The organism is Frankia sp. CeD, from assembly GCF_000732115.1.
Taxonomy (GTDB): domain Bacteria; phylum Actinomycetota; class Actinomycetes; order Frankiales; family Frankiaceae; genus Frankia; species Frankia casuarinae.
This window is the reverse complement of the sequence record NZ_JPGU01000032.1, coordinates 1-53,399: the sequence shown is the minus strand read 5'-3', so window position 1 is coordinate 53,399 and position 53,399 is coordinate 1. Positions and strand designations below refer to the sequence as shown.

Annotated in this window: 44 protein-coding genes, 1 tRNA gene and 4 pseudogenes; 18 read left to right on the top strand and 31 right to left on the bottom strand. The window is 68.5% G+C overall.

Features of this window, described 5'->3' with window-relative positions:
- A partial coding sequence (locus CED_RS25425) for a hypothetical protein (RefSeq protein WP_217494686.1) occupies positions 1 to 251 on the bottom strand: 251 nt, incomplete at its 3' end.
- A 432-nt stretch (positions 252 to 683) separates the two neighbouring features.
- Here CED_RS25425 and CED_RS15855 point away from each other — a divergent pair.
- Together CED_RS15855 and CED_RS15850 are read left to right on the top strand one after the other, a co-directional pair.
- On the top strand, positions 684 to 1,205 hold the full coding sequence (locus tag CED_RS15855) for an IS30 family transposase (RefSeq protein WP_369807846.1): 522 nt from the start codon (positions 684 to 686) through the stop codon (positions 1,203 to 1,205).
- Positions 1,206 to 1,374: 169 nt separating this feature from the next.
- Positions 1,375 to 1,704, top strand: coding sequence for a YrdB family protein (locus tag CED_RS15850; protein WP_160172402.1), 330 nt, complete (start codon positions 1,375 to 1,377; stop codon positions 1,702 to 1,704).
- 3 nt (positions 1,705 to 1,707) lie between these two features.
- On the opposite strand, the gene CED_RS15845 is transcribed toward CED_RS15850, so the two are convergent.
- The 6 genes from CED_RS15845 to CED_RS15825 form a co-directional block, all read right to left on the bottom strand.
- Entirely contained in the window at positions 1,708 to 2,205 is a 498-nt protein-coding gene (locus CED_RS15845; protein WP_035911879.1) for an SRPBCC family protein, read from the bottom strand.
- Between the two features lie 206 nt (positions 2,206 to 2,411).
- Positions 2,412 to 3,908: a phospholipid carrier-dependent glycosyltransferase gene (locus CED_RS26305; protein ID WP_051868860.1), complete on the bottom strand. Its 1,497-nt coding sequence runs from the start codon at positions 3,906 to 3,908 to the stop codon at positions 2,412 to 2,414.
- Positions 3,909 to 4,033: 125 nt separating this feature from the next.
- Positions 4,034 to 5,026 (bottom strand): glycoside hydrolase family 26 protein, encoded by a 993-nt coding sequence (locus CED_RS15835; protein WP_023842072.1) that lies wholly within the window; start codon positions 5,024 to 5,026, stop codon positions 4,034 to 4,036.
- 145 nt (positions 5,027 to 5,171) lie between these two features.
- Positions 5,172 to 7,349, bottom strand: a complete 2,178-nt coding sequence (locus CED_RS15830; RefSeq protein WP_051868859.1) for an acyltransferase family protein — start codon at positions 7,347 to 7,349, stop codon at positions 5,172 to 5,174.
- Positions 7,350 to 7,398: 49 nt separating this feature from the next.
- Positions 7,399 to 7,539 carry a hypothetical protein gene (locus tag CED_RS24380; protein WP_023842071.1) on the bottom strand — a complete coding sequence of 47 codons (141 nt, stop codon included), beginning with the start codon at positions 7,537 to 7,539 and terminating at the stop codon, positions 7,399 to 7,401.
- Positions 7,540 to 7,545: 6 nt separating this feature from the next.
- Complete coding sequence (locus tag CED_RS15825) at positions 7,546 to 9,162, bottom strand: glycosyltransferase (RefSeq protein ID WP_235187106.1); 1,617 nt, start codon at positions 9,160 to 9,162, stop codon at positions 7,546 to 7,548.
- A gap of 771 nt (positions 9,163 to 9,933) precedes the next feature.
- On the opposite strand from CED_RS15825, the gene CED_RS15820 reads away from it, so the two are divergent.
- From CED_RS15820 to CED_RS15815, 3 genes are all read left to right on the top strand, one after another.
- On the top strand, positions 9,934 to 12,279 hold the full coding sequence (locus CED_RS15820; protein ID WP_235187105.1) for a WD40 repeat domain-containing serine/threonine protein kinase: 2,346 nt from the start codon (positions 9,934 to 9,936) through the stop codon (positions 12,277 to 12,279).
- A 159-nt stretch (positions 12,280 to 12,438) separates the two neighbouring features.
- The gene (locus CED_RS25800; protein ID WP_255353884.1) at positions 12,439 to 12,561 is read left to right on the top strand and encodes a hypothetical protein; all 123 of its coding nucleotides are present in this window, start codon (positions 12,439 to 12,441) and stop codon (positions 12,559 to 12,561) included.
- Positions 12,561 to 13,583, top strand: a complete 1,023-nt coding sequence (locus tag CED_RS15815; RefSeq protein ID WP_035911872.1) for a CaiB/BaiF CoA-transferase family protein — start codon at positions 12,561 to 12,563, stop codon at positions 13,581 to 13,583. The genes CED_RS25800 and CED_RS15815 overlap by 1 nt, the downstream gene beginning before the upstream one ends.
- Positions 13,584 to 13,599: 16 nt before the next feature.
- Here CED_RS15815 and CED_RS15810 read toward each other — a convergent pair whose 3' ends face one another.
- Together CED_RS15810 and CED_RS15805 are read right to left on the bottom strand one after the other, a co-directional pair.
- Positions 13,600 to 14,184 (bottom strand): TetR/AcrR family transcriptional regulator, encoded by a 585-nt coding sequence (locus tag CED_RS15810; RefSeq protein ID WP_011437639.1) that lies wholly within the window; start codon positions 14,182 to 14,184, stop codon positions 13,600 to 13,602.
- A 254-nt stretch (positions 14,185 to 14,438) separates the two neighbouring features.
- Positions 14,439 to 15,080: a response regulator transcription factor gene (locus CED_RS15805; RefSeq protein WP_011437638.1), complete on the bottom strand. Its 642-nt coding sequence runs from the start codon at positions 15,078 to 15,080 to the stop codon at positions 14,439 to 14,441.
- A gap of 255 nt (positions 15,081 to 15,335) precedes the next feature.
- Between CED_RS15805 and CED_RS15800 the strand changes: the two genes are divergently transcribed.
- The 6 genes from CED_RS15800 (at position 15,336) to CED_RS15780 (ending at position 21,190) form a co-directional block, all read left to right on the top strand.
- On the top strand, positions 15,336 to 16,886 hold the full coding sequence (locus tag CED_RS15800; protein WP_035911891.1) for an AAA family ATPase: 1,551 nt from the start codon (positions 15,336 to 15,338) through the stop codon (positions 16,884 to 16,886).
- Between the two features lie 208 nt (positions 16,887 to 17,094).
- On the top strand, positions 17,095 to 18,873 hold the full coding sequence (locus tag CED_RS15795) for a GAF domain-containing protein (RefSeq protein ID WP_035911868.1): 1,779 nt from the start codon (positions 17,095 to 17,097) through the stop codon (positions 18,871 to 18,873).
- Positions 18,874 to 18,968: 95 nt separating this feature from the next.
- Positions 18,969 to 19,301 (top strand): hypothetical protein, encoded by a 333-nt coding sequence (locus CED_RS15790; protein ID WP_011437635.1) that lies wholly within the window; start codon positions 18,969 to 18,971, stop codon positions 19,299 to 19,301.
- A gap of 134 nt (positions 19,302 to 19,435) precedes the next feature.
- Entirely contained in the window at positions 19,436 to 19,612 is a 177-nt protein-coding gene (locus CED_RS24375; RefSeq protein WP_023842049.1) for a hypothetical protein, read from the top strand.
- A 232-nt stretch (positions 19,613 to 19,844) separates the two neighbouring features.
- Positions 19,845 to 20,633 (top strand): PP2C family protein-serine/threonine phosphatase, encoded by a 789-nt coding sequence (locus CED_RS15785; protein ID WP_235187104.1) that lies wholly within the window; start codon positions 19,845 to 19,847, stop codon positions 20,631 to 20,633.
- Positions 20,588 to 21,190, top strand: coding sequence for a 2-oxoacid:acceptor oxidoreductase family protein (locus CED_RS15780; protein ID WP_011437633.1), 603 nt, complete (start codon positions 20,588 to 20,590; stop codon positions 21,188 to 21,190). Before CED_RS15785 ends, CED_RS15780 begins: the two co-directional genes overlap by 46 nt.
- A gap of 63 nt (positions 21,191 to 21,253) precedes the next feature.
- Here the strand turns inward: CED_RS15780 and CED_RS26300 are convergent.
- The 3 genes and pseudogenes from CED_RS26300 to CED_RS15770 form a co-directional block, all read right to left on the bottom strand.
- A pseudogene (locus CED_RS26300) lies at positions 21,254 to 21,478 on the bottom strand (general stress protein); the annotation flags it as partial.
- Positions 21,479 to 21,554: 76 nt separating this feature from the next.
- Complete coding sequence (locus tag CED_RS15775) at positions 21,555 to 22,577, bottom strand: DUF2278 family protein (RefSeq protein WP_035911863.1); 1,023 nt, start codon at positions 22,575 to 22,577, stop codon at positions 21,555 to 21,557.
- 320 nt (positions 22,578 to 22,897) lie between these two features.
- The gene (locus CED_RS15770) at positions 22,898 to 24,433 is read right to left on the bottom strand and encodes an NAD(P)/FAD-dependent oxidoreductase (protein ID WP_035911860.1); all 1,536 of its coding nucleotides are present in this window, start codon (positions 24,431 to 24,433) and stop codon (positions 22,898 to 22,900) included.
- Positions 24,434 to 24,848: 415 nt separating this feature from the next.
- On the opposite strand from CED_RS15770, the gene CED_RS15765 reads away from it, so the two are divergent.
- Positions 24,849 to 27,467, top strand: coding sequence for a bifunctional SulP family inorganic anion transporter/carbonic anhydrase (locus CED_RS15765; RefSeq protein ID WP_035911857.1), 2,619 nt, complete (start codon positions 24,849 to 24,851; stop codon positions 27,465 to 27,467).
- A 327-nt stretch (positions 27,468 to 27,794) separates the two neighbouring features.
- Here the strand turns inward: CED_RS15765 and CED_RS15760 are convergent, their stop codons facing one another.
- From CED_RS15760 to CED_RS15745, 6 genes and pseudogenes are all read right to left on the bottom strand, one after another.
- Positions 27,795 to 28,862: a methyltransferase domain-containing protein gene (locus CED_RS15760; RefSeq protein ID WP_035911853.1), complete on the bottom strand. Its 1,068-nt coding sequence runs from the start codon at positions 28,860 to 28,862 to the stop codon at positions 27,795 to 27,797.
- Complete coding sequence (locus CED_RS25795; protein ID WP_023842045.1) at positions 28,859 to 28,984, bottom strand: hypothetical protein; 126 nt, start codon at positions 28,982 to 28,984, stop codon at positions 28,859 to 28,861. Before CED_RS25795 ends, CED_RS15760 begins: the two co-directional genes overlap by 4 nt.
- A gap of 168 nt (positions 28,985 to 29,152) precedes the next feature.
- Positions 29,153 to 29,275, bottom strand: a pseudogene (locus tag CED_RS26295) (LysR family transcriptional regulator); the annotation flags it as partial.
- 33 nt (positions 29,276 to 29,308) lie between these two features.
- Positions 29,309 to 30,040: a histidine phosphatase family protein gene (locus CED_RS15755; RefSeq protein WP_035911850.1), complete on the bottom strand. Its 732-nt coding sequence runs from the start codon at positions 30,038 to 30,040 to the stop codon at positions 29,309 to 29,311.
- Entirely contained in the window at positions 30,012 to 30,809 is a 798-nt protein-coding gene (locus CED_RS15750; protein ID WP_084680827.1) for a CbtA family protein, read from the bottom strand. The genes CED_RS15755 and CED_RS15750 overlap by 29 nt, the downstream gene beginning before the upstream one ends.
- 35 nt (positions 30,810 to 30,844) lie before the next feature.
- Positions 30,845 to 31,075 (bottom strand): CbtB-domain containing protein, encoded by a 231-nt coding sequence (locus CED_RS15745; protein ID WP_035911888.1) that lies wholly within the window; start codon positions 31,073 to 31,075, stop codon positions 30,845 to 30,847.
- Between the two features lie 244 nt (positions 31,076 to 31,319).
- Here CED_RS15745 and CED_RS15740 point away from each other — a divergent pair, with 244 nt between their 5' ends.
- Positions 31,320 to 31,754 carry a helix-turn-helix transcriptional regulator gene (locus tag CED_RS15740; RefSeq protein WP_035911886.1) on the top strand — a complete coding sequence of 145 codons (435 nt, stop codon included), beginning with the start codon at positions 31,320 to 31,322 and terminating at the stop codon, positions 31,752 to 31,754.
- 1,182 nt (positions 31,755 to 32,936) lie between these two features.
- Here the strand turns inward: CED_RS15740 and CED_RS15730 are convergent.
- Positions 32,937 to 33,470 (bottom strand): NUDIX domain-containing protein, encoded by a 534-nt coding sequence (locus tag CED_RS15730; protein ID WP_011437622.1) that lies wholly within the window; start codon positions 33,468 to 33,470, stop codon positions 32,937 to 32,939.
- Between the two features lie 174 nt (positions 33,471 to 33,644).
- On the opposite strand from CED_RS15730, the pseudogene CED_RS23805 reads away from it, so the two are divergent.
- Positions 33,645 to 33,817 (top strand): annotated as a pseudogene (locus CED_RS23805) (response regulator transcription factor); the annotation flags it as partial.
- Between the two features lie 382 nt (positions 33,818 to 34,199).
- On the top strand, positions 34,200 to 35,123 hold the full coding sequence (locus CED_RS22830; RefSeq protein ID WP_023841938.1) for an alpha/beta fold hydrolase: 924 nt from the start codon (positions 34,200 to 34,202) through the stop codon (positions 35,121 to 35,123).
- Positions 35,124 to 35,262: 139 nt separating this feature from the next.
- Here CED_RS22830 and CED_RS15720 read toward each other — a convergent pair whose 3' ends face one another.
- The 8 genes from CED_RS15720 to CED_RS15685 all read right to left on the bottom strand — a co-directional run bounded on the left by CED_RS15720 (position 35,263) and on the right by CED_RS15685 (position 45,907).
- Positions 35,263 to 37,689, bottom strand: coding sequence for an MMPL family transporter (locus CED_RS15720; RefSeq protein WP_232235233.1), 2,427 nt, complete (start codon positions 37,687 to 37,689; stop codon positions 35,263 to 35,265).
- A gap of 80 nt (positions 37,690 to 37,769) precedes the next feature.
- A complete protein-coding gene (locus tag CED_RS15715) occupies positions 37,770 to 38,696 on the bottom strand; it encodes a class I SAM-dependent methyltransferase (RefSeq protein ID WP_011437618.1) in 927 nt (308 codons plus the stop codon).
- A 90-nt stretch (positions 38,697 to 38,786) separates the two neighbouring features.
- On the bottom strand, positions 38,787 to 39,974 hold the full coding sequence (locus tag CED_RS15710) for an MFS transporter (protein WP_152569771.1): 1,188 nt from the start codon (positions 39,972 to 39,974) through the stop codon (positions 38,787 to 38,789).
- Positions 39,975 to 39,993: 19 nt separating this feature from the next.
- The gene (locus CED_RS15705) at positions 39,994 to 40,638 is read right to left on the bottom strand and encodes a CPBP family intramembrane glutamic endopeptidase (RefSeq protein ID WP_157858588.1); all 645 of its coding nucleotides are present in this window, start codon (positions 40,636 to 40,638) and stop codon (positions 39,994 to 39,996) included.
- A gap of 151 nt (positions 40,639 to 40,789) precedes the next feature.
- Positions 40,790 to 41,812, bottom strand: a complete 1,023-nt coding sequence (locus CED_RS15700; protein WP_049760957.1) for a bifunctional lysylphosphatidylglycerol flippase/synthetase MprF — start codon at positions 41,810 to 41,812, stop codon at positions 40,790 to 40,792.
- 59 nt (positions 41,813 to 41,871) lie between these two features.
- Complete coding sequence (locus CED_RS15695) at positions 41,872 to 42,927, bottom strand: SDR family oxidoreductase (protein WP_084680826.1); 1,056 nt, start codon at positions 42,925 to 42,927, stop codon at positions 41,872 to 41,874.
- Between the two features lie 1,037 nt (positions 42,928 to 43,964).
- Positions 43,965 to 45,122, bottom strand: a complete 1,158-nt coding sequence (locus CED_RS15690) for an endonuclease/exonuclease/phosphatase family protein (protein ID WP_035911838.1) — start codon at positions 45,120 to 45,122, stop codon at positions 43,965 to 43,967.
- A gap of 89 nt (positions 45,123 to 45,211) precedes the next feature.
- On the bottom strand, positions 45,212 to 45,907 hold the full coding sequence (locus tag CED_RS15685) for a hypothetical protein (RefSeq protein ID WP_035911835.1): 696 nt from the start codon (positions 45,905 to 45,907) through the stop codon (positions 45,212 to 45,214).
- Positions 45,908 to 46,182: 275 nt separating this feature from the next.
- Here CED_RS15685 and CED_RS15680 point away from each other — a divergent pair, with 275 nt between their 5' ends.
- Together CED_RS15680 and CED_RS15675 are read left to right on the top strand one after the other, a co-directional pair.
- Positions 46,183 to 47,514: a hypothetical protein gene (locus CED_RS15680; protein ID WP_011437611.1), complete on the top strand. Its 1,332-nt coding sequence runs from the start codon at positions 46,183 to 46,185 to the stop codon at positions 47,512 to 47,514.
- Positions 47,511 to 48,209: a 2'-5' RNA ligase family protein gene (locus CED_RS15675; protein WP_035911832.1), complete on the top strand. Its 699-nt coding sequence runs from the start codon at positions 47,511 to 47,513 to the stop codon at positions 48,207 to 48,209. Before CED_RS15680 ends, CED_RS15675 begins: the two co-directional genes overlap by 4 nt.
- 123 nt (positions 48,210 to 48,332) lie before the next feature.
- On the opposite strand, the pseudogene CED_RS15670 reads toward CED_RS15675, so the two are convergent.
- A pseudogene (locus CED_RS15670) lies at positions 48,333 to 49,608 on the bottom strand (IS110 family transposase).
- Positions 49,609 to 49,791: 183 nt separating this feature from the next.
- Positions 49,792 to 49,864, bottom strand: a tRNA-Asn gene (locus CED_RS15660).
- A 457-nt stretch (positions 49,865 to 50,321) separates the two neighbouring features.
- Here CED_RS15660 and CED_RS26290 point away from each other — a divergent pair.
- Positions 50,322 to 50,819 carry a helix-turn-helix domain-containing protein gene (locus CED_RS26290; protein ID WP_084680825.1) on the top strand — a complete coding sequence of 166 codons (498 nt, stop codon included), beginning with the start codon at positions 50,322 to 50,324 and terminating at the stop codon, positions 50,817 to 50,819.
- Positions 50,820 to 51,138: 319 nt separating this feature from the next.
- On the opposite strand, the gene gltX is transcribed toward CED_RS26290, so the two are convergent.
- Positions 51,139 to 52,551, bottom strand: a complete 1,413-nt coding sequence (gene gltX, locus CED_RS15645) for a glutamate--tRNA ligase (protein WP_035911826.1) — start codon at positions 52,549 to 52,551, stop codon at positions 51,139 to 51,141.
- A 99-nt stretch (positions 52,552 to 52,650) separates the two neighbouring features.
- Positions 52,651 to 53,399, bottom strand: a 749-nt coding sequence (locus CED_RS15640; protein ID WP_035911823.1) for a FadR/GntR family transcriptional regulator, incomplete at its 5' end; no start/stop codon positions are given.

The following is a 53,399-nucleotide window of genomic DNA, read 5'->3' as shown; positions in this document are numbered from 1 at the left end:
TTGATTATACCAGCGTGGCCGGTATAACCGTTGCGGTCCGTGCCGGATTCCCCTGTCGCCTGAAGGCGACAGTCCCCTCCGGAGGTCATTGATGGGTGAGCCGGGCCTTGCTCTCCTGGATCGGGCAGAGCCGTCTCGATCGTCGCGACCAGATCGAGGCGGACCATCAGGTCCCGGGCCACCGGCAGAGCACCGAGCAGCTTCTCCAGGCGCGGGGGCCCATAGCCCACCCGGACGGCGGTCGCCAGCACCCTCCGAACCGTCCCAGGCCGGACACACCACGCACCAGGGAAATCATCATCCTGGCGGATCAAGAAATCACACGGTCAGCACACCACACGAACGTGCGGAGTACGGGCTTACCGAGCGGTGGATGCGCAGGCGCGGTGCGACGCGCTGCGAGCACGTCCGAAGGAACGCAAACTCGTCGCGTCGGCCGCGCTGCACGACGCGGTCAATGCCGGCCTGGCCGAGAAATGGTCTCCGAAGTAGATCAGTGAGAGGCTGAAGAAGGACTTCCCTGACGACGAGGGCATGCGCGTGTCGCACGAGACGATCTACGAGTGCCTATACCTCCAGGCCCGCGGCGAGCTTCGGACCGAGCTGAAGATTGCTTTGCGCAAGGGCCGGACGAGGCGGGNGAACCGATCGCGCAGACCGTGACCAGGGGAAAGATCCCGGACATGGTCGACATCAGCGAGCGGCCGAAGGAGGCCGAGGATCGAGCCGTGCCCGGCTTCTGGGAGGGTGACCTGATCATCGGTAAGGGGAACAGGTCCCAGATCGCCACGCTCGTCGAGCGTACCACCCGGTTCGTGATGCTGGTGCGTATCCCCTCTGACCGCACCGCCGAACGTGTCGCTTACCTGCTCGCGAAGAAGATGGGAACCCTCCCTGAGTTCCTTCGCAACAGCGTGACGTGGGACCAGGGGAAGGAGATGGCCCGCCACGCGGAGTTCACGGTCCGGACCGGTATCCCCGTGTATTTTTGTGACCCGCACTCGCCCTGGCAGCGCGGTTCCAACGAGAACACCAACGGTCTGTTACACCAGTACTTCCCGAAGGGCACCGACCCGTCCTTGCACACACAGGACGAGCTTAATAAGCTGGCCGCCCAGCTGAATGGAAGGCCACGGCAGACGCTTGGCTGGTTGAAGCCGATAGAAGTTTTCAACGAGCTGCTAGAAAGTCACGCATCGCTTTGACCATTTGATTCCACTCGTCAGGTTGTCAGGCAGGCGAACGGTGCCTGATGCGGCAGTAGTTCCCAGAATCACAATTCACTCCCCGGGAAGTTCCACTATGTTCCCTCTCATGGGTTCGTCTGGCGCAGATGGCGGTACCCCGCGCAGCGGCGTGGTGGGCGGGTCGATCATGTTTCTCGCTTTCTTGTCCGAACTCGCGATGCTGGGCACTTTGGCGGGTGCCGGACTCGATCTCGCCTCGTCAGCCGTCGCCGGTGTTGCCTTGGCGGTCCTGCTGCCGNTGATGGCGGCCGTCGTCTGGGGAGTGTGGCTCGCCCCCGCGTCACGACGTCGGCTTCGCGGGCCGGCGCTGCTGATGGTGAAGATCCTCCTGTTCTGTCTGACCGCGATCGCCACGGCGCTGGCTGGGCATCGCGTCTGGGCAGTGGTGTTCGCGGTCACAGCGATCGCCGCGACGGCCGGTGGTCACCGCATCGACAGCCGAACCCAGGCGCGGTGAAGGTCACGCCTTTTCGGCGGCCTGCCTAAGCGCCGTGAGCCAGTCATTCAGCCCGCTGCGGAGTTTCGTGCTGCTGAAGATGAGGCCGAGGAAGGGCATAGACATCGATTCCATGCTCGTGACTCGCACCGTACCGTCCGGTGTCCGTTCGAGAACGTTGCGGTGAACGGCCTTGATGCCGGCGGAGACCCCACTCCAGGTGATCTCGTGGAGTGGATCGACGACCGCCAGGGTCGAGCGGACCCGTGACTTCCCGTTGACCCAGATGAAGGATGTGTCGACGGCCNCCCCGCCGTGAACCTGCACGTCCCGGACGGCGGGGTTCCACGCCGGCCACCGGTCTATCTCGCTGATCAGCCGCCATACCTTCTCGGTCGGCGCGGCCACGGAGATCTCCGCCGCGGCCTTTACCGGCGCCTTTTCGTCGAGCACGCGCTTCTTGGCATATTCTTCGTGAAGCTCGGCGATGCCGGGCCCGCGGTAGAGCAGATTCGATGTCATACCCGCTCCCTCGGTCGTTCGACCTGGTTGTCGTCGGTGGTTGCTAACGCCGTTAGCCGACGCTAGCCAACAACGTTGGTGACGGTCAAGGGGCGTGCGGAAGGTCACCGGTCCGGGGCGTCGCGGAGCAACAGCAGGTAGGGGCTACCGAGGGGGATGGCTCCGTGACCTCAGTGTTCGTCCCAGTGACCTCAACTCCAGGCCTGTCAGTGGCGCATCCCCACTCGGCCCGCACGCGCCGCGCCACCCGGCGCCTCGACGACCCGGTCGACCCGGTAGATCGTCACCTTGGTCGGACCGGCGCCGAACGAAGCCACCTTGACGCCATGGGCCAGCGCGTCGGCCAGCAACGGGAGCCGGTGCAACGTCGCCGGTTCGGCCATCCAGGCGTCGAGGATGACGTAGTCGACGTCGCGCCAGCCGTTCGGGAGGCTCGCCCGTACGGCCTGGTCGTTGATCTTCCAGTGCCAGATCGGCCTGGTACCTCCGCGTAGCAGGTCGAGCCACGCGTAATCGTTCGTGATCGTCACTCGGCCAGGGGGGACGTGGCCGAGGTACCAGGCGGACGCCTCCCGGCTCGGGAGACTGTCGTCCCGGGAGGTCGCGTCGACCAGGACCGGTCCCCACTGCCACGACAGCACCGCCAGCCCGGCCACGACCACCGAGGCCACCGCCGCGAGGCGAAGACGGGCGGTTGTGGTGGCAGGCCCGGGCCGGGGATGAAGGTGGTCGGCCAACCCCGCTACGCAGAGTGCGGCGAACGGCAGCATCCCGACGACGTACGGGTACGGCAGGTACCCCTCCCGGAGCAGGAGCAGTGCCTGGCTCACCAGCAGCACGCTCGGCACCCGAAGCCGAGGCACCAGCAGCCCGGCGATCGCCGCCACGAGGCCGGCGGCGAGCAGGATCGCATCGAGCCCGAGCCAGAAGCCGACTAGGTTCCACGCCGAACTGCCGCGGTCGAGCACACTGCCGCTGGACTGCCGGGTGAACAGCTGGAACTCGACCGCCCGGCGCAACTGGTGCAGCTCGCCACGAGCGGCTGCGAACACCACGAACGCCCCGGGGCCCGCCACGGCCGCGGCGGCGAATCCGAGGCTCGCGGCGCGTAGGTTGCGCCGCCGGNGATTGATCCACACCATCAGGTAGACNCNGGGCAGNAACACCAGAGCGGNTTCCTTGGACCANANCGCGNCGCTTNCCGCGAGTCCCGCCAGTACGGCAGTCCGCACTCGCCGTCTGGGCGCCGCAGCCATGACCAACGCCGCTAACAGCCACATCACCATGATGTTGTCGAGGAACACCATCCGCTGGAACCAGAGCGCCAGCGGTGACAGCGAGAACAGCGCGACGGCCGTCACCGCGTACGGTCGGCGCACGTCCAGCCGGCGGGCGAACAAGTAGACCAGGACACAGCTCGCGACGTGCACCCAGAGCATGAACTCGCGCGCGGCGCTCACGCCGGTAGCGCCGCGGCCGAAGGCGTCGGTCACCCAGGCGTACGCCGCGATCTGGGCCCAGCCGCCGAAAGGATGATCATACCAGTAGGTGTAGTGCGCCAGTCGGCCCCAGTACCGCAGGGCGTAGGCCTGCGCGGCATAGGTGCCCTCGTCCTCGTTGAACCGGCCGGGCCAGCCGTCGAGGTTCACCGCGTGGACCAGGGCACAGGCGACGACGGCTGCGCCCACGGCGAGAACGACCATGGTGCGACGGCTGCCGCGACGGCTGCCGCGACGGCTGCCGCGACGGCTGCCGCGACGGCTGCCGCGACGGTGACGGGCCGCCGGACCCGGCTGGCCGGCCGACTCCGGAACGCTCCTCGCGGCGGTCAGCAGGCGACCCTCCCGGCGAGCAGGCTCGCCCGGAAGGCGGCGAGGTCGGCCTCCGAGTCGTCGTACCGCCAGTCACCCTTCACGCCGTCCTTGATGTTCATCGCCGTCCAGACGAACCCCACCACCTGGGGGTGGCTCTGCAGCCAACTGCCGAACGAGGCGATCCAGCTGGTCTTGTACTGGTCCCGCTGGGCGCCCACCTCGGTCAGCAGGACCGGCTTGGTCGACAGCGCGGCCAGTTGGGCCATGGACGGGTCGTACGTCTGCGCGGCGGAGCTCTCCTGCACGCCGTACCCTGTCAGACCCATCAGGTCGACCCACTTGTCGCCGGGGTAGTACTCGGCCAGCGGCGTTCCCGACGTCCCGCGGAGCACGTTCGGCGACCACACCCACAGCGCGTTCGTGACGCCGGCGTCTCGGAAGATGCCGACCACGTGCTGCCACGCCGCCACGAACAGCGCCGGGGTGTTCGAGCCGACCGACGCCCACGGGTACCAGTAGCCGTTCATCTCGTGGGCGAACCGGATCAGGACGGGGCGTCCGTACTTCTTCACTACCATCGCGATGGCCCGGTAGTGGTCATCCCACCGGCCCTCGATGGTCTTGTCGAGCGTGAAGTCGCTCTGGTTGACCCCCTTGTCCGGGTTCCACGGCTCGACCGTCACGATCGGTGTCACCGGCACCGCGCCGAGTACCGTCGGGTCCAGGCCGTGGGTCACGGAGACGAAGAACTGGGCCATCGCCGGCGGGCAGGCCGTCGTGCGTGCAACCTCGCCCAGCGACGCCTGGCTGATGCCGGGCACCGTGACGCCGAACTGCGGACGGGTCCTGAACACGGTTTCGACGGCCGCCCGCGGCGGAGCCGAGCCGCCGCGGGCGGCGCCGCTCGGGGATGCGGGTTTCAGCGACGGGCCGTCGCCGGGGGAGCTGCAGGCGAAAACCAGTACGCTCGCCGCCATCATCAGGCAGACGGCAGACCGCCGTCGCATCAGCGCCTCCCCACCAGGTACCTCGGCCGTCTGGCTGGTACGTCCGCCAAACAATGACTGAAAAGTGTACAGAAGTCCTGAAATACGGCCATGGCGCATCTCGTTCGCGAGGCTACCCGGTGCCCGGATTCCACCGGGACCGAAGTCAGGAACGCGGTGTGCCCGCGGTCTGGCTTGACTGGAGCCGCGGTCCCCGCAACGGCAGCTGTACCTTGGTGACCAGCGCGTGTTCGAGCGCCGGCCCGAGCATGACCGCTGCCGTGTTCGTGATGTGGGAGTCGTCGCGGTACAGCAGCACGCTGCCCCGTACGGCCGGGCAGGGCCCGGTCCCCGGGCACAGGATGACGTTCAGGTCGACCGCGCTGACCGCTGGTTCGCGGCCCTCGACGACCGCCTGCAGCAGCGGGTCGCGGGGCAGTCCGGAATCCCGCGGGAACGAGCACGACCGCCAGTTGTCGATTGCGCCGGAAATACACGCCGGAATGTCTCCCGGTGGATTCGGGGTGTCGACGATGTAGACCAGCGGAGCACCCAGGGACGCGAGCCGTGCGATCGTGTTCCGCCATCCCGCCACAACCTTTTCTTCGTCGCCGGTGTACCGGTTGTACGTACTCAGGAAGATCGCGTCTGGCTTTGGTTCCGCGGCGAGCCGGCGAAACGTGTTCTCCCGCCAGGTGTCGCACTCGGTGAACTCCCGGCCGAGCTGCTCGCTGCGGACCGAGATGGCGGGTAACGGACAGCCGACCTTGGTCAGCACCTCCACCGACCAGTCGCTGCCGCGGGCCACGTGGTAGACCGCCCCGAACCACTGGGCGGCGTGCGAGTCCCCCAACAGGACCACCCGGCCGGTGGCGCCGTCGGTGTTCAGCTGGCAGGGCGGGCTCGTGGTCTGGCGGGGACTTGCCATGCAGCCCTCCGGAAGCCGCGGCAGGTCGTCGTACGCGGACCAGGGGGCGGGCGTCACCGGGCCGCTCAACAGGCCGCCGGGTTGGTCGAACGGGTCACGCACCACCGTGGCCGCGGGCAGGTGTGGCAGCACCGCCACCGCGTCCCGGTCACCGCCCCGCATCCGCTGCAACGCATCGGTGCCGACCAGCATGCCGGTGGCGGCCGGCAGCAACGTCGCGGTGACGGCGATCGCGAGGCCACGACGCCAGCCCGACGCCGCGACCGCCGAGAGCCGCACCGGACGCTCGACCAGCCGCGCCGACAGCTCGGCCGGCACTGCACAGGCCGCGACCACTGCCGTGCGCGTCTGCCAGCTCAGGTCTCCCACCCGCGCCTCGACCAGGACGAGCACGGCCCAGTGCCACAGGTACAGGCTGTACGACCGGCTTCCGATGACGGTCAGCACCCTGGTCCCCAACANCCGGCCCGCNCCCGCCCGGAGGCTGCGGTGTCCCGGGCGGACGCCGGTACCCGCCGCGATGACCGCTGCCGCGCCGAAGGTGGGCAACAAGGCCGCCGTGCCCGGGTAGACCGTCACGCTGTCGTAGCTGACGACGGCGGTCACCACCGCCACGCACCCCGCCCAGCCGAGCACGATCCTTAACCCGGTGACGGTGCGGCCGCGGTCGAGTCTGGCGAGCGCCGGCGTGGCGAAGGCGACCAGCGCACCGACGCCGAACTGCCACGCCCGGGTCGGCGAGCTCAGGTAGGCGACCGGCGTCTCCACCAGGGTCCAGTGCAGCGACAGCGTCAACGACAGGGCGACGAGCCCGAGCGTGACCGGGACCGCGACGGCGGCCAGCGACATCGTGACGCGCCGGGCGAACAGCACGACGAGCAGCAGGAGCAGCGGCCAGACGAGGTAGAACTGCTCCTCCACGCTGAGCGACCAGAAGTGCAGCACCGGACTGGGATCCCGACCGCTGGCGAGGTAGTCGGTCTGGTTCGAGATGAACCGCCAGTTGACCAGGTAGACCGAGGCCGCCGCGACGTCGTGCACCGTCTCCGCCTGGCGCAGCGGCGGCATCGTCAGCCAGCTCGCCACGGTGACGAACACCAGGACGACGCAGGCCGCCGGCAGGATGCGCCTGGCCCGGCGCGCGTAGAATCCCGCCAGGCTTATCCGACCGGTGACCTCGGCCTCCCGCACGAGCAGGCTGGTGATGAGGAACCCCGAGACGACGAAGAACACGTCGNCCCCGACGAACCCGCCAGCGGCGTGGGGGACCTGACCGTGGTAACACAGCACGGGCAGCACAGCCAGGGCGCGTAGCCCTTCGATGTCGGGGCGGAAGCCGAGCCGTTCCTCGATCCGCACCAGACCCGGGTGGGGTCGCCGCAGCGGCACGGTGACCGCGCCGTCCGTCGTCCTCATGGTCCTCATGCTCCTCAGGCCGACCGTTCCCACGGTCCGCCCGGCCTGATCAGTGCCATAGCACGGTCGGGTCGACCCAGCCGGTGGCCAGCAACGCGATGACCGCCAGGCCGACGGTGATCGCCAGCCCGTCGGGCCAGCGCAGGTGCTCGGAGGCCGGGAAGTCCAGATCGTCGTCGTGACGTTCCACGTCGCTTCACCCCTGGCGCAGGGCCGCGCTGGCGGGTGGAGCGCCGTGCGAGGGCGAGACCGGAGCGCTGTGAGCCGGAGCGCTGTGAGCCGGCGCGCTGTGAGCCGGCGGACCGCCGGTCCATGCCCGGACCACGGAGTCGGGCTGAGACTGCCTGGCGCGGTGCCGGCTGCGTGCCGGCCGGTCGCCGCGTCCCACGAGCAGGCGGCTCAGGTCGAACAGGAGCGGGACGCTCAGATAGCTGTGGCCGAGCTGAAACAGAATCACGAGCCAAAAGTTTCCCCAGCCGAACCTCCAGACGTCGAGACCGATGCCGGTCCATGTCGCGCACGTCGTCAGCAGTAGCCAGCAGAAGGCGGTCCGAACCACGCCGCGGACCATCGGGTTCCCCCTTTTGCGCACGGAGCCGGTCGCCACCCAGGATGCCGTGCGACCACGCACCATGTGCAGGATCGCGACAGCGTGGCAGAAGCTGTACACAAGTTGCACCCGCAGCACTTCGAAACGCCATCGACCGCGGCTGGTGGCCGGGAGCAGGACCAGCCACACCCAGGCGGCGGCCAGGAAGGGCAGGAAATTATAGGGCCGCACCAGCTCCGGGTAGACGTACACCATCAACAGGCCAGGAATGTTAATGGTAAAGACGTTGATCGCGGTGGAAATATAGTAGAGGAACCCGCTCCAGAAGCAGACCCGCTGTTTCCAGTCGAGTCTGATGTGGCGTAGCTGACGGGTCCGCAGCAGGGCCATGGAGCCGCTGCACCAGCGGTACTGCTGGTTGATGAAACCGGCCAGGTCAGCCGGGCACAGGCCAGTCGCCAGCACCACCGGTACATAGCGGGTGGTGTAGCCCGCCGCCAGCAGCTTGACACCGGTGAAGACGTCCTCGCTGTGTTCGATCTGGGCGAAGCCGCCTGCCTTCCGCAAGCTGCCGCGCCGGTAGATCGCATTGGTTCCGANGCAGATCGGGACGCCGACGGCATCGCGGGACGGCTGCACCCAGCGATAGAAGAGCTCCTGGGTGGCGCCGGCGGTCCGCTGCAGCCAGCCCATCGACCGTTTCGTATCGAAGTGCTGCGGGCTCTGCACGATACCGACGCTCGGGTCGTCGAGGTACGGTGCCAGGTGAAAGAGGTAGTCCGGCCGCGGGCAGAAGTCGGCGTCGAAGATGGCGATGTAGTCGCCGCGCGAGTGCTCGAACCCGAACTGGATGTTACCGGCCTTCTTCATCCGGCCCCGGTCCGGCCGGCTCAGGTAGCTGAAGCCGTGGGCGGCGGCCGCGGCGGCGACCTCCGGGCGGCCGCTGTCGTCGAGGACGTACGCCCGTAGCTGCCCCGGCCACCTGACCCGGGCGATGTGTGAATAGGTGTTGAGCAACACCGGGAGAGGTTCACCCGCGCTGGGAAGAAAGATGTCGACGCTGGGGCAGTAGATCGGCCGCCAGCCGCTGACCAGGCCCTCATGGCTCTGTCTCGTTACGCGCCGCCGGTGCTGGGTGGCCACAATCGTGAAGGCCGAACAAATCGCGTTGAGCCCGAGTAGCAGGAGAAACACCCACAACGCCGACGCCAGCAGCGCGAACTTGACCAGGCTGAACGAGGCAAGGGTGAACGACGCGGTCATGCACAGTAGTACCCAGCGCCGCTGTCGGCCGAGGTAGGCGTACACCAGTCGGTCCGACGGCGGGCTTGGCAGCGACTCGTTCCGAGCTTCTGGGACCGGCGCTTCTGGGACCGGCGCTCCGTCGACGGCACCGTTCCTTGGCGCAATCCGATCCGCCGCATATTCCCTGGGGGGCATCACCGAGGCCGCGGCGGAAGAGTCTNTCCTTTGTTCGCCCAGCTCGGCGGCAAGGAACTCCTCGCCAAGATCGACCTCCACGGTCCCCCCGGTACCCTGTGATCAAGGTTGATGGTAGTCTATGGGGTCTTATGGGGACCGTTACGAGCGACCGTTACGAGCGATAGCCCCGGTACCCTTTGATCAATGCTGATGGTAGCCCATGTGGGCCGTTGCGACCCGGTGGCCCCGGCGTCGCCAGGGCTACCGCGACTGATACCGCCAACGGGAAGTTGTCGCGCAATTACGATGCGCTACGTCGGGCTCTCGGGGGTGGGCCGCGCCGTGAACGCGCCTTCAGGCACCTCTAGAATCCAGGCACAAATTCCGTCGTGAGCCGGTTGTCAGAACCACGGCTGCTAACGGAGNCGGTAGGCACTCATGCGTGCGGCGCCGCGGTGCGCAATGAGTGCGCGTGAAGGTCAGGTTCCGGCGGGAGGGGGCGGCCGTGGGTTCGCAGACCGCGCGGCGACGGTTGCCGTGACGACGCCTGACGGGTCAGTTCCGTGGGACGTGGCAAACTCCCGCGCGACACCGCTGCTCGACAGTGACCCCGTGACTGTCGGGACGTACCAGCTCGTGGCGAGGCTGGGCCAAGGCGGGATGGGAATCGTCTACCTCGGCAGGAGCCGGGACGGGCGGCCCGTGGCCGTCAAGGTGGTCCGTACCGACCTCGCGCGGCAGCCCGAGTTCCTGGCCAGGTTCCGTCGTGAGGCCGAAGTCGCCCAGCGGGTCGCCAGATTCTGCACCGCGGAGGTGCTTGAGGTCGACGTCGAGGCCGATCGCCCGTACCTGGTGACGGAGTTCATCGACGGTCCCACGCTCGCGGACGCGATCGCCGCCAACGGTCCCATGGCGGAGGCCGACCTCGAACGCCTCGCCATCTCGGTCGCGGCGGCGCTCACCGCCATCCACGCCGCGGGAATGATCCACCGTGACCTGAAGCCGTCGAACGTCCTGCTGTCGCGGCTCGGTCCGCGGGTCATCGACTTCGGCATCGCGCGCGCGATGGATTCCACGACCTCGCTGACGACCTCCACCGGCCTGATCGGCACCCCCGCTTTCATGGCTCCCGAACAGGCGCGCGGCGCGCTGGTCACGGCGGCCGCGGACATCTTCGCCTGGGGCGGGGNGGNGACGTTCGCGGGCACCGGGATCGGCCCGTTCGGCAAGGCGACGACCCCGGTCCTGCTGTATCGAGCGGTGCACGAGGCGCCCAAGATCGACGGCCTGCCCGACGGACTCCGTTCGATCGTGGCGAAAACGATGTCCAAGGAGCCGGCGGACCGGCCGACCGCCAGCGATCTCNACCAGTCCCTCCTCGGCCTGTCCAACGTTGACGAGGCGGTGCGAGGCGAAGCTGGCCCAACCGCCGTCACCGTGGTCACGGATCCGCCGGTCAAGCCGCCGGCGCGCATGGACGCCGGAGCCTCGCGGACACCGTCCGACTCCGTGGGTTCCGTGGGTTCCGTGGGTTCCGCCAACCCGGCGATGCCACCGCCGAGCGACGACATCCTGTCACCACTGGACCTGTCGCCACTGGACCGTCCGGCACCCGGCCGCGGCTACCCCGAGGGTGGCGAGCCGAAGCAGCAGCAGCGGCAGCGGCGCGGCCGGTGGCAGCGGCGCACGGTGGTGTCGCTGGTGGCCAGTCTCTGCGCCGTCGCGGTAGCGGTGACGGCCACCCTCATGTTCGTCACCCACAAGGACCCCGCTTCGGTCCCCGAGAGCATCGAGGTGTCGCGCCGGCTGGCGAGCGAGGCGGCGGCGGCTAGCACGACACAACCGCAGCTGGCCCGCCAACTTGCGCTGGCGGCCTACCGCGTCGAGCCCACCGAGGAGGCCCAGCGCAGCCTGATTGAGAACTTCGGCGGGGTAGAGATCAATACGCTGGTTGGCCACACCGAGCGGGTGATCGGAGTACGGTTCAGCCCCAACGGCAGAATGCTGGTGACGGGAAGCGACGACAGCACCGTCCGGCTCTGGGACATCAGCAACCCCATGGCCACCAGACCGCTCGCGGTCATCCCGGGGGACAGCGGCACCTTCCTGCAGGGCGGCTTCAGCGCGGACGGGCGGCTGCTGTCGACGTCCACCGACGACCACATTGTCCGGCTCTGGGACATCTCCGTGCCCGAGCGGCCCAGGTCGCTGGCGGTGCTGCGGGACGTCAACAACAGCGTCGCCTTCGCGGTCGGCGGAAAGACCATGGCTACCGCCGGCACCGACAACACCGCCAAGTTGTGGGACATCACCGATCCCCACCAGCCGCGGCTGGCGGCCACCCTCGTGGGACACACCGACTGGGTCAACACCGTGGCGTTCAGCCCGGACGGGAGAATGCTCGCGACCGGCAGCCACGACCGGACCATCCGGCTCTGGGACGTGTCGACCCCGACCCGGCCCACGCCGCTCGCGATCCTCAACGGGCACGAGAACGCGGTGCTCGGGCTCGCCTTCCGGCCCGACGGCAGGATCCTCGGATCGACGTCGGCGGACCGGTCCGCCCGGCTATGGGACATCGCCACGCCGACGGAACCGAAAATGCTATACACCTTCACCGACCGATCGGACTGGGTGAGTAGCGTTGCCTTCCGCGTCGACCTGCACCTGATGGGCACGACCGCGCGGAAGGCCGCCCGGCTGTGGGACATCTCCGACCCGCGCAATCCCCGCCCGGTCGGCGGCCTGCTCGGACACACGGCGACGGTGCGGCGCGTCCAGTTCAGCCCGGACGGCACACTGGCCGCCACCTCCGGCGACGACAACACCGCCCGGTTGTGGGACATCGACCCGGCCCATATCGCCAAACGTGCCTGCACCGATCCGACAGCCGTGATGAGCGAGGCCGAGTGGGAGCGGCACGCCCCGCAGATCCCCTACCCGTCGCGGTGCCCATAGCGGAGTGATCCCGGCCGGGCCGGCGTGGTCGCCACCCTGCGTGGCGAGGCCGTTGCTGATCGGTGACGCTTCGCCACCCTCCGACAGGATACTTAGTTAAGTACCGCGTAGAGTACCGAGGTACTCTACGCGGTACTACCGCCACGGTACTATCGCCGCATGCCCAGAACCGTTACCCTCGGCGCCGCCCGCACGCCCACCGGCAAGCTCGGTGGCGGCCTCGGCTGCGCGGCACTCTGCTCGGGCGGCGGCCAGGGCGACGCTGTCACCCTGGAGGCTTGATGATGCCGCTGGACGGACTCCGCGTGGTGGAGCTCGCCGCGATCGGGCCTGCGCCGTTCTGCGGCATGATGCTCGCCGACCTTGGCGCGGACGTGCTGAGAGTCGAGCGGCCGGGCGGGCCGGCCGACGCGTGGGGGCGGTCGCCGGTCCTCGACCGCGGCCGGCGCACCGTGACGCTCGACCTCAAGGACGCCGGCCAGGTCGCCCAGGCGCTCGACCTGGTAGCCGACGCGGACGTGTTCCTCGAGGGCTTTCGGCCCGGCGTGGCCGAACGGCTGGGCCTGGGGCCGCGCGAGTGCCTGGCCCGCAACCCGCGGCTGGTCTACGGTCGGATGACGGGGTGGGGGCAGAACGGGCCATACGCCCACACCGCCGGCCACGACATCACGTACCTGGCCGTCAGCGGCGCGCTGCACGCCATCGGCCGTGCGGGGGAGCGGCCCGTGCCGCCGGTCAACATGCTCGGTGACTTCGGCGGGGGCGGCATGCTGCTCGCCTTCGGGGTACTGGCGGGCGTGTTCCACGCGCGACGCACCGGCCGCGGTCAGGTCGTNNNCGCCTCGATAGTCGACGGCGCGGCGCTGTTGACGGGCATGGTGCACGGGTTCCTGGCGGAGGGGTCATGGCGGGACGACAGGGGTGTCAACCTGCTGGACGGCGGCGCCCCGTTCTATGACACCTACGTCTGTCAGGACGGCGGGTATGTCGCGGTCGGCGCGTTGGAGCGGAAGTTCTTTCGTGCGCTGGTCCAGCGGCTTGGCCTCGAAGACGATCCGGCATTCCACGGCGACCACCTGGATCGGGCTCGGTGGCCCGCGATACGGGCGAGGCTCACCGAGACCTTCGCCAAGCGTCCGCGCGACGAGTGGCACGTCCTCTTCAGGGACACCGAGTGCTGCGTGGCGCCGGTCCTGTCACTGGCCGAGGCGGCCGCCGACGAGCACAACGTCGCCCGTGGCGTGTTCCGTGAGCTGGACGGTGTCCGCCATCCGCAACCGGCTCCGCGTTTCGGCGACGGCTAGGGCGTGTCGGCGACGGCTAGGTTCCGGCTGCGGTGACGCTGCGAATGCCGTCGAGCACAAGCGAGGCAAGCTCCTCGTAGGCATCGGCGTCGTGTAAGCCGGTGGCGGCAAGGACGCGACCGGTCTGGATGCGCTCCATCGTCGCGGCGATCGTGTCGGCGATGAACGCCGCGTGAACATCGCGGAATTCTCCCGCAGCGACGCCGTCGCCGATGAGCTGACGGACACGCGCGGCGGCCGCGGCGATGTTGTGCTCATACACCTCCCGGGCGACGTGGTGCGCGGCGAGGTCGAGCCTGAACGCGGGCGATGCCGGACGCAGCGCGCGACCGATCGCCGCCAGGTAGGCCACGAGCCGGTCGGCCGAGGACGCGGCTTCGGCGGTCTCGGTCTCGACCTGCGCGGTGGCCCGGCGGAAGTAGTGCCTCACCGCGTTGACCGTAAGCTGCTCCTTGGACTGCCCGAGGGCATACAACGTCGTCTTGGAACAGCGCAGCCGCGCGGCGAGCTGCGCGAGCGTGAAAGTGCGGAATCCCTCGGCCAGAAAGAGGTCGACCAGATCGTCGAGCAGAACCTCGGGGCGTGTTCGTGCTGTCGGCACGGCATGATCCTATTCGGTGGCGCCTCGGGCCTCGGCGGTGAGGTCGCTTTCCTCCGCTTTCCTCATCGCTACCTCCTCGTCGGCGTCCTGCCGACAGCGATGAGCGTGCCCTTCGCCCGCGTATGCGACATCCGACCCGCGGTGCTTGGATCCGGGACCTGGCTCCCACCAGGGTGGGTCCTTCGACCCGGTTCAGGCACAGCGATGCTCCGGTGTGTCGATGGTCGGGTGTGTCGATGGTCGGGTGTGGGTGTTCAGTCCTCACTCGTCTTCTTCAGGGCGTAGACGGCGGCCTGGGTCCGGCTGGTCATGCCGAGTTTTTCGAGGATGCTGGAGACGTAGTTCTTCACGGTCTTCTCGGAGAGGTGTATCCGGGTACCTATCTGCCGGTTGGTGAGACCTTCGGCGATGTGCTGGAGGATTTCGCGTTCCCGGGCGCTGAGGGAGGCCAGCGTCGGGTCTTCCCTGGGCCCTTGGCGCATTCTGTCGAGGACGCGGCGGGTGACCGATGGCGAGAGCAGCGACCCGCCGGCGGCCACGGTGCGGATGGCGCTCACCAGGTCGTTGCCGCGGATCTCCTTCAGGACGTAGCCGGCGGCACCGGCCATGATGGCGGAGAACAGGGCCTCGTCGTCGTCATAGGACGTGAGAATGAGGCAGGCGACGTCTGGATGGGCGGAGCGGATGTCGCGGCACACGTCGATGCCGCTTCCGTCGGGGAGCCGGCCATCGAGGACGGCCACGTTGGGCAGGAGCGCCGGGATTCTGCGGATCGCCTCGGCGGCGAGTCCGGCCTCGCCGACCACCTCGATGTCGTCGTGGCGATCGAGGGTCTGCCGTAGACCGTTACGCACGATTTCGTGGTCGTCGAGAATGAATACCCGGATCGTCTTCATGCGGAGGAGGATACGGTGCCGTCCTCGGAGCCGCCACGCTGTGAAATGGATGCCGGGTTCGGGACCTTCGGCCCTTNGACCGGTCCTTGGCCCGGCGTCGACGGGTGTCTGCCAGCCACCGCGGCGGCGCGTCGGCGGCGCGTCGGAGGCGGGGGACGGTGGGGACGTTGGTCCCAGGTAGGATGGACCTTCGTTCCCTCCATGCACGACCCGAGCATGCTGCCGCGGCCGCCGGGACGCGGGCAGGCTCGTGCCATGAGTCTGGAGACCACGGTGAACCCGCTCCCGGCGGAGCGAGGCGCCTCGGCCTCGGCGCCAGCGGTGGCGCCGACGGTGGCGTCGGGGCCTCCTGCCAGGGTCGTCGAGACGGCGCGGTCCGTGCTCGTCTTCCTTGGAGATCGTGTCTTCAAGGTCAAGAAGCCGGTCGACCTCGGTGCCGTGGATTTCCGCGGCAGGCAGGCGCGGTTGGCCGCCTGCGAGGCCGAGGTGAGACTCAATCGTCGCCTCGCGCCCGACGTCTACCTCGGCGTCGCCGATGTCATCGGACCGGACGGGGAGCCCTGCGACCACATGGTCGTGATGCGGCGACTACCCGAGGCGCGCCGGCTGTCGACGCTTGCCGAAGGTGGCACCGAGGTCAGGGCGGAGATCCACGCCCTCACCCGGGTGCTGGTCGACTTCCACGCCCGGTGTGAGACCTCGTCCCGGATCGCCGAGGCAGGTGGCCTGGACCGTCTGCGTGGGCGGTGGGACGCCTGCTTCGCCCGGGTACAGCGTGACCATGGCGCGGCGGTGAGCGCCAGCATCCTCGACCATGTGAACCGTCTCGCCGTGCGGTACCTCGACGGCCGCGACGAGCTCCTGCGGGAGCGGCGCGAGGCCGGGCGGATCCGCGACGGGCACGGCGATCTGTCCGCCGCGGACATCTTCTGCCTCGACGACGGGCCCAGGGTGCTCGACTGCCTGGAGTTCGAACCCGGGCTGCGGGCGGCCGACGTCCTCGCGGACGCCTGCGCCCTGGCAGCCGACCTCGAGTGGCTCGGACGCCGCGATCTCGCCCGGCTCTTCCTCGATCACTACCGTGAGATGGCTGGTGAGACCCATCCTCGGTCGCTCGAGGATTTCTACTGGGCGCTGGCCGCGCTGGGGCGCTGCCAGGCGGCGTGCCAGCGTGTCGCGGCCGGCGAGAACGCGGCGGCGGAGGCGCGGGCCTTCGCTGACCTGGCACTGGCCCGGTTGCGCTGGGGCCGGGTCCGACTCGTGCTGGTCGGCGGCCAGCGCGGCACCGGGAAGTCCACGCTCGCCGGCGGGCTCGCCGGCACGGAGCGGTGGACCGTGCTCCGCTTCGACGACGCCGCGGCGGACCTGGCGGCCTCGGCCAACCGTCACGATCTCGCGGCGGGGGGNTGGGCAGATGCGGGGGGATGGGTACCGGCCGACGACGTCGACGCGGTCCACCAGGAACTGCTGCGCCAGGCCGGCACAGCGCTGCGCCGCGGCGAGTCCGTCGTGGTCGACGCACCGTGGAACCGGCNCAGCCAGCGCGCGCAAGCGGCCGATGTCGCTCGCCGTGCCTTCGCGGACCTGGTGCAACTGCGCTGCACGGCCCCGCCCGATCTCGCGGCAACCCGTACCGACCGGCGTTCCCCGGCAACCACCGCGGCAACCAGCGCCACAGGGTCCGTCGGCCTTGGCCGTCTCGCCGACACCGTCTCCCGGATCGAACCCTGGCCGGAAGCCAAGATCATCGATACGGCGGTGGNCATCGCCGAGTCGCTGCACAACGCCCGCCGCGCCGCGGCCTGATCGGCACGCGAAGCGATGTTCCGCAGTGCTCTGGGTGCTCTGGGTGTTTCGGGTGCTCTGGGTGTTTCGGGTGCTCTGGGTGTTTCGGGGAAGACCGGATGGCCCGGGAGCGGCCACCGCCGAGCGCGGGTAACGCATCGACAGCTGATGGGGATCGCCAATGCGTCCGCGGCAACCGAACCGGTTCTAGTACTGTTCGGGCGTGGGCATGGAAACTGGGTCCGCAGCCAGCCAGAAGCGGGCGGGAACGGACCCTTCGTCGGTCTCTTCGTCGGTCTCTTCGACGGGCTCACCGACGAGCGAGAACCTGACTTTCCCGCTCGTCGCGCGGCTCGAACTCGATGAACTGCTGACGCAGCTGGTTGACCGGGCCCAGGATGTGCTGGCCACGCAGAGCCGGTTGCGCGGGCTGCTGGCGGCGAGTCGGGCCATCGCCACGGACCTGCGGCTGCCGGTGCTGCTCAGGCACATCGTGGAGGCGGCGTGCGAGCTGCTGGACGCCCGGTACGGGGCGCTGGGCGTCGTCGCGCCGGACCGCACCCTGGAGGAGTTCGTCCACGCCGGCATGGACCCGCGGGACGTCGACCGAATCGGTCATCTGCCCACCGGCCACGGGGTGCTCGGTCTACTGATCGATGATCCTCGGCCGCGTCGCCTCGACGACATCTCCCGTGACCCGAGTGCGTATGGCTTCCCCCCCGGCCATCCGCCGATGAGGACCTTCCTCGNCGTACCTATCACCGTGCGCGGCGAGGTGTTCGGCAACCTCTATCTGACCGAGAAACGCGGCGGCACGGCCTTTACCGCCGAGGACGAGGAACTCGCGCTCGCCTTGGCCGCCAGCGCCGGTGTCGCGATCGAGAACGCCCGGCTGTTCCACGACACCCAGCAGCGGCACCGGTGGATGAGCGCGTCCGCCGACGTGACCCGCCAGATCATGGCCGATGCCGACGGCGCCCTCGAGTCTGTTGCGGAACGCGTCCGCACGGTCGCCGACGCGGAGTTCGTCTCCATCGTCCTGCGCGACGAGGAGGCCGGCAGCGCGCGGGTCGCCGTCGCCGTCACCGTCGGAGCGGACACCGTTTCCGGCGCCGGTCAGCGGATACCTCTCGACGGCACCCTCACCGGTCGGGTGATGGCCGAGCAGCAGCCGTTGCGCGTGGAGGACGCGCAGCTTGACGCCCTCCCCGAGGAACGGGACGCCGCCACCGGCCCCCTGATCGTCCTCCCGATGGTCGCCGGCACCGACCACGTGTCCGGAGTGCTGCTTGTCGGTCGAAACCGGGGGAAGCGTCCCTTCAGCGACACCGATCTCGNCAGTGCCGCGAGCTTCGCGGGCAACGTCGCGATCACTCTGGAACTGGCGCGGGTCAAGGCCGACCGGGAGCGGTTGGTGGTCCTGGCCGACCGTGGTCGCATCGCCCGTGACCTGCATGACCACGTCATCCAGCGGATGTTCGCCGTTGCGCTCGGCTTGCAGGACATCGCCCAGTACGAACGTCCATCGAACGCCGAGCGCATCAACCAGTACGTCGAGGACCTTGATGTTACGATCAAGGACATTCGGCGGTCGATCTTCGAGCTGCGTGCCAGCGGCGCGTCCAAGCGAAGCCGACTGCACGCCGCGATCGACCGGATCGCCGAGGACGTGCGTCCGGCCCTCGGCTTCACGCCGACCGTCCGCTACTCCGGACCGCTCGAAACCGTGATCGGTGACGATCTCGCCGACCAGGTGATCGCTGTCGCCCGGGAGTCGTTGACCAATGCGGCGCGGCATTCGCAGGCCGGGACCGTCGAGCTCCGTATCGGCGTGGCCGGCGAGTCGGTGGTCGTCGACGTGATCGACGACGGTGTCGGCATAGGTCCCGGCGGCCGGCGCAGCGGGTTGGACAACCTCCGGACCCGGGCCGAGCAGCTCGGCGGATCTTTCACCCTCACCACACCGGCAGGCGGGGGCACCCACCTGCACTGGGCTGCGCCCCTGTGACACTGGGCCGCGCCCCTGCGCGGGGAGACCGTTGGTCCGCTGAGGGGGGACGATCGGCCCATGTGACCAGGCGGCAGCCGCGGGATGGTTGACTCATGAACCTTCCCGTGAATCTCCCCGCCCTTCGCCTGTCCCGCTCGATGCCAGCTCCGGCGTCAGCCGCGGAGAACGGCACAGCGGCTGCGGGCACGCACCGACCGTACCGGGCGATCGAACCGGGCAGTCGGTCCTGCTGCTGCCCCTCCGAACCGGTGGCGCAGGCGATATTTGTCCCCGGTGACACGCGTTCCCATGAGGTCGAGGTGCTGTTGTGCGCCCATCACCTGCGGTGCAGCGCGTCGACACTGAGGTCGTTGGGCGTCGCCGTCTACGACCGGCAGGGGAACCCGATCGAGGACACGGCCACGCTGTTCGGCCGGGACCGCTGACCCTCGGTTCGGCTGACCCGTCGGGTTCGCGTGAACGACTGAACAATGATCCGTCGTCGCTGATTCCGCCAGGTTGTCAGGTTGTGTCATCAGGTCCCATGGCCTCGCGTCGACGCCAAGGAAGGCGGTGACACATGAAATGGATGACAGCGGATGGTCATCTCATCGAGGAGACGGTCGTCAAGGCCGGTCCCGAGCGTCCGGCACGAGTCCTGCGGGTGACCCGGCAGGAGCGTGCGGTCGGCCAGTATGCGTGCTGGGCCGATCTGATCGTCAATATTGATGTTCGGCGGATGACCGAAGTCGAATGAATGACCTGTTATTGGTGCAGGACTGAGCACGGGTCTGAGATGTCGAGGGCCACTGAGTTCTCCCCGCGAGGCGCCGTTCTGGAGGTCGTCCGTGTGCAACTTTCCGGCTGCAGAATCCTGGGACGAGACCGATCTCGCGGCCTGTGTGATCGGGGGCGTGAGAGAGAACGCCCATCGTCTGGGGGTATTCTGGCGGTCGCATCCCGCGACTCCCGGTTCGAGCGGAGACTGGGTGGAGGTGGTCGATATCGGCGCCGGCCGGCTCGCCATCTGCGTCGGCGACGCGGCCGGACACGGCGAGCAGGCCGCGAGGTTCGCGCGACGGTTTCGGGAGGCGATGCGCNGGCACCTGCTCGCGGGTGAGGAGCCCGAGGCGACCATGCATCGCACGATGAACGATATCGCTGGACCCGGCGATATCGGGGAAATGTTTGCTACCGCTTTTCTCGCCGTCGTCGATGCCCGGTCAGGCCAGGTGGTCTACGTCAACGCCGGGCATCCGCCCGCCCTGCACCTGCCCGGGTCCGCGGCTGGCGGCGGCAGCTGCGCCCGCGAGCCACGGTCGCTCGGTCCGACCGGGCCCATCCTGTCTGACCTTTTCGCCGGAAGCGAGATCTGGTCGTCCCGATCGCTGACCATGGACGTCGGAGACCGCCTACTGCTGTACACCGACGGCATCAGCGAGGCGCGCGACGCGCACGGCACACAGTTCGGGACGGAATCCCTGTCCGCCGGCCGGATCGGAACCGACTCGCCTGACACGTTGCTTGACCGCCTTTTCGCGCAGCTCGCCATCCATGCGCACGGGGTCGACGGGGACGACCGCACGATGGCGATCCTGGCCCGCGATCCACTGGTCGCCCCCGCCGCCGGCTACTCACCGCGCTGTCGGGCCGCGGAGAGGACCCTGGCAGCTGACGGGGCGTCGCGAAGCAGCATTGAGAAGCAGCCTGGTCGGGAGAGACGAGGTCCGTCATGTTCGCGGTACGAATTCACGGGTTCGGCGGTCAGGGCGTGCTGACCATCGCCGAGCTGTTGACCATCGCGGCAGTTACGGAGGGTCGCTACGGACAGGCATCCATGGCCGGCGGGCCGGAACACATCGGCCACCCTACGGTCGCCTGCTGCCGGATCGACGACGATCCATTGCCCGGGTGGGAACCGGTCGTGTTCCCGGATGCGGTCATCGTCCGGGACGCGGCGCTGCTGCACGTCTCCGACGTGTTCCATGGACTCGGGGCGGATGGGTTCATCCTGCTCGACTCGGCACGCGACCTTGACGATTTCGGGCTGCCCAGGCTCACCCGGTACCGGCCCGAGCGGACGATCAGCATGCCCGCCAGCGAGATCGCCCAGCGTGAGCTGGGGCATCCGCTACCGAACACGGCTCTGCTCGGTGGCTTTGCCGCGTTGACCGGAATCGTTTCGATCATCGCGGTCGAGACGGCCATCCGGGAGCGGTTCGCCGGTCGGCTCGCGGACGACGGCATCGAGGCGGCTCGGGACGCCTTTGCGTTCGTCCGCTACACCGAGCGGCGCAGGGCCGGGCTTCTGCCGGTAGCCCAGGCCCAGGAATGAGCCTGGGCGCCGGCAGGCCGTGCCGGCAGTGAGCCTGGGAGCCGGCAGGCCGGCGGCGGAGGTCCAGGTCAGCCGACCTGTGACCTGCTCGACCGTGCGCAGGCCGCGGCCGACGATGGCGGTCTTCTCCACCGGGAAACCAAGGTCGGAAAGTTGGTCGACGGCCCTCTCGGCCTCGCTGTAGGTGTCGAAGGTGGCCACCACCTGCTGCGGCTCGCCTACCCGGTCCACCGGGGTCCCGCCCGGAGCATCATCGAAGCGCGGGTTCCCGCGGTGGAGAAGACCCATCCGAGGCGGAGGTGATCCGGGGCCGAAAGGTGATCCGGGGCCGAAAGGTGATCCGGGGCCGAAAGGTGATCCGAGGTCAGAAGATGATGGTGTGTCCTTCGCGGGATGCGTCGGTGGCGGTGTAGGCGACGCCGTCGACTTTCAGACCGTCCTGATCAAGCAGGGTGATGATGCCGCCCCGGTTGCCCAGCCCGACCGGGGGTGCGAGCGGGATCCGCACGGTGTCCCCGGCTGGCAGGTTGGTGGGCGGAAGGGGGAAACGGTGCCGACCGCTGTCGATGATCGTCCAACCGGTGAGGTCGACGGGCCCTGGGGTGGTGTTGAGCAGGGTGACGGACTCGGCTTCCGGTGCCGGTCCGATGGGGTTGACCAGGGCGGCGACGATGCGCAGGCGCCGGTCGGGTTCCCCGGGGGCTGGTTGGCCGCCCGGTCCGGCCGATGGAACGGCGCGCAGGGTGTGGCCGGTCGTGTCGTCGGTGTGCCAGGCCTGGCTCTGGAAGGCCAGGAACAGTGCTGTCCAGCGGCCCGCGGTGGGGAAGTGGAAGAGCAGGGCACCGTCCTGCCAGCTGCCGTCGTCGGCGATGAAGCGACCGCTGTTGCCCTGGTTCATGTGGNCGTCATGCACGCCGTTGCCGGGTACGAAGCCAAAGATCTTGTCTGGTTTCGTGGGCTCGGGCCCCCATCGCTGGCCGAAGGCGTAAATGTGGCTGGTCGGATCGGCGGTCGCACGCTGGACGTGGTGGTCGAGGCGGTCGGCGAGGTCGTTGTCCGGGCCGGGGCGGTCGGGGGGGAGCGCGTGCAGCCCGGTGCGATCGAACAGGTTGCCCCGGACGAAGTCCAGGGCGAGACCGCCGGGCCTGGACTTCAGGGGGGTGAACCCGTCGGGCAGGTCAACGAGGCGGTCGAGGATCGGATGGTGGAACTCCTCGACCGCGATGTACAGCAGTTCGGACGGGGGCTGGGCGGACAGAACGTTTACGGCGACTCGGAAAGAGCCACCACCCTCGACGTGTATCTGGTAGTGCGGGCTGTCGTGCCCGCCCTCCCTGCGCCGGTCGAGTAGCCGGCCTTTCAAGACGCCGTAGCCTGCCAGCGGCATAACATTTCCCCGATTTCCGCGGCGATGAAAAGATCCGGCTGAACGATATCATTCCCGTCTGGCCAGGCGGGTGCGGCGGGGGGAGCTCACCTATCGGTTGGTCTGCGGTCACCCAACGGTGATGCGGGCCGCCTGCGGGCCGGCGGCCGACCCCCATCATGGAGGGACGGTCATGAAAAGGCGGTGATTCATGGTCGGCGTGGCGCCCGGGCGGTTACCGCCGGAGTGTCTCCAGGCGGGATACAAGGTCCGTAGGCGGCGGCATGTCGCGCATTTCCCGGCGTGTCTCGCCTACGGCGAGATCAGGGTCGGCGACGATCTCATCCCGGCCGACCTACGGGCCAGGCCGCTCGCCGCTCCCGGCTGAGGGCGAGGGTCGCCGCGTGCAGCCCGGCCATGCCGTGTACCCCGGCGCCGGGAGGGGTGGCGGCGGAACACAGGTAGACGCCGGGCAGCGGCGTCGCCCAGGGGCGTGGCGAGAGCACCGGCCGGGCGACCAACTGGCGCAGGTCGGCGGTGCCACCGCCGATGTCGCCGCCGATCTCGTTGGCGTTGTGCGCCTCCAGCGCCGTCGGTCCCATCACGTGGCGGGCGAGCACCCGGTCGCGGAATCCGGGGGCGAAGCGTTCGACCTGGGACTCGAGCGCGTCGGTCATGTCGACGCTGGAGCCCAGTGGGACATGGCAGTAGGCCCACCCGGTGTGCCGGCCGGCCGGGGCGCGGCTCGGGTCGGCGGCGCACGCCTGAACGAACAGTACGAACGGCCGGTCTGGATGGTGGCCGCGGGCGACGGCCCGCTCGGCCGCGGCGATCTCGGCGAGCGTGCCGCCCAGGTGCACGGTCGCCGCCCCGGCGACCGCCGGATCGCGCCAGGGCACCGGTCCGTCGAGCGCCCAGTCAATCTTGAAAACTCCCGGTCCGTACCGGTATCGGCCGAGCGCGGCGCGGTAGCGGCCGGGCAGCGCGGCGTCGGCGACCGCGAGCACCTGGCGAGGGGTGAGATCGAGCAGCACGGCCCGCGCGGGCGGCAGTTCCGACAGGCTGGTCACCGGGGCGCCGGTGACCAGTTCGCCGCCGAGTTCGCGCAGCCGGGCGACCAGGGCCTCCGCCAGTGATGATGATCCACCGACGGCTACCGGCCAGCCGACCTGGTGCGCGAGCACCCCGAGGAACAGCCCGTAGCCTGCGGTGACCGGGCGATGTAAATCGATCATGGAATGGGCGGCGAGCCCGGCGAACAGCGCTCGCGCCGCCTCACCGCGCAGCGCGGCGCGGGCGAGCGCGGTCGCGGACCACAGCCCGCGCACGCCGAACCGGGCGAGGGTCAGGGGCGCGGCGGGCGGCAGGTCGAACGGTGCCAGCACGCCCTCGGCCAGCCGCGAGCCGTCGGACGCCAGCCGGCGCCAGCCGGAATCGACGCCGTCCCGGTCGGCGAGGCCCGCCGCGGTGGCGTCGAGGTCGCGGCGCAGCAGCGCCGCCGGGCCGTCGTCGAGCGGGTGGGCGAGCGGCACCGGCGGATGCGCCCACCGAAGCCCCTCGGTCGGGGTCGGGCCTGCGGTGGGGGTCGGGTTCGCGAAGGACGCCGGGTCCGCGTAGGACGCCGGGTTCGCGGAGGACGTCGGGCCTGTGCCGAAGGCGCGCAGTGCGGGGGAGGCGAGCGCGAGCGGCAGGACGGTTGCGCACACGTCGTGCCGGAAGCCGGACAGCGTCAGCTCTTCTGTTCGCAGCCCACCACCGGGAGTGCCCGCGGCCTCCCGGACGAGTACCCGCCAGCCGGCCTCGGCCAGCGTCAGGGCGGCGGTCAGCCCGTTTGGACCGGCCCCGACGATCACCGCGTCGAAGCTGTCCGTGCTCACGGTGCACCTCTTCCATGCGGATTCCAGGCACGATCGTGCCGCCGCCGGGCATCGAGCCCGAACGTGATGCCCGCCCGAACGTGATGCCCGCCCGAACGTGATGCCCGCCCGTCCGGCCGCGACCCGGGGCCGCCGTCGCGCCGCTGGTCCGAGCCCAGGAGCAGATGCCACAGAAGGTGTCCAGCGTCACGCATAAATGGGGCGTCTGTCACAGAGGGAAACTCGACTGTGGACTCGCACGTTGAGATCTGTGCATCATTAGTCACTTTCCGTTTCTGCGGGTCCAGGGTGGGCGTCGGATGTGGTCGGACCGCGGTGTCCGACGGGCGCCGGCAAACCGTCGCCAATGGTCACACTTCGGGGCCGATCTCCGACGAGACNCCCGTCCCGCCGCATCGAACTCGAGGAGGATGCCATGNCCGCTTCGGTTTCCCCGCCGTCACCGTCCCGGCACAGCCATTCGCCGCCCATGTCCGGGTCCACCGCCAAGAACGTGCGCCGGACCCGGGGTGACCACAACCCCCTGCGCCCCGATCTCCAGGCCTCCCTGGTCGTGTTCGTCGTGGCGTTGCCCCTGTCGCTGGGCATCGCCGTCGCCTCGGGGGCGCCGGTCGCAGCGGGTCTCCTCGCCGCGGTGATCGGCGGCGTCGTCGCCGGCGCCCTCGGCGGTGCGCCGTTGCAGGTGAGCGGGCCGGCCGCCGGGCTGACCGTCATCGTCGCCGACCTCGTCCACACCTACGGGTGGCGCGTTACCTGTCTGATCACCGCAGGGGCCGGGATTCTGCAGATCCTGCTCGGGCTCTGCCGGGTCGCCCGCGCCTCCCTGGCCGTCTCGCCGGCCATCGTCCACGGGATGCTCGGCGGCATCGGGCTGACGATCGTCCTCGGCCAGTTCCACGTGGTGCTGGGCGGACAGGCCGAGAGTCACGCCTGGGAGAACGTCGCGGCAGTGCCCGAGGCGATCATCGATCCGCACGGTTTCGCGACCCTCGTCGGCTTCGTCACCATCGCCACGATCCTGCTCTGGCCCCGGTTGCCGAAGAGGCTGCCGANCGCCGNCCGANCCANCCCCGCCTATCTCGCGGCGGTCGTGACGGGCACCCTGCTCGCTGCCGTCGCGGGCTTCGACCTGCCCAGGGTCGACCTGCCCTCGTCCCTGTTCGACGCGGTCGCCCTGCCGGGCCTCCCACACGGCGACTGGTCCGGCATCGCGCTGGGCGTCGTCACCGTGGCCATCGTCGCCAGCGTCGAGTCCCTGCTCTCGGCCGTCGCGGTGGACCAGCTTGCCACCACCCGAGGCTGGCGGGGGCCGCGCGTCGACCTCGACCGCGAGCTGCTCGGGCAGGGCTCGGCGAACCTCGTCTCGGGCCTGGCCGGCGGGTTGCCGATCACCGGGGTGATCGTGCGCAGCTCCACCAACGTCGCCTCCGGCGGGCGTACCCGGAAGTCTGCCGTCCTGCACGGCGTCTGGGTGCTGCTGTTCGCCGTGTTCCTGGGCCGCATGGTGGAGTGGGTCCCGCTGTCCGCCCTCGCCGGCCTGCTCGTCGTCGTCGGTGCGCGGCTGGTCAACGTCGCGCATCTGCGCCACGTCCGCCGGCACGGGGAGCTGCCCGTCTACCTGGTGACAATCGTCGGTGTCGTCGCCCTCGACCTCCTGCAGGGCGTCGCCCTGGGTCTGCTCACCGCGCTCGCCCTGGTCCTGCGCCGGGTGCTGTGGTCGAGTGTCCGGCTGGTCCGCACCGGCGAGCTCTGGCAGGTGGAGGTCGAGGGGACGCTGAGCTTCCTGTCCCTGCCCCGCCTCGCGCGGATCCTGGGCCGTATCCCCGCCGGTGCCCCCGTCTCGATCGAACTCATCGTCGACTACCTTGATCACGCCGCCTATGAGCATCTGCGTGGCTGGTGCGCGAACCACGAGGCGTCCGGCGGGACGGTGAGCGTCGACGAGATCGGCCAGGTCTGGTTCCGCCGGCCGGCCGAGGTCGCGGAGCAACGGCGCCGCACCGTCGTCCCGCACCTCCCGCGCTGGTTCGCGCCCTGGTCGCAGTGGCAGGAACTGGAACTCGCCTCGTCATCGTCTGATTCCCCTTCGTCTGATTCCCCTTCGTCGGGATCGCGGTCTTCGGATTCCCAGCCCGCCGGCGTCACTCCGCCGGCGATCCACCCAGTCCAGGGCCCGGACCCGGCGGCGTCGGTGCCGGCGCAGGCCTCCCCCGACCGGACATTCGACCACGTCAGCACGATGCTGTTCGGGGTGAACGAGTTCCACCGGCGGGCCGCCCCGCTCCTGCGGGGCACCTTCGACGCGCTCGCCGGGGGACAGCAGCCCGGCGCCCTGTTCCTCACCTGCGCCGACTCCCGCATTGTTCCCAACATCATCACCAGCAGCGGTCCCGGCGACCTGTTCACGATCCGTAATGTCGGGAACATCGTCCCGGTGGNCGACCCCGCCGGATCCGACCCGGACGCGCCCTTGCGGCGCAGTGGTGACCTGTCGGTGACCGCCGCGCTGGACTACGCCGTCGACGTCCTGCGGGTGCCCTCGCTCGTGGTGTGCGGCCACTCCGGCTGTGGCGCCATGCAGGCGTTGCTGTCCGGCACGCTCGACGGCGCACCCGACTCGGCCCTGGCGGGCTGGCTGTCGCACGCCGCCGCCTCGCTTGAGCGGACGCCCCCCGCCGGCACGGAGGATCTGCCCCCGGTGGAAAGGCTGGGCCGCGCCAACGTGGCGCAGCAGTTGGAGAACCTGCGCGCGCATCCGGCCGTGCGCCGTGCCCTGGCACGCGGCACGCTGGAACTCGTCGGCCTGTACTTCGACATCGCCGACGCGCGCATCTGGGTGCTCGAGGAGTCGACCGGCCGGTTCGTCGACCCGATGGACGCGTTGCCGACGGCGGTCATCGGGACCGGCTCGCGTCGCCGGTGGGACGCACCGGTGCGGGTGCCCGCACCCATGGTCGCGGTCGGCGCGGGTCCTGCCGACGAGCAACCGCCGCCCGCCGGCCGGCGGGCCCGGTGGCTCGGCCTGCCGCGGTAGTGCCGCAGCGGTGAAGGGCCGCCGATCGCCCGGGGCCCTGGATCCCAGGATCCGGGATCCAGGGATCCGAGGTGCTGACCCCGCGGATGCACCGATGGTCGGCGACGTCGACCGTTTGATGACGTCGACTGTTTGATGACAGAGAGTTGCCGAGGGTTAGGCGCGGTTTCAAGACCGGAGACCGTTACCAACCCTCGGCGATTCGCCGTCGCGCCAGTTCGCCGTCGCGCCAGTTCGCCGTCGCGCCAGTTCGCCGTCGCGCCAGTTCGCCGTCGCGCCAGTTCGCCGTCGCGCCAGTTCGCCGTCGCGCCAGTTCGTCCGCGGGGGTCACGAGGCCGGGATGACCCGCTCCGGGTAGTCCAGCCAGGATGTCTGACCGTCGGGGGTGACGGTGAGCCCGAAGCGGGCGCAGGACGGCCGCCCTGCGTTCACCCACCAGTCGTAGGCCATTTCGAGTTCGTCCCACAACCGTCGTGGCCCATACTGGGTGACCTCGTGCCCGTCCGACTGCCCGTCCGACCCGGCGGTCAGTGACGCCCACGAATGTGACGCCGCGTGGGACAGCAGAAGTGTTCTCGCCGGGCCGCCTTCCTCGATCTGCCCGGTGGTGCAGCCGGGCAGCCACAGGCCGACCGCGAATCCGGCCGCGGCGTCCGCGAAGGGCTCATCCAGATACCGGCAGGTTGTTCTGACGNCGGCGTCGTCCTCGCCGAGCCACCAGACGGGTCTGTCGGCCCGTTGGCCGCGCAGCCGCATGAAACCCGCATCATCATGAAAATGGCCCGAGGCGGTGCCGTCCGCGACGGTCAATGACAGCAGCGCCCCACCGAACTCGCTCGTGAACGGCAGCACGATCCGCCCGCCCGGCCGGGTCTGCGTGATCCAGGGGTAGGGAACGGTAACCACCGACGCCGTGGCGATGATCCGGTCGTAGGGAGCCCGATCGGGAANCCCCGCCGCGCCGTCCCCGACGACCACCGTCACCGGACGGCCGATTCTGGCGAGGACCGCGCGGGCGTGCCCCGCGATTCCCGGATCGATCTCGATGGTGGTGACCTGGCCGGTCGGGGTCCGCTCGGCGAGCAGCGCCGCGTTATAGCCGGTCCCGGTACCGATCTCGAGGACGTTCATCCCGTCCCGCACATCGAGGAGGTCGAGCATCCGGGCCATGACCCACGGCGCGCTGCTGGAACTGGTCGGTATGACGCCCCTACCGTCGTACCTGCCCGTCCCGTCGTCGACCTGCGTCGTGATCCCGTCGTCGCCGCGGCACAGCTCCGACCACCGCTGTGGATCATCCTGGCGCCGGAGCGGGACCAGGAAGAACCCGTCCTCGTCCCGGACCCAGATCTCATCCGGGATGAAATCCTCGCGGTTCACCCGGCGGACGCTCACGCCTTCCCTGAGCCCTTGCACACGCCGCAGGAGACGGTCTCGTTCTTGCCGTCGCTGGTCACGGTGATCTTCCCGCTGCCGTTGCAGGTCGGGCAGGCTACCGGTTTCGCGTGCTTACCCACCCGACCGCCTCTCACCCGGGGTCATCTAGCCACCTGGGGCCACCTGGGGGTTCGGACCCACGGCCATGATTCCATCCGGACGGTGCCGCGCGTCAAGGGGCCGCGGCAGCCTCGTGNCCGGGCCGGGAAACCGGTCGAACCTGACGATTCNGATGCGATTTTCACTCGACCTCCAAGCGAGCGGTGGGTGATGACGCCGCTGCGTTCGGGCGGGTCGCCCACGATGCTGTAGTCGGGCAGAACGGTCACCCCGAGCCCCTGGGCGACCATGAGCTTTCCCATCCGCGCGCCGGCGCCGATGGACGCCGGACCCGGCGGATCTCGCTAAAGCGGGCGGCAGACGTGTGTCAAGGTCCAGTCGGTTCCGGTTCCGGTTCCGGTTCCGGTTCCGGCCGCGGTCCTGGTCGCGGTCGCGGCACTCTCCGTTTTCGGCTGCGTGCCGGTCGTGCCGTCATGACCGCCCGCGCCGATCCGATGGTGCAGGAGGGTCGCCGTCAACGGGGCGACGTCGATCCGCCAGAACATCTCGACCGGGCAGCGCAGGGCGGCCACGAGCACGCCCCGGATGACCGCCGGATGGGTCACCGCGATGATGTGGCTCGGTTCGGTGCTTCGCCGGACCAGCCAGTTCTCGACGCGGCTGAGCAAGCTCAGTAGGGATTCGCCGCCCGGCGGGGCCACCGCCGGATCGCTGTGCCACCGGCGCAGCTCGTCCGGGGGAATCTCGTCCAGGCTGCGCCCCCGCCAGGCCCCGACGTCCAGGTCGCGCAGGGCCGGATCCACCTCGGGGACGACGGGTAGGCCCGGGGCCCGCGGGATGGTGACGTCACCCTTGCGGGCACCGAGGCCCAGGGCGGCGGCGGTCTGACAGGCCCGCGCGGATCCGTCGCAGAGCACCCGTCCCGTCGCGGGAAGCGCGCCAGCCGCTACCGCCTCGGCGGCGCCGGCGGCTCGGTGCAGCCCGTCGGCGTCGAGAGGCTCGTCGATAGGGAACCGGGCGGCCCGCAGGGCCACGGTCGGCGCGCAACTAACCAGGGCCAGCCGCACCGGCGGCACCGATCGCACCGATCGCGCTGGTGGGGGCCGCGGTACGTCGGAACGCGCGTTCGGTCAACGTGCCGAACAGCAGGCCGATGGCCGCCCAGACGGTCGCCTGGATGGCGAGCGAGGCGANCCGNAACCGCCACAGCACGTCGGCCGGGAAGCCCTCCGGCGTCTCGTGCACGTGGGGCAGAACGGCGTAGACGACGCCCAGGACCACCAGCCCGCCGACGGCGGCGGCGATCGTCGCGTTCCAGCCGCCGAGCCGGCCGGTGAGCCGCCGCGCGGCCACACCCGTCCCGACCACGACGATCACCGAGATCAGGATCATGAGGAAGTACAGGACGGTCCGCCGGCCGATCGTGTCGGGATTGCCGATCGCGGGGGGATTCGCCGGGTACTTCAAATCGGGCAGGAGGTAGACCGCGGTGAACCCGGCGAGGGCGACCAGGGCGGCCGTCCCGCGGGGCCCGAGGGTGCCCAGGCGGCCCTGCACGCACGCGTACGCCAGGGCGAACATGCCGCCGATGGCGACGGAGAAGAGCAGCAGACCGGTGAACAGACCGAGCGTCGACTGCACGGTCCGGGACACCGGCTCGGACTCCTCGTGCGCGTGAGCGGCGAGACCCACCGCCTCGTGCGCATGAGTGGAACTCTCGCCCGCCGACTCGAAGGTGATCGCGTGACCGATCTGGCTCTCGCCGAGGGTCTTCGCGACGATGAAGGCGAGCACGGCGGCGACCAGACCGACGAGCATGCCACGGATCAACAGTGTTCGTGCCACAGCGTCTCCTCGCTGGAACAGATCGGGAGGAGGCGTTAGTGGCAGGGGAAGCCGAGCAGGNGGCGGGCGTCGTGCACGAACTCGTGGACGTAGTTCCCGCCGAAGATTGACAGCGCGCCCTGCTCGGCGCCGACGAAGTACAGCCCGAGCAGCGCCAGCAGCCCGCCGAAGAGCAGGAAGGGCACCAGCTCACGCATCGGCAGGGCCGGCAGGGCCGGCAGGGCCGGCTGGGCGAGCGGNGCGGGGGNGACGGCGGGGNGCGCCATGAGGAGAACCTCCACTGGAATCACGCGTTCCACGGGTAGGACGGGTTCGGGCAATGGGTCTGACTTCCGAGACCGTCCAGGACGGACGGGCCGATCACAGTGGCGCGACCATGCCGGAATCACACCGGCTTCCATCACACGAACATGTAGAGATAAACAGCGCTATGTAATCCTGTCAAGTTTTATGGGCCGCCAGGATGGCTGGACGGGCCCGGGTGCGGTCCCGTGGGGCATGCTGGTGTGCATGACGACGACGCTCGCATCGACCCTGGTGCCCCTGACCGCGCGTGATCACGGTGATCACGGTGACGAGAGTGACGCACCGAGCGGGCTCGCGGGCACCGTCGCGTCCTGCTGCACGCCGTTGGCTCGCACCCCGCTGTCCGCGGAGGACGCCGAACGTCTCGTCGGTGTGCTCAAAGCGATCGCCGTTCCCGCCCGGCTGCGGCTGCTGTCGATGATCTATGTGCGGGAGGGTGGTGAGGCGTGCGTCTGCGAACTGACCGAGCCGCTCGGGCTGACCCAGCCGACCGTCAGCCACCACCTGAAGGTTCTTGTCGCCGCCGGCCTGATCAGCCGGGAGAAGCGTGGCGTGTGGGCCTACTACCGACTCGTGCCCGGAGCGCTGCCCGCGCTCGCCACGGTCTTCGCTCCGGCCGCCGCTCCAGACGCCGAGTGAGACGACTACCGAGTGAGACGACCGCCGGGCGGGACCTGCGCATCGCGGCCGGCGGTGGNCAGAGGGGCCAGCAGCGGTCAGGGGCCAGCAGCGGTCAGGGGAGCCAGGAGACGGTGGCGCAGCCGAGCTGATGCCGGATGGGGCCGTCGGGCCCGGCGTTCGTGGCGTAGGCGCACACCGTGTGCGGGACGGCGCTCGTGATGACGGTGGTCTCGAAGCCGTGGTCGGGGCCGGCGTCGGGGTAGAAGCGGGCGACGTCCGGTCGGGAGGTGTCCGCGGTGGCGGTGGTGGCGGTGGTGGCGTCGAGAGTGACCGTGACGATGAGGGGGTCGGCGGGGNCGTCGGGGNCGTAGGTCCAGCCGGCGACGCGGACGCTGCTCCAGCCGGCGGTGATCCACGGGTTGGGCGTCGCGAGGTCGAGGTAGCCGAGGGGCGTGTGGTCGACGGCGGGCGCGTCCACGGTCGCGGTGGCGCAGCCGAGGCTCCGCCGGTGGAAGGAGCCGAGCGGGCCGATGTTCACCGCGGCGGTGCAGACGGTGTGGGTGCCGGGTGCGGCGGCCACGGTGGTGTCGAAGCCGTGGTCGGGGCCGGCGCCCGGGTGGGCCCGGGCGACGTCGGGACGGGAGCGGTCGGCGACGACACTGGCGGTGGCGACGTCGTCCAGAATGATCGTTACGGCCAGGGGGNGGGNGAGGTCCCCCGGGTCGATGGTCCAGCCGGCGACGCGGATGCCGGCGGGGGATGCGTCGGCGAGATCGAGAAAGCCGAACGGCGGCGCATCGTCCCCATCGGGACAGGTTTTCTCGGTTTTCCTGATCTTCCCCGTCTTCCCCACGTCGCTGGACCCGGCCGTCGGGCAGGCGCCGGCCACGGCGGATCCGGCCAGGCCGACGCCGATCAGGACGGTGGTGAGAGCGAGGATGCTGATCATCGCGACGGCGGTACGTACGGGCGTTCGATGCGGCGCGATGGCGATGATCGTCACCCNCTCCCCTCACGCTCAAGGTGTGAACTGAAAGTAGCATCTCCATTGCTATCGGTCGACAACCGTGAAGGTTTTGTTGCATGTTGCATCCACGTCGCCGCCATGCGCATTCTGCGGGTGCGGTGTCCGTACGGCCATGGAGCGGTGGGGCGGCGACTGGNCCCGGCTCGCCGACCGCCGCTGTTACCAGACCTGGATCAGCCAGCTCGGTCTGGCGGGGGACCCGTGGACCGGTCGCGGGACCGGATAGCCGAGAAAGCCTGCCGCGATCGTGCGCCCGCTCCCCGACTCGGCGGCCAGCCGAACCGGGAGAACGGTTCCGCCCGCAGATGCAGACGGATGATCTCCCTGCTGTACGCCAGGGTGTCGGCCGGCAGATCGTCCGGTGGGTGCCAGGCGAGGGCGGAGCAGGTGGCTGGCTCCCGATTGGTGGGCTCGCCGCTCCACCGCGACACCAGGAAGCCGAAACCGATACGAGCGTCGCTGTCCGGCGGAAGGGCATGCGTGATACCCGCGAAAGCGACATCCTCGGGTTCGACCCCGATACCGAGCTCCTCGTCGAGCTCCCGGATCACCGCGGTCACGACGTCCTCGGCGGGCTCGATCCGTCCGCTGGGCAGCGCCCAGCAGCCGCTTCCGTAGATGCCTCCCGCGCGTTTCGTCAGGAGCAGGCGGCCGTCCCGTATCAGTAGCGCAAGAACGTCGACCGGGGTCCGGTGTTCGTGCCGCATGATCCTCCTCGTGCTCTTCTTCCCGCGGACCGACTCGAGGCCCGTGACCGGGAAACGTAGCGCGCAGGGCCCCGTCCTTCAGAGCGAAGATTCAGCAGGGATTCGGCTGGCGCTCAGCGGCAGGGTGGCCCTGTTCCGCACATGCGCATCCTGGTGGCGGATGACGACCGGAGTCTGGTGGCGCGACTGCGGGCGCTGCTGCGCCGTGGTGGTGGGGAACGCCCGGTCGTCCTGGCGGCTGGCGACCTCCGGCTCGACCCGCGTCGCACCGGGCCTGGCGGGGTGAGTCACCGGTCGAGCCGACGCCACGGCAGTTCTCCCTCCTGGAGTTCCTGACGCGCCGTCCCCGTCCCATACCGACCGGTGGGTAGGGCGGTGGCACGGGACGGGGACGGTAACCATCCCGGCTACATCCTCGTCTGCCGGCCAGCCGCCAAGGCTGGATGGTCACCATCCAGCAAGCCGATCCTACAGAACCGAGGACGCCTCACCGCCGGACACGCCGAGGCGGTTCAGGCATTTTTCCGGGAGATTCCTCGCGCCTTGGCACTATAGGGCTTGGTGGAGCTGAAGAGTATGTTCCCGACCGTGTTACGGTGGGCGAGGGTGTTCTATTCTGCAAGAAGATTAAGGATAGATTTCTTGGTGTGGAATCAGGACTTTTCAAGCTAGCAGGCTTAGCACTTTAGTTGGAGTCCAAGAATGAGTTGTGCTGTAGCCAGGATATATATGCTTTCTATTATTAGCCTGTTCTTGCTAGGCTTCCTAGCTGTTAGCTTTTTTGCCTACGGCGTCGAGCCTGGGCGGAATCTCAAGGAGACGCCCTCGTTTCTGAAGGAACGTACAACTCGATACATGGACATAGGTGATACACGGCTCCACTATCTGAAGCAAGGCGCTGGTAGACCTGTCATTCTCCTGCATGGCGGTGGCACCTGGCTGTATTCTTTCCGGAAGAACATCGATGAACTTGCCCGGGAGCATACTGTGTATGCCCTGGATATGCCCGGGCATGGTTTCACCACCTACCAGGATCCTGCTACGCTCACCTTGGCCGGATTCGCGACGCTCCTGAAAGATTTTTTGGCAAAGCAAGGAATTGTCCAGGCTGATTTTATTGGGAGTTCATGGGGTGGCGGTTGGGCGCTTTATTTTGCCGAGGTTTACCCTGATGAGGTCGGCAGGATAGTGCTCATTGATGCTACGGGGACGGCGGAGATCGCGGCTCACGACGGGAGCTCCTGGAAGTACCTGTCGTATCCGCTGGTAGGCGAGTTGCTCGTACACTTCTTTTCTTTTGGCAACGTCAGGAAGGATATACACGAAAATCTCTTCAGCAACCCATCGGCCGTATCTGACGCGGAGATTCGCCAGATATATATTCCTATCACTTATTCTCGCAACCTCAAAGCTCAGTACATCCTGCAACGTAATTTGAACTGGAGCGAAGTCGACCGGCATCTCGAAAAGGTACACAACGAGACTCTTGTGATCTGGGGCAAGGATGATCGTTACATACCAATAAAATTTGGCCAGAATCTTGAGGCAAGGCTTCCAAACGCCCGCTTCGTCTCCATAGAAAATGCCGGCCACCTACCGCATGAAGAGCAGCCGGAAAGGGTCAACGCACTCTTGTTGAAATTTCTTCAATAATGGCGCATCCTGCAAGGAAGTGTCAACTCCGGTATGCCGTGTCGGGCGTGTCCTGGCCTGGCCGGTAAATCTTAGTGTCATGCGGGATACGGCGGTGTCACGCGGGNTACGGNATGGNTATGGAATGGCGCCGTCTACCTCACGCCGGCCCGTCCGGGGCGGCGGCGCGGCGCCGTAGGGAGGGCAGCCACCAGTTGTACTTCCCGGCTATCAGGAGTGTGGCGGGCGCCAGGACGAGCCTGATCAGCGTGGCGTCGAGCAGCACCGCGACGCTGAGGCCGAAGCCATACTCGCGCAGCATCAACGTTGACGAGAGCATCATCGTCCCCAGTNTNCCCGCCATAACCAGGCCGGCAGCGGTGATTACCCGGCCGGTGTCCACGATAGCTGTCGTCACCGCGTCGGCGTCACTGCTTCCCTGCCGGGTTATTTCTCGGATCCGGGTTATCAAAAAGATTTCGTAGTCCATGCCGAGACCCATCATGAGGATCACCAGGAAGATTGGTAGGTCGTTGATGACGGGTTCATCGAGCCAGCCGGCGAAGACCGCGAGCGTGGCGCCGAGTGCCCAAATGTTGCTGAGCGCGATCGTCAGGATCAGCCGGATCGGGACCAGGATGGATCGTAATGCGAAGGTCAGCAGCACTATGACGCCGGCGCACACAAAGGCGATCATCTTCCAGAAGGACGATGTCAGCGCCGCATCGTATTCTTGGTCGATGACGGTGGCACCACCGACCTGAGCGTTGTCGATGGTACTGTCGGCGACCAGCGTGGTCAGCGTCCGGATCGTCGACCTCGCCTGCTCCGACAGTGGGTCCCCAGCCAGCACGATGGACAGCCGCAGGGCGCCGTCCGGGGCCAGAAAGTCCTGTCGGACGTTTTGTGGTAGCGCCGACGTGTCCTCCCAGGACAGCTTCGTGCCCGTGGGGCGGGACAGGCTCGAAACGGAGACCACGCCGGGAGTGCGGGCGATCGCGTCGCTTAGGCTGTCCAGTCGCTGCCAGCCGGCAAGGGTGAGAGTGTCGCCTCGGTGACCGTTGTCGCCGATGTCACCGACGACGGTCGTCGGCTGCAGCAGGCCGGGTTGCCAGTGTTCGGCGATAAGGTTGTAGCCGCGGCGGGCGTCTGTGTCCGGGCTCAGCGCGACCGGGTCGGAGGTCAGCCGGTGGGATCCCAGGAGGACAATGATGGGGATCGTCGCCAGCACGAACACCGCGACGACGGCGACGGGTGCCCGTCGCGGCAGCACGGCCAGCCGTCGCAGCAGGTTGGTCAGCCAGCCCTTGGACTCCATATCCGTGAGCGGCCGGACACCGAGCAGGAAGAATTTGTCGCCCAGCAGAACCAGCAGCGCCGGTGTGATCGTCAGTGCGGCCAGCAGCATCACCGGGATGCCCGCGAGCCCCCCATAGCCGAGCGGCGGGATCCAGTCGACCGGTGAGAGCAGGGTTGCGGCGAACGCGAGGATGACGGTGCTTCCCGCGAGGGCAATGCTTTCACCGGCGTGGATGGTGGCGTTGACGACGGCTTCTTTCGGGTCGCGGCCAGCCAGGCGTTCCTGCCGATATCTGGAGGACAGCAACATGCTGTAGTCGACGCCAGCACCGAGCATGACGAAGGTCATGATTGTCGTGGTGAACTGGGTTAGTTCCACCTGGCTGCCGACGGCGTACAGCCATGCCTGGCTGATCGTCATGGCGAGCCCGATCATCGTCAGGGTGAGGACTGCCGGAACGACGGCACGGAAGAACAGCAGCAGAACGATGATGATGATGATGTAAGCCGCGTACTCCATCTTCGCGTTGTCGGCCTCGGCCTTGTCGTACGTGTCCTTGATCAGTGCCAGTTCGCCGGTGACGGCGGCGTGCACCGGGGAGGCCGGGCCCAGCCGGGCTATGTCCGCGGCCACAGTGCGGCGCAGCGCTGTCAGGTCCGGGTCAGGTCCATGCCTCGAGTAGGCGACGGTAACGAGTGACGCCCTGTGGTCATCGGAGATCAGGCTGGCGGCGTCCACCGGCACGGGGAAGTCCGCCCAGTCCGTCTCCTCGGCCAGCGTGCCGGCCAGCTTCGGCCATTCCGCCTGGTCGGTACGTGCGGCCCGTTGCAGGAGTGGAACCAGCGCCGCGGGCACCTGACCCGTGGCCCGCGCCTGGGCCAGGCGGCCCATGGCCTCCTCGGTGCTCGGTGGCGGCGTACCCGCCGGCGCGAGCACGTGGCGCATCGCGGCCAGGAGAGCGTCGCGGTGCAGCGTGTACGGCGACGTCGTGCTCATGACTGAGCCATCGTGGACGAGTGGCTGTAGCGAGGCGTCCAGCATGCCCATCAGCCGCCGCGAACTCGCGGCGGTCACATCGGGCGCACTGAGCACGATGAGGGTTTCCCGCTCGGAGTGATGCGGGAATGCCTGTACGAGCCGTTGCGCTACGGCGTCGCCGACCGAGCCGGGCACGATCTTCGAGCTGCCCTGCCGGGACTGTACCTCGGAGAGCTTGAGCGCGAACGGCGCGCAGGCCCCGATAGCGACGAGCCAGAGGACGATGACGACCACGGGGTGTCTGACCACGGCCCGGGCGATCCGTCCCAGCACCGGANGGGNGGANGGGGAAGGCGTCGACTCCGATCCGATCCCGCCAGTCCCAGAGTTCACTGGATCCCATTCGCCTTGGTGACGCCCGGCTGGACGGGAGCTGCCGGCTCCGGTGTGGTCTCGGCGACGACCACGACGAACGGATGGAGGAGTGTGAGGCCCCCCGGCCGGCTGGCCTGCTTGCGTAGCGCCTCTGTCAGTTTGCCTCTGACGTCGTCTTCGCGGGACATGTCGAACGAGTCCCGGAAGCCGGCGCCGGCGCCGGACCGTTCCACCCACTCTACGGCTTCCTCGGCGGTGGCCACCGGCCAGCGCTGTTCACCCTCATACTGGTTGATTACCCGCAGTTCGCCCTTGCGCATCCACCTGGCCACCGTCTCGGCGTCCTTCGGCAGGGCCACCCGCACCATCGCGGTGAGCAGAGTCGGCTCGTCCGCGACGACGTCTTCGAAAGCCTTGCGCAGCGAGGCCAATGCGTCCGCGCGGGACTCGATGATGCCGATCCGNCCTCCTGGGCGGAGCACCCGCCGCGCCTCGCGGAACAATTGGGAGGGCTTGCTATAGCAGATCGCCCAACCGCAGACGATCGCGTCGGCGCTGTTGGTCGCCTGGGCCTTGAGGAACTCCAGCATGTCGCCCTGCTGCCAGCTGACATCCTTGGAGGCTTGGCCGAGCGTCTCCATCTTGGCCTTCGCGACGGCCAGCATCCCCGGGGACTTCTCGATCACCCGCAGCGAACCGAGGCCCTGCTGCCGGATCCGAATCTGTTCGGACAGGTGACCCGTGCCGCATGCCAGCTCGATGACGTCCATCCCCGGGGCGATCCCCACCAGGTCCAGCATCGCCGTCGAGTTCGGGCCCATGAGGGCGGTGAACGCCTCGTCATAGGTGCTGCTGGCGATGTCGTAATCAGGTGTGGTGTCGGCAACGGCGCGGGTGAGTAGGAGACGGGCGGCGCGCAGCGCCAGACCGGCTCGGCTCATAGCAACTCCCAGTGGATCGCGAGCAGAAGGACGGGATGTCTTTTCGGTGAGGTGGATGCCCGACCGCAGCCGGGCATCCTGGCTCGGACGTCAGGTGACGGAGCGGCGCTGCGCCGCGGTCAGGATCAGGACGGCGCCCAGGACGAGAACCGCCGCCATGCCGGTAAGCGCGGTGGTGACGCTGCTGAAGCCGGTACCCAGCGCGCCGAGCAGAGGGCCGCTCATCATCCCCACGGCATAGGCGATGTTGAACATCGCGAAGATGGCCCCATGCCCGNCCCCCCGCCGTTCCGCCGCTGCGGTGAGAATCCCCAGCGCAGGGATGAGGACAAAGGAGAAGCAAACGGCGAACGTCACCAGCAGCACCGTCGTCCAGCCAACGTCGAACCTGGGGAGCAGCGGCAGGACGGCGCTCATCCCCAGCAACCCGCCCGGGATCAACGGCAGATCCGGCCGCCGGTCCCCAAGCAGGCCGACCGGCACCCCGGCGAGCCCGTGCGCCAGCGTCGCCGCCCCGAAGATCAGACCCAGCGTGGCCGGGCCGCTGCCGAACCGGTCGGCCAGGTGCAGCGGGAGCAGCGGTTCCAGCATGCTCAGCGTCGCCGCTCCGAAGGCGACAGCGAGCAGGGTCGGCAGGAGCGAACGCCAGCCGGATGGCTGCTGCTCACGTACCGGCTGCGCGGCGCCGCGGACCAGCCACGGCAGGACGGCGGCGAGTACCGCGGTGAGCACCGTGCACACCACGAACGGCGCCGCGTCGCCGAAGCGTTCGGCCAGCAGCCCGCCGATCACTGGGCCAGCGACCATACCGACGGACATACTGGACATCGCCGCTCCCATCGCGCCGCCGGCCCTGGGGGGCCGCACCCGCTGGGCGAGCAGAGCGATTCCGTTCGTCCACAGCGCCGCCGCGGCGACTCCCTGGAGCGTGCGGGCAGCCAGAAGTTCGGGATAACTACGAGCCAGCGCGAAACCGACCGTCGAGATCAGCAGACCGGCGGCACCGACCTGGAATGGCCGTTCATGCCCGAACCGGTCGCCGACCCGGCCCATCAGGGGAGTCCCCGCCAGCAGGGCGACCGCGTACGCGGCGTACAGCAGGCTCACCCCGGCCGACCCCACATCGAACTGGTCCGCGTAGTTCGGCAGGACAGGTACCACGATGCTGTAGAGCAGGCTGTCCACGAACAGCGCGCCACAGGTCGCGGCGGTCACCTTGAATACGTCGTGGCGAACCGCGGTGGAGTTCGTCTCGACCGCGTCCTGGCTGGCAGCCATCTCGCCTTCTCCGATCACGTTAGAGCGAGATTGCCCAGATGGTGAACAGAACGTTGGCCACACCCTGCGCGATGGTCGTACCGACCACCGATCCCGTCACCATCCGGCAATAACCCAGGGCGAGGCCCATCACGAAGACCGAGGGGATCATCCCGGCCAGGACCAGCGGGTTGAAAGGATTGAGTCCGTAATCGCCGAGGTGCACGAGTGCCCAGCCGGCACTGACCGTGACGACGGACCTCCAGAGCCCCATGCGCCGGGAGGCGGCGTGCAGCAGCACGCCTCGGTAGAAGACCTCCTCAGCGATCGGGACGAGCAAACCCATACAGAGGAACAAGGAGATATAGGCGAGCGCCGGAGAGCCCGGGAACATCTCGCGGAAGAGGCCGGGCAGCAGGGCCGCCCAGTTGTCCTCACCCCGCCCGAGCAGCGTCAGGCAGGCGACGAGGGTCAGCAGGTAGCCGGCGGTCACCACCCCGATCCCGCGGGCCAACTGCCGTGGCGAGGATATGGCCTGCACGCCGACATCCGACCACATTCGCCGCGGCACGACGAACAGCGCGAACGGGGTGAGCACGATAGAGAACACCATGAGCCACTCGTCGAACGCGCCGGCAATACGTAGCGTTCCGAGGATGGCGAACACAACGCAGGCGACAAGCACGGGCCGCGCTTCGTAACGCGGGAGCCGCCGGCCTGGGACCCGACCGGACCCGGTCACCCCCGACTTCGCCGTCCCGCTCCCGTTCGGGACCGCGTTCGGGGCGGAGCGAAGGACTTGATCTTTATTTCCGGCATCGCGAGAAAGAATTTTATCACTCATGGGGACTCGCTGGGCGACGTGTGACGCTCTTCCTGCCCCGGCGCAGCGAGACGGCCTTCGTCACCCGCATCAACCGCCAGACGGCGGAGAGCGAGACGCCGTCCTGGAACGCGACATACTCCGGCTGGATCAGGTCTGGTTGCCACTTCAGCTTGTATGCCACCTGGGACTGGGCGGGGTAGATCCACTCGGCGCGAGTGCCGAGCCAGCGCACGAAACGGTCCACGAAGGGGCTGTGTCCAGGAAGTCGATGTTTCGGATCGAGCGAAGTGAAGGGAGTGAGACCAAAGTGCAGGTACGGCGTCTTCTCCCCGACGAACTGCCGTACGGCCGTGGACAGGATCAGCTCGCTGACTCCGGTGGGAGCGTCCGGTATCCGCCGGCTCAGGTCATGCAGCCAACCAGAGTGCCGCCCGAAGACCGGCGAGAATACCTGGTAGCCCACCAGCCGGCCGGCGTGCTCGGCAACGAACAACCGGCGCCTGCGCTCGGCCCAACCGCCCCGTTGGCCGATCATAAAGTCGATCTCGGCGACGCCAAAACCTTTTGCCTTCAACCATACCCAGTCCACCTCGTTCAGTGCCTCCATCAGCTGCGGCGTCCGCTCACGGACCGCCGCCACCTCGCGTACCCGGACGCCGTCCCGATTAGCTCGAGAGATCTTATTCCGGATCTTCACGAAATGTTTCCCCGACATGCTGAACCCGTCCAGTGAACGGGCGTAGGAGGCGCCGAGCTGGTTCACGCCAAAACCGGCACGCAGGTAGATGTCAGTATCTTCGGGCATCAGCTGGACGCTAATCACCCGACGGCGGTTCTGCCTGGCCCAACGGACGAACTCAGTCAGCAGCTCAGCCTGCTGGTCCGGCGGCGCGAAGACTCCGCCGAACTGGATCAGGAACCTCCCGCTTGGCCGGTAGATGACGACGCCGTCGATTCCATCCACCTCGAACGTCAGATTTCCTTCGTTCAGCGCCAGGTATGCAGATGGGTTGTGAGCGTGCCGGGTCAGCACGTCCAAAGTGGGCTCCGCGACGGATCGCGTCTGNGCGACCCCTGTGCTGCTGCTACGGGTCACGGCCGGCTGCTCCCAGCAACGGCCGCTCGGTCGATCTTTGTCGTGCCCTGGTTCGACCGAGCGTCGCGGGCCGCCCAGTAGCGCATGCTCCGATCCGCGACCGTCCTGGCGTCGGGGAGCGGCCGGACGCCGAGGGCGGCGAGCTCATCAGCCGATGTCGGCAGTATCAGGCTTGAGCGGACGTATGCAGAGAAATAGGCTACTGCCTTCATTATCCCCGCGTATAGTGCCGGATCCGTGATGGCGGATTCATCCAGGACAGTACCGGATATCAGCATCGGGGGCTTGGCCGGATAGTCAAAATCACGGCCAATATCGAGCGCCATGTCAACGACGTCGGTGAGGGTCAGTGCCGCCGGCCCATTAGCGAGCCAGAGTTCGCTGCCCAGCGCCTCCTTACGTACAGCGGCAACAACTGCCTCGGCTACATAATCAACGGGCACCAGATCGATCCGAGAGTCCGGGGAGAAGGGTATTATCGGTAGTTTATCGTGCAGGAATCTGGCCACCATCTGGTAGAAGCCTTGGAAGCTGGCTATGGCACCGGTATCGGAGTGGCCGACGATGATCGAGGGCCGGAGGATGGCATAGGGGACCCCCGCGCCGCGCACTACGTCCTCGGCCTCGCGCTTGCTGCTGGCGTAGCGAGCACCGGACTCGCCGGCGCCGTCGCTGCGGGCGCCAATGTAGGCGGTGCTCACATGGTAGAGGGGTGCGTCTGCCGCCGCGGCCAGCTGCGCTATCCGCGAAGTTCCCTCGACGTTGATCGACCTTAATGTCCTCTCGGTACCGTTGAATGCGACCACGGCGGCTGNATTCACCACCGCATCCACGCTGTCGACCAGGGATCGGTACTCCGATCCATCCAGGCCGAGTTGTGGACGAGCGATGTCACCGCGCACGGTGGTAATCGTCTGGTCGGCCAGGACGGTGCGGTGCACCAGGCACACCGGCTCGATGTCAGGAACTCTTTTCAACTGGCTCAGGAGCTCTTGACCGAGCACGCCCGACGCCCCCGTCAAAAGCACCCGTCGTGCGGTTTGCGCAGTCATCTACTTCCTTTTCCAGCAGGGAATGTCCGCATGGCGATGCGGCCGGATCACTGGTAGGAGCTGTCAACGACCTTTTGGTATTAGAAATATGCCAGCGATGCCCGTCGATATTCCGTGGAACGGCGTGCATGCCCGCGTCAATGATCGTTTTTCTGATTATCATCATCATCATCAGCTGTGGATGAATTCGACAGGGCCGGGCCGGNCGTGATTCTCCAGGCATGCGCGCGGCCTGGGCGCGCTTACTGTAGTTACAGTAGCGGCCGTTGCGCACTCCAGCGCTACGTTGTCGCACCCCCCGTGTCGCCATGCGTCGCATCCGTGCCGTCAAGTAGGCGAAGCCGCGACTTACTGTTCTTGTAACGTCTCCTGGAATCGCTCGGTCGTCAGTCTAACCACAACCAACTGGCGAGGTCTACGAGGAAGGAGGGGCCATTGGTTGTTGAGAAGAAAAATTATGCTGCTGCTTAATAGCAAGTAATCTGTGCCCGCAGCGGGCTGACCAGCGCTTCCGGTGACCGTCAACCTCCGTTGAAGTCTCTACGGTGTTGGCTATCTCACAGTGGGGCGTTATGGGCTATTTTCATAACTTAAGTCTAGTATTCGGAAGATACGAGTGGCATCCACCGACGTGTCGTACGGACAGCGATCTCTAGCGGCTGGCTGGAGTGATAAACTGTGCTGTAGGGCGACTATCGGTAGGCGAGCCTGGACAAGGTGATGTGCGCGTACCGGGCCCGGTAGTCGCGGACCTGGCAGTCGTCGAGGCCGCGGGTGGGAGCGGACCCGGCCGCGGTCGCCGACCCGGGCCGCTCGCCGGATCGGTCGAGAGTACGGCTGCGCCGGGTTCGTGGTTCCGTTCGACCACGGCGACGACTGGGACCTCGCCGCACCGGGCGAACGCATCCACGACATCGCCCACCTCTGCTGGCGATTCCTCGGATGGTTCGGGGGCGGGGTCAAATCGAGCGGCGGGGCAGGCGTCCGCTCAGCGGCACAACAGAGTGTCGCCTGGTGTTCTAGATGCCGCGGNGTTTTTAGATATCGAGGTCGACGTAAAGGGCGGCGTGATCGGAGGCGGCCTGGTCGGCTCGGGTGATCTTGGGGTGGATCACCCACTGGGCGGATGGGTGTTTGTTGTCGGGGTCGCCCCACAGGCCGGTGCGGACGATCTGCCCGCCGGTCATCCGGTCGGCGAGGTCGGGGGAGAGCAGGATGTAGTCGAGTCGGTTACGGGCGGTGCAGGACTGGAAGGTACCGGGTCGGGGGCCGGTGTCGAATCCGGCCCGGCTGGCGGCGTCGACGAGTGGACTGTCGGGGCCGAGGAGGGGTTCGAGGCTGGGGAACGCGGGCGGGGGTGGCTTGTTGAGGTCACCGACGACGGCGATGTACCGGGCGCCGGCGTCGCGGAGCGCGGTGTAGATCTCCGCCACCCGGTGGGCCTGCCGGCGGCGTAGCGGGTCGGGGTTTCCGGAGGTCCAGGACTGGCTTTTCAAATGGTTCGGCAGTACCCAGATGGTGTTGCCGGCGGGGGNGTGCAGTTCGTAGGCGGGGCAGTCGCGGCTGAACAGCGGCCGGTCGGGGCGGGCCGGGNCGGGGNCGTCGACGTGGCTGACGATCGAGCCGATCGTGTGGCCGGGTTTGGCCAGCAGGCCGACGTCGATGCCGCGGGGGTCGTTGCCGTCGACGAGCATCACGTGGGCGTACAGGCCGGCGAGCAGACTGGTGTTGAACCGGACCAGCGCCGGACGGTTTTCGGCTTCGATCACGGCGAGAACGTCGGCGTTGATGTCCGTGATGACCTGGGCAGTGGAGCGGATCGCGGTCTCGTCGACGGGGCCGGTGACCAGTTCGACCCAGCCGATCCAATCCTGCCGCCCGGTCGCGTCGATCACAGCGTCCTTACCGGGGGGTTGGGTGAGGAAGTTCCCGCGGTTCTCACGAAGCCGGGCCCACCGCGGCTGTGGATCCCGGTTGAGCTGCAGCCGACCCTCGCTGGTGCGGGTCAGGATCTCCATCGTTTCCAGGTCGGCGAGCATGTCGGTCTTGTTCTGAACGGTATAGACCTCGTGCTGGGCGAGGGTGATGAATCGGTCGAATGCGGCCAGGACCGGTTGGCCTTCGTCCCAGGTGGGCAGGTCCATCGCCCGGATCCGTTCGAACAGGTTTTCCACGTTGAACGACGCCAGTCGCACCGGTCACCCCCACAGCACCGTCGTGTCGGCTCTGCTGCACAGCGTGGCAACCCGAGGAGTTGCTGTCGACCCACCGGCAGGTGAATCTTTTATGATCTCGGTGGTCCACTTGTGGCCGCGCCTGTGACGGCTCTCTTGATCCTGCATCGATCAAGATCGTAATGTGGACGGGCGAGGCTGAAACCGAGCGCAGCGTGCGCCTTGACCGCCTCCACCCGGCGGTACTCGTTGAAGAAGCCGCCGTGGTACAGGTCGTCGACCCGCTCGGCTCCGTCCGCGTCCAGGTCGTAGACGACGCGGGCGGTGGCCGGGAAGAACCAGGCCGGGCCGATGTCGGCGATCTCCCCGGACAGCTCGACCCGGTTCAGCGNCGCGAGCGTCGCGGACTCCCGCAGGATGCGCAGGTCGTCGTCGGTGACGTCGGACAGGTCGGGGTCGTCCAGCCGCTCGGCGGAGAACAGGTGGTGGTAGACCCGGTCGGCGGTGCGCAGCACGTCCGCCGGCTCGGACGTCCGCTGACCGTAGGCACGGACGAACTCCAAGGTCTGCTGTTCGACANCGGCCTCCTCGGTCTCGTCCTCCGACAGCAGGCGCTCGGTCACCAGGTCCCAGTCGACGAGCATCCAGACCGGCGCGGTACTGCGACGGACGAAGTACCGGTCCGGCTCGACCGTGACCGTGGTCCCGTTCACCGTGATGCCCGGGAGACGGTTCCAGGTGGGCGTGAACGGTTCGCTCATTTCCACCGAGAAAGCTGCGGGGTATTCGGGTTTCGTGGCGAGCATGGCTCACTGTCCTTTCGGGCTCTCCGTTGATTCCGGTATCGATTCGCGAGCCTCCCCGGTCGGGCGTATGGTCCGGTGGGTAAATCGGGGAGGTCGTGTCGATGTCCGTAATCATGACCCGGACGGGATCGGCAGGACAGTTCCCGGCGGCATGCCGCAGTCCCCGAAGAGCAGTGCTTCGAGGCATGGCGCCGAGCACTCGTTTTCCGGCCCTGGACCGGCTCTCATCGACTACGATCAGCTACAGATGGCGGCAGATGGCGGGGTGAGTCGACGTGCGTCATGATCCGTCCGCGTTCGTCATACCGGCGGAATTCTGGGATCGGACCCAGGTCGCCGAGAGCCTGCAGATGAGGGACATCGGTTCCCTCTTCCGGCTGGTACAGCGGTACGCCGGGGCGAGTCAGCCAGGGATCGGGATGCGCGTCGGCCTGGCCCAGTCAGATATCAGCAAGTACATCAACGGCAAGCGAATCGCCGCCGAGTTCGAGTTGTTCGAGCGCGTCGCCGATGGGCTCGACCTGCCCGACCGTGCCCGCATGTTGATGGGGCTGGCACCGCGCGGCGCCGTCCAGTCTCCGGAGGCCTCACGGACGAACATCGTGGAACAGACCGCCCTTCCCGAGGAATCGGATTCCGTCGAGGAGATCGGGCAGCGGATCGAGACGCTCGGTGCATCCAACGTCAGCACGGCCGTTCTCGCCCACTTCGACGTTCTGCTCCTGACCATGGCGGACGAGTACGAGTGGGCCGGCCCGGAAAAACTCGCACCACGGGTACTCAGGCAACGCCGCCGGGTTCAGAACCTCCTGGAAGGACGACAGCCGCCCCGGCAGCGTGAACGGCTCTACGAAATCGCCGGTCGCCTCTCCGGAATACTCGGCTACATGGCGGTGAACACCGGCCGGTTCGGACTCGCGCGCGCCTACTGTCTGGAGGCTCTCCACACCGCNGAGCTGGTCGGTCACCACGACCTCACGGCATGGATAGGCGGCACGCAGAGCCTGTGTGAGTACTACGCCGGGGACTACAGAGCTGCCCTGGAGTTCGCCCGGGAGGGTCGCCGTGTCGGTGGCCGGTCGGCCCAGGTGATCCGCCTCGCTGTGAACGGGGAGGCACGCGCCCTCGGTCGGCTCGGTGACCGCGCCGGGGTGGGCCGATCCGTGGGCGAGGCGTTCGACCTCGCCGAACAGCATCCGGTGCCCGACGGGATGTCGCCCTGCATCTCCTTCGCGCCGTACAGCATCGCCCGTATCGCCGCGAACGCCGCGACCGCCTATGTCTCACTGGGCGAGCCCGGTCAGGCGCGGGAGTATGCGGACATGGCCGCTCAGGTCGCAGACCGATCCCCGTCGATGTGGAGCCGTTGCCTCGTCCGCCTCGACCTCGCGACCGCGCTGCTGCTGTCCCACTCCCCCGATCCGGAGCAGGCTGCCGTCCTGGGCATCGAGGCTCTGACCGCCACGGCCGGCAACCCGATCGAGTCCGTCCGACGTCGTAGCCATGAGCTGGTCACCCGCGCCAAGCCGTGGCAGCAGATCGGCCCGGTCACCGAACTCGCGGAGGCTTCCCGCGCGCTCGCCCTCCCCACCGGCGCACACCGGTGACCACGGCACGCACCGCGGACCCGGTCGCGGACGACTGGCACCGCTTCGCCGGTCTCGACCGGCTCGAAAACCACTGGGACCGGCCGGGCTGGACACCCGGCCGCCGCTCCTACCACTGGATGCTGACCTTCGAGGATGCAACCGAGCTGCACGTCCTTGCCGACCGGTGCCAGCGGCGGCTACGCCTGCCCGCCCTCGACCCGGTGCCGCCTGACGGGCTGCATCTGACGCTCCAACGTCTTGCGTTCACCGATCAGATCGGCCGGGCTGACGTCGACAGAGCNGTGGAGCAGACGTGTGTACGGCTGACCGAGGTCGAGCCGTTCTCCTTGGCTGTGGGGCCGCTGGCTGGGTCCTCCGGAGCCGTCCGCTTCAGCGTCCTGCCCTGGGCACCGGTGGTCACCATCCAGGGCAAGANCGTCGAAGCGACCACGGCCGTACTCGGGCCCGCCGCGGTCGTGACCAAGCCGCACGGGTTCCGACCCCACATCGGAATCGCCTACTGCAACAGCCCGACCGACGCCCATTCGATCATCGCGGCCGTCAGAGACCTCCGGGAGCTTCCATCCGTCCGGGTCGCGGTCAGAACCGTGGCACTGGTCGAACTGCGCCGTGAGGAACGCGCCTACCGGTGGGACACCGTGGCCCGCGTGCACCTGCCAGCGGCTACTGGGTCTAGCACCCCTGCCCGCTAGTTCTAGCAGGGCCTCTAAAGGGAAAACAGGGTGACCGTTGATCGGGACGTACCCACATGGGGCGTGCCGCCTCAGCGCCGTGGCGGGGCTGGGNCGGGNGGNGTGGNGGNCCGCTGCCTCGGGTCACGCGGCCTTGGTGTCGGTGGGCTGGTCGGTTCGTCTGGTGATGACCGCGTCGTAGCCGAGGGCGTCGAGCTGGCTGATCAGGCGTTGGGCGTGGCGGTTGGGGTCGCGGCGTCGGGTGAAGTAGTCGGCGCCGAGGTCGTGGTAGGGCTCGTCTCGGTCGAGCATGTGGAAGGCGGCGACGAGGATCGAGTGCTCGACGGCGACCCTGGCTTTGGCGGGGCCGCGGCGGGCTTTGATCCGGTGATATTGGGCGTTGAGGTAGCTGTTCTTGGTGCGGCTGGCGGCGCGGGCGGCCTCGTGCAGGTTGAGGCGTAGCTACTTCGAGCCCTTGCGGGTCTTGCCGCCCTTGGACCTGCCGGCGGACTCGTGCTGGCCGGGGCAGCGCCCGGCCCAGGAGGCCAGGTGGCCGGCGGTCGGGAAGACCGACATGTCCGGGCCGATCTCGGCGAGCAGGCATTCGGCCATGCGGCGGTCAACCCCGGGGATCGTGTCCAGCAGGTCGACCTTCGCCTCGAAAGGGGCGATCACCCGGTCGATCTCGGTCGAGAGCCGGTCGATCGCCTCATCGAGATAGTCCAGCTTCGCGAGGATCTCCCCGATGATCAGACCGTGGTGGCCGGTGAAGAACCCGTTCAGCGCCTCCCGCAACGCCGGGATCTTGGCGCGCAGCCGGCCGCGGGCGAGCTCGGAGAGTACCTCCGGGTTGGTGGTACCGGCGATCATCGCCTCGAGGATCGCCCGGCCGGACACCGTCAGGATCGACGAGGACACCGACGACAGCTTGATCCCCGCGTCCTGCAGAACCTTGTCCAGGCGCTGGACCTCGCGGGTCCGCTCCTCGATCTGCGCCTTGCGGTAGCGGGTCAGATCCCGCAGCTGGCGGATCGGTTGCGGCGGCACGAACGACGGGCGGACCAGCCCGTACTCGACGAGCTCGGCGATCCACGCGGCGTCGGCCGCGTCCGTCTTGCGGCCGGGGACGTTGTGCATGTGCCGGGCGTTGAGCAGCCAGCACTCACCGATCGCGTCCTCGAGAATGTGGAAGACCGGTCGCCAGTACACGCCAGTAATCAGGCGTCGACTCCATCCCGACCCGGGTCACCCCCAGACCGGTCAGCCAGTCCCGCAGCGCCAGCAACTCCACGGTCGTCGCCCCGAAGGTGTGCAGCTGCACCTGGACCGGCCCACCCGGCGCCTCGGCCATCCGCACGCAGGCGACGATCTCGTCCTTGTGCACATCCAGGCCCGCGCACCGCGCGACCTGCGCTTCCATACGACCCCTCCAGGCCATCCCGACAGGAACAGGTGGCCACCCGGAGGGGGTCTGGTGATCAAACGGATGACGTCATACAGACAGACCCAGACAGGAAAAGAATCATGGGGGTAAAGTTGGGGTGATCTTTATTTCAAGATCTTTAAGATCTTGCTAAGATAGGCCCTGACCTGGGCAAACATGCTCCCGCGATAGGACTCGAACCTATAACCTGCCGGTTAACAGCCGGCTGCTCTGCCAATTGAGCTACGCGGGATCGGGTGCCGTGCATCTGACGTCGTCAGCCTACCTGAGGTTCGGGCGGTCTTGGACGTGGGGTAGGAATCAACCCGACGGCACAACGTCAAGCGGCCGGCGGCCATCCGCCTGCACGTCCCTCGGTCTCCTGGGAGGCAACATGCGTATCAGGCCCAGCGTCATCCTGGCCCTCGGTCTCGGATACGTCCTCGGCGCCCGGGCCGGCCGGGAGCACTACGACGCCATCATGCGGCAGGTCCGTGACCTCCAGGAGCGCCCGGAGGTCCAGAGCGTGGCGGGACTCGTCTCCGCGCAGGCGGCCACCGTCTACCAGAANGCCCGGGNCCTGCTTGGTGCCCATGCCGGGCAGTCCGCGACCAGGCTGTTCGCTCCCCTCGGCTCGCACAGCTCCAACGGTGTCGGATCCAACGGTGTCGGATCCAACGGCGTCGGATCCAACGGCGTCGGTTCGGTCGGTGCCCGCTGATCGAGGCACCCTCGCGCCGGAGACCCCGGAGACCCCGGAGACCACCGATGAGCGGTCCCGGCGGGACATGCCGATGAGGCAGGCGAGGCCGAACGGGCCGGGACGACCGCACGCCTCCGGTCATCCCGAGACTCATCCCGAGACTTCGGACGGCGCACCGTCCGCCCTCGCCGGTCTTGTGGACCTGTTGGGTCGGCGTTTCGCCCTCGCCGTCTACTGGAACCTGCGCGGGACGGCCCTGCCGTTCCGCGCGCTCGTGGCGCGGCTCGACGCGCCGCAGGCCCAGGTGACCCAACGCCTGCGGGAGCTGCGCGAGGCCGGCCTCGTCGAGGTGGACGAGGTCGGCGAGTACCGGCTGACCGCGCACGGCCGTCGCCTGCAGGGAGTGCTGGAACCGCTGGCGGCCTGGGCGGACGACTGGTCCGGGCTGAGCCCGCGCCAGCGCACGCCCCGAGGATCAGCCACCCAGGGTCACGGTGAGCCCTAAGTTCGGTGGACTCCCGCTTGGCGGCAATATCCCGACATCGCGGAATGATCACTATCGAGAGGCATCTCGTGACGGCAAGATCACAGCTTGTCTTGAGCTCGTTTTAAGGATCTCTTAGGCCCAGCGGGGTGTGCTGGTCCTTGTCGCCCGGCTGGCGAACTGAAGCAGCCTCATCCACCAGAGGTAACCCCGGCTTCTGGTGGGTCTCCCCAGCCCGGGTCGCGGCCCGTCCCAGCCGCGACCCGGGCTCAGCCCTGCCCGCCGCGCGAAGCCGTTGTGGACCGGCGTGCGCGCGAGGCTGTCGTGGACCGGCGTGAGGTCAGCCGCCGGTGAGCCGTTCCCGCGCTTCGGCAAGCCGCCGCAGGGTGGTCTCCCGGCCGAGCGCCTCCAGCGACTCGAACAGGGGCAGTCCCACGCTCCGCCCGGTCACGGCGACCCGCACCGGTGCCTGCGCCTTGCCGAGCTTGAGACCGTGCCGCTCGCCCACCTCGGTGAGTCCGGCCTTCAACGTCTCGGCTTCCCACTCGATCTTGTCGTAGAGGTCGTGGACGTCGGCGAGCAGTTCCGCCGCCGGCCNCTTCATCGCCTTGGCCCAGGCCGCGTCGTCGATCGGTGCCTCCGGCAGGAAGAGGAAGTCGACCATCGGCACGATCTCCGACAGCACGGAGACCCGGCTCTGCGCCAAGGGGGCGAGGGCTGCGAACGCGTCCGCGTCGAACGCGGCCGGCTCCCACGGCGCGGCCGGCGCCGAGAGCCAGGGCCGGACCGCCTCGATGAACTCCGCGACGCTCAGCCGCCGGATGTACTCACCGTTGAACGCCTTGAGCTTCTTCTCGTCGAAGAACGCCGGCGATGGCTTCACGTCGGCAAGGTCGAAGGTGGACTCGATCGTTTCCCAGGGCACGATCTCGTCCTCGCCGGGCGGGGCCCAACCGAGCAGCATCAGGTAGTTCTTCATGGCGGCGGGCAGGTATCCCTCGTCCCGGTAGGACTCGAGCGCCACCTTGTCGCGCCGCTTCGACAGCTTCTGGCGCTTCTCGTTGACGATCACCGGGACGTGCGCCCACACCGGCGGCGCGTCCGCGCCGAGCGCTGCCCAGAGCAGCTGCTGCTTAGGGGTGTTCGACAGGTGTTCCTCACCCCGGATGACGTGGGTGATCCCCATCTCCAGGTCGTCAACGACGTTGGCGAGCAGGAACACCGCCGACCCGTCGGCCCGCGCGACCACGAAGTCCTCGATGGTCTCGTTCGGGAACTCCGGCGTGCCGCGGATGAGGTCCTCGACGATCGTCACGCCGTCGTCCGGCGTGCGAAAGCGCAGCGCCCGGCCGGGACCCGGGGCGAGCCCGCGGTCCCGGCAGAATCCGTCGTAGCCGCGCTGCGCGTTGCCGGTGCGTTCCGCCAGGGCCTCGCGGGTGCAGTCGCAGTAGTAGGCGAGACCCTCGGCGTGCAGCCGTTCGGCCGCGGCCCGGTGCCGGTCGGCGCGCGACGACTGCAGCACCGGACCCTCGTACCCGCCGGGGCTGATGCCGAGCCAGTCCAGCGCGCTGATGATGCCGTCGGTCCACTCCGGCCGGTTGCGGGACGCGTCGGTGTCCTCGACGCGCAGCACGAAGTCGCCGCCGGCGCGCCGCGCGACCAGCCAGTTGAACAGCGCCGACCGCGCCCCACCCACATGGAAGATGCCGGTGGGAGATGGCGCGAATCGAACCCGTACCCGCCCAGATCCCATGCCGCGCAGCGTACAGCGGATCTCGACGGGCGAACCGGGCGTGGGCCGATGGTGACCGGCCGCGGAATCGGTCTCCCGGGCGGCCGGCTACGCCCCTGCTCAGCCGAGGAGGTCGAGGGGGGTGGTGGGTTGGTGGGGGGTGTGGGGGGTGGTGGTGAGGTGGTGGCGCCAGAGGGTTTCGGCGGCGTCGGGGTCGTGCTGGGTGAGGTGGGTGAGGAGCTGGTGGTGGGTGGTGTGCTGGTGGCGCAGGGTTGGCAGGTCGGGGATGGGGGTGGGGGTGTCGGGGGTGGTGGCGTCGAGGATGTGCCGGAGCATGCTGGTGATCATGGTGAGGGTGTGGTTGGTGGTGGTGTCGAGCAGCAGGGTGTGGAAGCGCAGGTGGCGGGTGTGGATGTCGGTGGGGTCGGGGGTGGGGGTGGTCAGGGCGTGGTCGGTGGCGGTGAGGTGGGCGGTGAGGGTGGTCAGGGTGTGGTCGGTGGCGGTGGTGGCGAGGAGGCGGATGGCGGTGGGTTCGAGGTGGGTGTGGGCGGTGTGGATGTCGGCGAGGGTGGTGTGGCGGTGTTCGAGGACGAGGGCGGTGTAGCGGGCGGCGACGTCGCCGTTGGGGGNGTGGACGCGGGCGCCGCCGTGGGCGCCGCGGCGGACGGAGATGAGGGCTTCGGATTCGAGGACGCGGAAGGCTTCGCGCAGGGTGGGGCGGGAGACGCCGAACTGTTCCATGAGGACGGCTTCGGGGGGTAGGGCGTCGCCTTCTTGGAGTTCGCCGCGGACGATCTGGCGGCGTAGGTGGGCGGCGACGAGTTCGGCGGTCTTGGGGACGCGGACGTGTTGGCCGACGCGGTTGGTGG

Coding starts and splice junctions, on each gene's coding strand:
- CED_RS15730 (WP_011437622.1), bottom strand. CDS start 33,470: ATGCGGCACGAACACCGGACCCCGGTCGACGTTCTTGCGCTACTGATA.
- CED_RS15835 (WP_023842072.1), bottom strand. CDS start 5,026: ATGCGACGGCGGTCTGCCGTCTGCCTGATGATGGCGGCGAGCGTACTG.
- CED_RS15780 (WP_011437633.1), top strand. CDS start 20,588: ATGTTCGCGGTACGAATTCACGGGTTCGGCGGTCAGGGCGTGCTGACC.
- CED_RS15855 (WP_369807846.1), top strand. CDS start 684: ATGGTCGACATCAGCGAGCGGCCGAAGGAGGCCGAGGATCGAGCCGTG.
- CED_RS22830 (WP_023841938.1), top strand. CDS start 34,200: ATGCTTTCTATTATTAGCCTGTTCTTGCTAGGCTTCCTAGCTGTTAGC.
- CED_RS24375 (WP_023842049.1), top strand. CDS start 19,436: ATGAAATGGATGACAGCGGATGGTCATCTCATCGAGGAGACGGTCGTC.
- CED_RS15790 (WP_011437635.1), top strand. CDS start 18,969: ATGAACCTTCCCGTGAATCTCCCCGCCCTTCGCCTGTCCCGCTCGATG.
- CED_RS15740 (WP_035911886.1), top strand. CDS start 31,320: ATGACGACGACGCTCGCATCGACCCTGGTGCCCCTGACCGCGCGTGAT.
- CED_RS25800 (WP_255353884.1), top strand. CDS start 12,439: ATGCCCAGAACCGTTACCCTCGGCGCCGCCCGCACGCCCACCGGCAAG.
- CED_RS15805 (WP_011437638.1), bottom strand. CDS start 15,080: ATGAAGACGATCCGGGTATTCATTCTCGACGACCACGAAATCGTGCGT.